This window comes from Stutzerimonas sp. Brlt_14 (assembly GCF_051948915.1).
Taxonomy (GTDB): domain Bacteria; phylum Pseudomonadota; class Gammaproteobacteria; order Pseudomonadales; family Pseudomonadaceae; genus Stutzerimonas; species Stutzerimonas stutzeri.
In genome coordinates this window covers 1-43043 of the sequence record NZ_JAYJLM010000010.1, presented here as the reverse complement: position 1 = coordinate 43043, position 43043 = coordinate 1, and the positions used below count along the sequence as shown (strand labels likewise).

The 43043-nt window shown below is 60.4% G+C and carries 30 protein-coding genes and 3 pseudogenes; 18 read left to right on the top strand and 15 right to left on the bottom strand.

The window, feature by feature from the left end; genetic code table 11:
- Window positions 1-45: 45 nt before the first annotated feature.
- From rpsA to mtnA, 8 genes are all read right to left on the bottom strand, one after another.
- Window positions 46-1728, bottom strand: a complete 1683-nt coding sequence (gene rpsA / locus VF716_RS20190) for a 30S ribosomal protein S1 (RefSeq protein ID WP_013982964.1) — start codon at window positions 1726-1728, stop codon at window positions 46-48.
- A gap of 190 nt (window positions 1729-1918) precedes the next feature.
- On the bottom strand, window positions 1919-2608 hold the full coding sequence (gene cmk, locus VF716_RS20185; RefSeq protein ID WP_011913458.1) for a (d)CMP kinase: 690 nt from the start codon (window positions 2606-2608) through the stop codon (window positions 1919-1921).
- The gene (locus VF716_RS20180) at window positions 2605-4833 is read right to left on the bottom strand and encodes a bifunctional prephenate dehydrogenase/3-phosphoshikimate 1-carboxyvinyltransferase (protein ID WP_095461330.1); all 2229 of its coding nucleotides are present in this window, start codon (window positions 4831-4833) and stop codon (window positions 2605-2607) included. The genes cmk and VF716_RS20180 overlap by 4 nt, the downstream gene beginning before the upstream one ends.
- Window positions 4834-4844: 11 nt before the next feature.
- Window positions 4845-5954, bottom strand: coding sequence for a histidinol-phosphate transaminase (hisC, locus tag VF716_RS20175; protein WP_045158578.1), 1110 nt, complete (start codon window positions 5952-5954; stop codon window positions 4845-4847).
- 81 nt (window positions 5955-6035) lie between these two features.
- Window positions 6036-7133, bottom strand: coding sequence for a prephenate dehydratase (pheA, locus tag VF716_RS20170; RefSeq protein ID WP_011913461.1), 1098 nt, complete (start codon window positions 7131-7133; stop codon window positions 6036-6038).
- Window positions 7133-8218 (bottom strand): 3-phosphoserine/phosphohydroxythreonine transaminase, encoded by a 1086-nt coding sequence (gene serC / locus VF716_RS20165; protein ID WP_053527215.1) that lies wholly within the window; start codon window positions 8216-8218, stop codon window positions 7133-7135. The genes pheA and serC overlap by 1 nt, the downstream gene beginning before the upstream one ends.
- A gap of 119 nt (window positions 8219-8337) precedes the next feature.
- Window positions 8338-11145: a DNA gyrase subunit A gene (gene gyrA, locus VF716_RS20160; RefSeq protein WP_019406882.1), complete on the bottom strand. Its 2808-nt coding sequence runs from the start codon at window positions 11143-11145 to the stop codon at window positions 8338-8340.
- Between the two features lie 211 nt (window positions 11146-11356).
- Window positions 11357-12433 (bottom strand): S-methyl-5-thioribose-1-phosphate isomerase, encoded by a 1077-nt coding sequence (gene mtnA, locus VF716_RS20155; RefSeq protein WP_041755524.1) that lies wholly within the window; start codon window positions 12431-12433, stop codon window positions 11357-11359.
- 327 nt (window positions 12434-12760) lie between these two features.
- Between mtnA and imuA the strand changes: the two genes are divergently transcribed.
- The 4 genes from imuA (at window position 12761) to VF716_RS20135 (ending at window position 19621) form a co-directional block, all read left to right on the top strand.
- On the top strand, window positions 12761-13378 hold the full coding sequence (gene imuA, locus VF716_RS20150) for a translesion DNA synthesis-associated protein ImuA (RefSeq protein WP_019406884.1): 618 nt from the start codon (window positions 12761-12763) through the stop codon (window positions 13376-13378).
- A gap of 8 nt (window positions 13379-13386) precedes the next feature.
- The gene (locus VF716_RS20145; protein WP_011913466.1) at window positions 13387-14799 is read left to right on the top strand and encodes a Y-family DNA polymerase; all 1413 of its coding nucleotides are present in this window, start codon (window positions 13387-13389) and stop codon (window positions 14797-14799) included.
- The gene (locus VF716_RS20140) at window positions 14796-17876 is read left to right on the top strand and encodes an error-prone DNA polymerase (protein WP_041755525.1); all 3081 of its coding nucleotides are present in this window, start codon (window positions 14796-14798) and stop codon (window positions 17874-17876) included. Before VF716_RS20145 ends, VF716_RS20140 begins: the two co-directional genes overlap by 4 nt.
- Window positions 17877-18193: 317 nt before the next feature.
- Entirely contained in the window at window positions 18194-19621 is a 1428-nt protein-coding gene (locus tag VF716_RS20135; protein ID WP_011913468.1) for a hypothetical protein, read from the top strand.
- Between the two features lie 140 nt (window positions 19622-19761).
- On the opposite strand, the gene VF716_RS20130 is transcribed toward VF716_RS20135, so the two are convergent.
- Window positions 19762-20046, bottom strand: a complete 285-nt coding sequence (locus VF716_RS20130) for a DUF5710 domain-containing protein (RefSeq protein ID WP_230624821.1) — start codon at window positions 20044-20046, stop codon at window positions 19762-19764.
- A 103-nt stretch (window positions 20047-20149) separates the two neighbouring features.
- Between VF716_RS20130 and VF716_RS20125 the strand changes: the two genes are divergently transcribed.
- The 4 genes from VF716_RS20125 (at window position 20150) to tcyN (ending at window position 23476) form a co-directional block, all read left to right on the top strand.
- Window positions 20150-21154, top strand: a complete 1005-nt coding sequence (locus VF716_RS20125; RefSeq protein WP_020308830.1) for a D-cysteine desulfhydrase — start codon at window positions 20150-20152, stop codon at window positions 21152-21154.
- 104 nt (window positions 21155-21258) lie between these two features.
- The gene (gene tcyJ / locus VF716_RS20120) at window positions 21259-22053 is read left to right on the top strand and encodes a cystine ABC transporter substrate-binding protein (RefSeq protein WP_011913470.1); all 795 of its coding nucleotides are present in this window, start codon (window positions 21259-21261) and stop codon (window positions 22051-22053) included.
- On the top strand, window positions 22050-22718 hold the full coding sequence (gene tcyL / locus VF716_RS20115; RefSeq protein WP_011913471.1) for a cystine ABC transporter permease: 669 nt from the start codon (window positions 22050-22052) through the stop codon (window positions 22716-22718). The genes tcyJ and tcyL overlap by 4 nt, the downstream gene beginning before the upstream one ends.
- Window positions 22718-23476: an L-cystine ABC transporter ATP-binding protein TcyN gene (tcyN, locus tag VF716_RS20110; RefSeq protein ID WP_011913472.1), complete on the top strand. Its 759-nt coding sequence runs from the start codon at window positions 22718-22720 to the stop codon at window positions 23474-23476. The genes tcyL and tcyN overlap by 1 nt, the downstream gene beginning before the upstream one ends.
- 227 nt (window positions 23477-23703) lie before the next feature.
- Here the strand turns inward: tcyN and VF716_RS20105 are convergent, their stop codons facing one another.
- From VF716_RS20105 to VF716_RS20085, 5 genes and pseudogenes are all read right to left on the bottom strand, one after another.
- Window positions 23704-24672: an LLM class oxidoreductase gene (locus tag VF716_RS20105; protein WP_011913474.1), complete on the bottom strand. Its 969-nt coding sequence runs from the start codon at window positions 24670-24672 to the stop codon at window positions 23704-23706.
- Between the two features lie 220 nt (window positions 24673-24892).
- Window positions 24893-26674 (bottom strand): monovalent cation:proton antiporter-2 (CPA2) family protein, encoded by a 1782-nt coding sequence (locus tag VF716_RS20100; protein WP_011913476.1) that lies wholly within the window; start codon window positions 26672-26674, stop codon window positions 24893-24895.
- A gap of 323 nt (window positions 26675-26997) precedes the next feature.
- Entirely contained in the window at window positions 26998-27465 is a 468-nt protein-coding gene (locus VF716_RS20095; RefSeq protein ID WP_011913477.1) for a phosphate-starvation-inducible PsiE family protein, read from the bottom strand.
- A gap of 236 nt (window positions 27466-27701) precedes the next feature.
- Window positions 27702-30425 (bottom strand): annotated as a pseudogene (gene clpK, locus VF716_RS20090) (heat shock survival AAA family ATPase ClpK); the annotation flags it as partial.
- 561 nt (window positions 30426-30986) lie between these two features.
- Window positions 30987-31382, bottom strand: a pseudogene (locus tag VF716_RS20085) (EAL domain-containing protein); the annotation flags it as partial.
- Window positions 31383-32149: 767 nt separating this feature from the next.
- Between VF716_RS20085 and VF716_RS20080 the strand changes: the two are divergent.
- The 4 genes and pseudogenes from VF716_RS20080 (at window position 32150) to VF716_RS20065 (ending at window position 36276) form a co-directional block, all read left to right on the top strand.
- Window positions 32150-33562, top strand: a complete 1413-nt coding sequence (locus VF716_RS20080) for an ATPase domain-containing protein (RefSeq protein ID WP_256068770.1) — start codon at window positions 32150-32152, stop codon at window positions 33560-33562.
- A 21-nt stretch (window positions 33563-33583) separates the two neighbouring features.
- Window positions 33584-33979 carry a response regulator gene (locus tag VF716_RS20075; RefSeq protein WP_236450575.1) on the top strand — a complete coding sequence of 132 codons (396 nt, stop codon included), beginning with the start codon at window positions 33584-33586 and terminating at the stop codon, window positions 33977-33979.
- A gap of 448 nt (window positions 33980-34427) precedes the next feature.
- Window positions 34428-34657 (top strand): annotated as a pseudogene (locus VF716_RS20070) (tyrosine-type recombinase/integrase); the annotation flags it as partial.
- Window positions 34658-34938: 281 nt separating this feature from the next.
- Entirely contained in the window at window positions 34939-36276 is a 1338-nt protein-coding gene (locus VF716_RS20065; RefSeq protein WP_074859155.1) for a tyrosine-type recombinase/integrase, read from the top strand.
- A 28-nt stretch (window positions 36277-36304) separates the two neighbouring features.
- On the opposite strand, the gene VF716_RS20060 is transcribed toward VF716_RS20065, so the two are convergent.
- Complete coding sequence (locus VF716_RS20060) at window positions 36305-37396, bottom strand: hypothetical protein (protein WP_144188584.1); 1092 nt, start codon at window positions 37394-37396, stop codon at window positions 36305-36307.
- Window positions 37397-37709: 313 nt separating this feature from the next.
- On the opposite strand from VF716_RS20060, the gene VF716_RS20055 reads away from it, so the two are divergent.
- From VF716_RS20055 to VF716_RS20030, 6 genes are all read left to right on the top strand, one after another.
- Window positions 37710-38111: a helix-turn-helix transcriptional regulator gene (locus VF716_RS20055; protein ID WP_440552903.1), complete on the top strand. Its 402-nt coding sequence runs from the start codon at window positions 37710-37712 to the stop codon at window positions 38109-38111.
- A gap of 46 nt (window positions 38112-38157) precedes the next feature.
- Window positions 38158-39573: a YfjI family protein gene (locus VF716_RS20050; protein WP_074859153.1), complete on the top strand. Its 1416-nt coding sequence runs from the start codon at window positions 38158-38160 to the stop codon at window positions 39571-39573.
- Window positions 39574-39741: 168 nt separating this feature from the next.
- On the top strand, window positions 39742-40014 hold the full coding sequence (locus tag VF716_RS20045; protein ID WP_249044923.1) for a hypothetical protein: 273 nt from the start codon (window positions 39742-39744) through the stop codon (window positions 40012-40014).
- 97 nt (window positions 40015-40111) lie between these two features.
- Complete coding sequence (locus tag VF716_RS20040) at window positions 40112-41080, top strand: DUF932 domain-containing protein (RefSeq protein WP_440552900.1); 969 nt, start codon at window positions 40112-40114, stop codon at window positions 41078-41080.
- A 79-nt stretch (window positions 41081-41159) separates the two neighbouring features.
- A complete protein-coding gene (locus tag VF716_RS20035) occupies window positions 41160-42164 on the top strand; it encodes a YqaJ viral recombinase family protein (protein ID WP_440552898.1) in 1005 nt (334 codons plus the stop codon).
- A gap of 92 nt (window positions 42165-42256) precedes the next feature.
- Window positions 42257-43043: recombination directionality factor (locus VF716_RS20030; protein WP_440552896.1), on the top strand; the 787-nt coding region annotated here is incomplete at its 3' end.

Below are 43043 nucleotides of genomic sequence, written 5' to 3'. Positions count from 1 at the left end.
CAAAAAAGGGCGACCGAAGTCGCCCTTTTTCATGAAGAACCGAACTTAGTTCTGGTTTTCCATCTGAGCACGGATCAGATCACCAATGGTGGTCGGGCCGGTGCTTTCAACTTCCTGCTTGGTGCGCAGCTCTTTCATCGCATCCTTCTCGTCTTCGACGTCTTTGGACTTGATGGACAGGCTGATCACGCGGGACTTGCGGTCGATGCTGATGATCTTGGCTTCGACTTCGTCGCCTTCCTTCAGCACGTTGCGCGCATCTTCAACGCGGTCACGGCTGATTTCGGACGCCTTCAGGGTCGCTTCGATATCGTTGCCCAGATCGATGATGGCGCCTTTGGCGTCAACTTCTTTCACGGTACCGCGAACGATGCTGCCCTTGTCATTGACGGCGGCGTAGTTGGAGAACGGATCGTCTTCCAGCTGCTTGATGCCCAGGGAGATACGCTCACGCTCCGGATCGACCGACAGGATAACGGTATCCAGCTCGTCGCCCTTCTTGAAGCGGCGAACGGCTTCTTCACCCGGCTCGTTCCAGGAGATGTCGGACAGGTGAACCAGACCGTCGATGCCGCCGTCCAGACCGATGAAGATACCGAAATCGGTGATCGACTTGATGGTGCCGGAGATGCGGTCGCCCTTGTTGAACTGGCCAGAGAAGTCTTCCCACGGGTTGGACTTGCACTGCTTGATGCCCAGGGAGATGCGACGACGCTCTTCGTCGATGTCCAGAACCATGACTTCCACTTCGTCGCCGACCTGTACGACCTTCGACGGGTGGATGTTCTTGTTGGTCCAGTCCATTTCGGAGACGTGCACCAGACCTTCGACACCTTCTTCCAGCTCGGCGAAGCAGCCGTAGTCGGTCAGGTTGGTGACGCGGGCCATGACGCGGGTGCCTTCCGGGTAACGCGCCTTGATGGCAACCCATGGGTCTTCGCCCAGCTGCTTCAGGCCCAGCGATACGCGGTTGCGCTCGCGGTCGAACTTCAGCACCTTGACATCGATCTCGTCGCCAACGTTGACGATCTCGGACGGATGCTTGATGCGCTTCCAGGCCATGTCGGTGATGTGCAGCAGACCATCGACGCCGCCCAGGTCAACGAACGCACCGTAGTCGGTGAGGTTCTTGACGATACCCTTGACCTGCTGGCCTTCCTGCAGGGATTCCAGCAGAGCTTCGCGCTCGGCGCTGTTCTCGGCTTCCAGCACGCTGCGGCGGGAAACGACAACGTTGTTGCGCTTCTGGTCGAGCTTGATGACCTTGAACTCGAGCTCTTTGCCTTCCAGGTGGGTAGTGTCGCGCACAGGGCGGACATCGACCAGCGAACCCGGCAGGAACGCACGAATGCCGTTGACGTCGACGGTGAAGCCACCTTTGACCTTGCCGTTGATGACGCCCTTGACCACTTCTTCTGCAGCGAAAGCCGCTTCCAGAACAATCCAGGATTCCGCGCGCTTGGCTTTTTCACGGGACAGCTTGGTTTCGCCAAAGCCATCTTCAACCGCGTCCAGAGCAACGTGGACCTCGTCACCCACCTTGATGGTCAGCTCGCCCTGCTCGTTGTAGAACTGCTCGACCGGGATGACGCCCTCGGACTTGAGGCCGGCATGTACGGTGACCCAGTCACCGTCGATGTCGACCACGATGCCGGTGATGATGGCGCCCGGCTGCATGTCGAGGGATTTAAGGCTTTCTTCAAAAAGTTCTGCGAAGCTTTCGCTCATGTTGATTCCTGCTGTTTTCGGGCGAGAATCCGCCCAATCTCCACATTCCAGACAATGTGGGTTCATTCATATAAAAAAAGGCCTGCGGGACTGGATCTGGTCTCCCACATGCCTCCTTGTTAACGGCTCGAGGCGCGCCTACCGGCTGCGCTGACCTCGAAGTCCGTTTGGCCGCCTTTCGGCGTTCCGATCATCCAGCCAAGTCGCGATCGGCGACTTCGCTCAGAATCCTTTGCAGCACTTCTTCGATGGAAAGTGTAGTGGAATCGAGCTGAATGGCATCTTCTGCCGGCTTCAACGGTGCCACCGCACGCTGGGTATCGCGCTCGTCGCGCTCCCGAATCTCCTCAAGAAGACTCGCGAGATTAACATCATCACCACGCGCCTTCAACTGCAAGTAGCGTCTGCGCGCACGTTCTTCCGCACTTGCAGTGAGGAAGATCTTCAGCGGCGCATCGGGGAACACGACGGTTCCCATGTCGCGCCCGTCGGCAACCAGGCCGGGGGCCTCGCGAAAGGCCTTCTGCCGTTGCAACAGCGCGGTCCGAACCACCGGCAACGCCGCGACCTGGGAAGCACCCGCACCGACGGTCTCGTTGCGAATGGCCTCGGTGACGTCCTCGCCTTCCAGAATGATGACCATGCCATGCCCATCGCGGGCAGCGCCGAATTGCACATCCAGATGCTCGGCAAGTACCTTCAGGGCTTCCTCGTTGGTCAGATCGACGCCGTGATTACGCGCAGCGAATGCCAGCAGACGGTACAGGGCGCCGGAGTCGAGAAAATTCCAGCCGAGCTTGCCCGCGAGCAGCGCAGCAACGGTTCCCTTGCCCGAGCCGCTAGGCCCGTCGATGGTGATGACTGGTACAGGCTTGATCATGAGGCGCCCTCCGCCTGAACCTGCATCCCGGCCCGCTGAGCCAGGTCCAGGAAATTGGGGAACGAGGTCGCCACGTTCGCGCAATCGTGGATGCGGATCGGACCGCTGGCGCGCAGCGCAGCGACGCTGAACGACATGGCGATACGATGATCACCGTGGGCCCAGACTTCACCGGAACCGATCATGCCACCCTCGATGACGATGCCGTCGGGTGTCGGTTCCGCCTTGATACCCAGCGTCTGCAGCCCGTCGGCCATGACCTGGATACGATCCGACTCCTTGACGCGCAGCTCCTCGGCACCGCGCAAGGTGGTGCGACCCTGGGCGCATGCCGCGGCAACGAAGAGCACAGGAAACTCGTCGATGGCCAGCGGCACCAGGTCTTCGGGAATGTCGATACCCTTGAGCTGCGCACCACGCACGCGGATATCGGCGACAGGCTCGCCGCCCACCTCGCGAAGGTTCTCCAGAGTGATATCGCCGCCCATCAGCTTGAGGATGTCGATCACACCGGTACGAGTCGGGTTGACCCCTACATGCTCGAGCACGATCTCCGAGCCCGGCGCAATGCTGGCCGCGACCATGAAGAAGGCCGCCGAGGAGATATCCGCCGGCACCTCGATATGGGTGCCACGCAGCTTGTGCCCCGGCTCGACGATCGCGGTGCGTCCTTCGACCGTTACCGGGTAGCCGAAACCGCGCAGCATCCGCTCGGTGTGATCACGAGTCGGTGCAGGCTCGGTGATGGAGGTCTGGTCGGCGGCATACAGCCCGGCCAGCAGCAGACAGGATTTGACCTGTGCGCTGGCCATCGGCATGTCGTAGTGCATACCGGACAGACGCTGGCCGCCACGAATGGTCAGCGGCGGACGACCTTCGGCAGCCGTCTCGATGACCGCGCCCATCTCGCGCAGCGGCTTGGCGACGCGATTCATCGGGCGCTTGGACAGCGAGGCATCGCCGGTAAGGGTGGTATCGAACGGCTGCGCCGCGAGCAAGCCGGACAACAGGCGCATGGAGGTGCCGGAGTTACCCAGATAGATCGGGCCAGGCGGCGGCTTCAGACCATGCAGGCCAACGCCATGGACGGTCACCCGCCCCTGCTGCGGGCCTTCGATGACCACACCCATGTCACGGAACGCCTGAATCGTGGCGAGGGCGTCTTCACCTTCGAGAAAACCCTCAACTTCGGTGGTCCCTTCCGCCAGGGAACCCAGCATGATCGAACGATGCGAAATGGATTTGTCGCCTGGGACACGCAGATGGCCGGTCAGGCTGCCGCCAGGGTTGGCGAGGAAAACGAGGTCATTGGAATGCATAACGTCCACATAGGCTCGGCGAGCCAGTATTTTGCTGAAATGTTCCCGGGCAGCCCGGGCGCGCGTGAACACGCCCAACAACCTGTGCCCGTCTCCTTCATCGACCGCGGCGCGCAGGGCGTCGAGGTCGGCACGAAAATCATCCAGGGTATGCAGCACGGCCTCGCGATTGGCGAGGAAGATGTCGTGCCACATCACCGGGTCGCTACCGGCAATACGGGTGAAATCACGAAACCCACCCGCCGCGTAACGGAAGATCTCGAGATTCTCATGGCGCTTGGCGAGCGAATCAACCAGACCGAAGGCCAACAGGTGCGGCAGGTGACTAGTGGCGGCCAGCACCTCGTCGTGGTGCGCCACGTCCATGTGCTCGACATCGGCACCGAGCGCCGCCCAAAGCCGGGTCACCAGCGCAAGCGCCTGCGGATCGGTGTTCTTCAGCGGAGTCAGTATGACCTTGTGGCGGCGGAACAGCGTGCTCTTGGCCGCCGTGACACCACTGAGCTCCGATCCGGCGATGGGATGGCCGGGAACGAAACGCGACGGCATCTCGCCGAACACGTTACGCGCGCAGCGCACCACATTGCCCTTGGCGCTGCCGACATCGGTGATCACGGCGGAGCCCAGGTCGAGCTTCGCCAGCTCGCCGAGCAGTCGTTCCAGGGCGAGGATGGGTGTGGCGAGCTGAATAACGTCGGCGTCACGGCAGGCTTCGGCCAGCGTGTCGGCACAGCGATCCACCACGCCCAGTTCGACCGCCAGTTCACGCGAGCGGGCGTCCAGATCGAAGCCGACCACCTCGCGGCTAAGGCCGGACTCACGCAGCCCCTTGGCAAACGAACCGCCAATCAACCCGAGCCCGATCACTACCAGGCGATCGATGACAGGTGCGGCTCGTTGTTCCACGGCGGCTGGGCTCACTGCTGCAGTACCTGCGCCAGCACGTCCAGAAAGCGTGCATTCTCACGCTCGGTACCAATGGAAACCCGCAGGAATGTCGGCATTCCGTAACCGGCTACCGGCCGCACGATCACACCCTCGCGCAAGAGTGCCTGATTGATCGGTGCAGCATCGCGGGCAAAATCCACCGCAATGAAATTGCCCCGCGAGGGAATCCACTCCAACCCCAACTGGCGGAAGCCGCGCTCCAGCTGAGCCATCCCGGCGTCGTTCACCCGGCGGCTGGCTGCCAGATAATCGACGTCATCCAGCGCCGCGCAGGCGGCGGCCAGCGCCAGGCTGTTCACATTGAAGGGCTGGCGAACGCGGTTCAACACGTCGGCGATCACCGGCGAGCTGATGGCGTAGCCGACGCGCAGGGCCGCCAGGCCATAGGCCTTGGAGAAGGTGCGCGAAACCAGCAGATTGGGATAGTCGGCGAGGTAGGCCAGCCCATCAGGCAGCTCCTGACCTTCGGCGTACTCGATATAGGCCTCGTCCAGCACCACCAGTACATGGGCTGGCACGCGCGCGAGGAAAGTACCCAACGCAGCGGCATCGAACCAGGTCCCGGTGGGGTTGTTGGGGTTGGCGACAAAGACGACCCGGGTGTTCTCGTCGATGGCATCGGCCATCGCGTCGAGATCGTGCCCCCAGTTCTTCGCCGCGACAGCACGCCCCTCGGCGCCGACGGCCTGGGTCGCGATCGGATAGACGGCGAAGGCGTGTTCGCTGAACACCGCGTTGAGCCCCGGTGCCAGATAGGCACGGGCGACCAGCTCGAGGATGTCGTTGGAACCATTGCCTAGCGTGACCTGGTGGACACCCACCGAATAACGCTGGGCAAGGCGCTGCTTGAGCACGAAGCCGTTACCGTCGGGGTAGCGGGTCAACTCGGAAAGCTCGGCCTGGATCGCTGCCAGCGCCTTCGGGCTGGGCCCCAGAGGGTTCTCATTGCTGGCCAGCTTGACGATTCCGGCGGGGTCCAGCTTCAACTCGCGCGCCAGCTCATCGACCGGCTTGCCTGGTACGTAAGGCGACAGCTTCTGCACGCCCGGCTGCGCCAGGGCAAGGAAATCACAACTCATTGGTTAGGCCTCAGGCTGCAGGCTCAGGCGGCAGGCACAAGCCTGTCGCCTGCCACCTGCTCCTGAAGCCCGGAGCCGCAATTAAAGTACTGCCTTGGGGTAGGAACCCAGCACCTTCAGCGCCACGGCTTCCTGGCCAATCTTCTCCAGCACGTCCTTGATCAGCGGATCCTGGTGGTGGCCGAGGAAGTCGATGAAGAACACATAGGTCCACTTGCCGCTGCGCGACGGCCGCGTCTCGATCCGGGTAAGGTCGATGCCATTGGTGTGGAACGGCACCAGCAGCTCGTGCAGCGCACCCGGCTTGTTGCGCATCGAGACAATGATCGACGTCTTATCGTCGCCGGTCGGCGGCACTTCCTGGTTACCGATGATGAGGAAGCGGGTGGAGTTGTCCGGGCGATCTTCGATCTTCTCCGCCAGCTTGGTCAGGCCGTACAGCTGGGCCGCCATGTCGCCGGCAATGGCGGCCGAGTTCCACTCGCTCTTGACCCGCTTGGCCGCATCCGCATTGCTGGAAACCGCCACCCGCTCGACGTTCGGATAATGCGCATCGAGCCACTTGCGACACTGCGCCAGCGATTGGGCATGGGAGTAGATGCGCGTAATGCGATCGGTCTTGGTGGTTTCGCCCACCAGCAGATGATGGTGGATGCGCAGCTCCACCTCGCCACAGATAACGATGTCGTGCTCGAGGAAGCTGTCCAGCGTGTGGTTGACCGCGCCTTCGGTGGAGTTCTCCACCGGCACCACGCCGAAGTTCACCGCACCGGCGACCACTTCGCGGAACACCTCATCGATCGCCGCCATCGGGGTGCTGATCACCGCATGGCCGAAATGCTTGAGCGCGGCGGCCTGAGAGAACGTCCCTTCCGGCCCCAGATAGGCCACGCGCAGCGGCTGCTCGAGCGCCAGGCAGGAGGACATGATCTCGCGGAACAGTCGGGCCATCTCTTCATTGTCGAGCGGCCCACGATTGAGTTCCATGATGTGTTTGAGCACCCAGGCTTCGCGTTCCGGGCGGTAGAACACCGCCGACTCGCCCTCGGCCAGCGCAGCGGTCTTGACCCGAGCCACTTCCTGGGCACAGCGGGCGCGCTCGCTGATCAGCTCGAGAATACGCTCGTCGAGACTGTCGATTCGAACCCGCAGCGCCTTCAGCTGATCGGCGTCGCTCATCAGCCGTGCTCCTTCTCGAACTCGGCCATGTAGGCCACCAGCGCCTCGACCGCATCCAGACCGACAGCGTTGTAGATCGAGGCGCGCATGCCGCCCACGGAGCGATGACCTTTCAGGTTCAGCAGGCCACGCGCGTCGGCACCAGCCAGGAAGGCCTTGTCCAGGCGCTCATCGGCCAGGCGGAACGGCACGTTCATCCACGAGCGCGCGTTGACGGCGATCGGGTTGGTGTAGAAATCGCTGGCATCGATGGCGCCGTAGAGCATGTCCTTCTTCGCGCGATTGCGCTTTTCCATCGCCTCGACGCCGCCCTGCTCCTTCAGCCACTCGAAAACCAGCCCCGAGAGATACCAGGAGAAGGTCGCCGGGGTGTTGTACATCGAGCCATTGTCGGCGGCGATCTTGTAATCGAGCATGGTCGGGCAGACGGAGCGTGCGTGGCCGAGCAGGTCCTCACGGACGATGACCACCACCAGCCCGGACGGGCCGATGTTCTTCTGCGCCCCGGCATAGATCAGGCCGAACTTCGACACGTCGATCGGCCGCGAAAGGATGTCCGACGACATGTCAACGACCAGTGGGGTATCGCCCAGCTCCGGCACCCAATCGAACTGCAGGCCGCCGATGGTCTCGTTGCTGGCGTAGTGCAAATAGGCCGCGCCATCGCTCAGCTGCCAGTCGTTCTGTCCGGGAATCGCGAAGTATTCGTAAGGCTTGGCAGTCGCCGCGACGTTCACGTGCCCGAAACGACGGGCCTCCTCGATCGCCTTGCGCGACCAGATGCCGGTATCGACATAGTCGGCCACGCCACCCTCGGGCAGCAGGTTCAGCGGAATCTCGGCGAACTGCTGGCTGGCCCCGCCCTGCAGGAACAGCACCTTGTAGTTCGACGGAATCGCCAGCAGATCGCGCAGATCCTGCTCCGCCTTTTCGGCGATGGCAGTGTAATCGTCGCTGCGATGGCTCATTTCCATGACCGACAGGCCCTTGCCATGCCAGTCGAGAAGCTCCGCCTGGGCGCGCTGAAGGACGGCTTCGGGAAGCGCAGCCGGACCGGCACAGAAGTTAAAGGCGCGTTTGCTCACTGCTGTTCTCTCGCTCTTGCTCGATATTGAATCCCGGGCTCGGCGGCCGGTTTCTTTACCGACCGCCTCGCTACCGTCTGCCCGGTGTGCTGCTTTCTATCGGATGGCGTTATCGCCAATCAGTCTTCGTCGTCGGTCGGCACCACGTCCGGCGACACATCGCCGCCACCGCCAAGCAATTCGTCTTCGCTCGGCTCGGTACTGATGACCGGCATTTCCTTCTCGAGGGCATCGTCATCGAGCAGCGCCTCGATGTCTTCCAGCACCTCTTCCTCGGACGGCTCCTGCACCCGCTCCAGACCGACCAGGTGTTCGCCTTTGCTCAGCTTGATCAGCGTGACGCCCTGGGTGTTGCGACCCAGCGAGGAGACTTCGTCGACGCGGGTCCGCACGAGCGTGCCTTGGTCGGAGATCAGCATGATCTCCTCGCCCTCGAGCACCTGTACGGCACCGACCAGCGGACCGTTGCGCTCGTTGGTCACCATGGCGATGACGCCCTGGCCACCACGACCGCGGCGCGGGAACTCTTCCATCGCCGTGCGCTTGCCATAACCGCGCACCGAGGCGGTGAGGATCTGCGCGTCGGGCTCCGGAATCAGCATCGAGATGATCCGCTGCCCTTCCGGCAGACGCATGCCACGCACACCGCGGGCATTGCGGCCCATGATGCGAACCTTGCTTTCCTTGAAGCGGATGACCTTACCGCCGTCGGAGAACATCATCACTTCCTGGGCACCATCGGTCACGGCAGCGGCGATCAGAGTGTCGCCCTCCTCCAGCTTCAGTGCGATGAGACCGGAAGTACGAGGCCGACTGAACTGCACCAGCGGTGTCTTCTTGACCGTCCCCTTGGCCGTCGCCATGAAGATGTAGGCACCGGTGGGTTCGTCCTTCTCATCGCTGTCGTCGTCGCCCTCGACATCGTCGACGTCGTCATGCTCGATCACCAGACCTTCGGCGTCATCCAGTTCCTCGTCACCCTCGGCAGCCTGCTTGCGCAGGGCCTCGAGATCGACCTGCAGCATGGCGGTGATGCGCTCGCCCTCGTCCAGCGGTAACAGGTTGACCAGTGGACGCCCACGCGAGGTGCGCGAGGCCTCGGGAATCTCGTAGGTCTTCAACCAGTAGACCTTGCCCTTGCTGGAGAACAGCAGCAGCGTGGTATGGCTGTTGGCAACCAGCAGATGCTCGACGTAGTCCTCTTCCTTCACCCCGGTCGCGGCCTTGCCACGGCCACCGCGGCGCTGCGCCTGATAGGCGGCCAGCGGCTGGGACTTGGCATAGCCACCATGGGAGATGGTGACGACGCGCTCTTCTTCGGTGATCAGGTCGGCCAGGGTCAGATCCAGACGAGACTCGAGGATCTCGGTGCGCCGCGCATCGCCGAAGTCGCGCTTCACGCCCTCCAGCTCCTCGCGGATGACTTCCATCAGCCGCACCGGATTGGTCAGGATACGGATCAGCTCACCGATCTGGGTGAGGATTTCCTGGTACTCGGCGAGCAGCTTCTCGTGCTCGAGACCGGTCAGGCGGTGCAGACGCAGGTCGAGGATCGCCTGGGCCTGCTCCGGCGAGAGGAAATACTTGCCGTCGCGCAGACCATACTGCGGGTCCAGATTCTCCGGACGGCAGGCGTCTGCCCCGGCGCGCTCGACCATCGCCTCGACCGCGCTCGACTCCCAGGCAGTGGAGATCAGCGCATCCTTGGCTTCGGCCGGCGTCGGCGAGGCCTTGATCAGGGCAATCACCGGATCGATGTTGGACAGCGCAACTGCCTGGCCTTCAAGGATGTGCCCGCGCTCGCGCGCCTTGCGCAGTTCGTACACGGTACGCCGGGTGACGACTTCGCGGCGGTGACGGACGAAGGCTTCCAGCAGTTCCTTGAGGTTCAGCGTGCGCGGCTGGCCATCGACCAGCGCCACCACGTTGATGCCGAACACGCTCTGCAGCTGGGTCTGGGCATAGAGGTTGTTGAGGATCACCTCCGGCACCTCGCCACGACGCAGCTCGATGACCACACGCATGCCGTCCTTGTCGGACTCGTCACGCAGCTCGGTGATGCCTTCGATCTTCTTCTCTTTCACCAGCTCGGCGATCTTCTCGATCAGCCGCGCCTTGTTCAGCTGATACGGCAGCTCGGTGATGACGATCTGCTGACGGCCGCCGACCTTGTCGATGTCCTCGATATCGGCGCGCGCACGGATATAAATGCGGCCACGACCGGTGCGATAGGCCTCGATGATGCCGGCGCGACCGTTGATGATGCCCGCGGTGGGGAAGTCGGGGCCGGGAATGAACTGCATCAGCTCATCGATGGTGATATCGGCGTTGTCGATCAGCGCCAGGCAACCATCGATGACTTCGCCCAGGTTGTGCGGCGGAATGTTGGTGGCCATGCCGACCGCGATACCGCTGGAGCCGTTGACCAGCAGGTTGGGTATCTTGGTCGGCATGACTGCCGGAATCTGCTCGGTGCCATCATAGTTGGGCACCCAGTCGACGGTTTCCTTGTCCAGGTCGGCCAGCAGCTCGTGCGCCAGCTTGGCCATGCGCACTTCGGTGTAACGCATTGCCGCGGCACTGTCGCCATCGACCGAACCGAAGTTGCCTTGACCGTCGACCAGCATGTAGCGCAGCGAGAACGGCTGCGCCATACGCACGATGGTGTCGTACACCGCGGAGTCGCCGTGCGGGTGGTACTTACCGATCACGTCACCGACCACACGGGCGGATTTCTTGTACGGCTTGTTCCAGTCGTTGCCCAGCTCGCTCATGGCGTAGAGCACGCGACGGTGCACCGGTTTCAGGCCATCGCGCGCGTCCGGCAGCGCACGGCCGATGATCACGCTCATGGCGTAATCAAGGTAGGACTGCTTGAGCTCGTCTTCGATATTGACCGGGAGGATTTCTTTGGCCAGTTCGCCCATGGAAGCCTGGTTCCTTATAGTCAGCAGGGTCCTGCGATAAGCGCGGGATGGTAACACAGACGGCGGCCATAAGCTGAGCCTTGCGCACAGCAAAACCGAGCCAGCGAGCCTTGCGGAATAACCTGGAGCCCCTCAGGCAGGAGCCTCGCAGAGCTTGCCGAGCGAAGGACATGCGCAGCCATCGAGATGGCGCGCAAGGTCGGCAGCGATTTCAGTGCAACCGCTTGCGGTTCATCAATTCGGTCATCTTCGCGGCGTTCGGGCGCTCGACCACCCCCTTCTCGGTGACGATGGCATCGATGAGATCGGCAGGCGTCACGTCGAACACGGGATTGAAAACTTCGATCTCGGCGGCAAAGCGCTGGCCATTGACCTCCAGCAGCTCGCTGCCGGCACGCTCCTCGAGGAGGATCTCGTCACCGCTTTCCAGAGCCATGTCGATGGTCGAACTGGGCGCCACCACCATGAAACGCACGCCGTGGTGCATCGCCAGCACCGCAAGCTGGTAGGTGCCGATCTTGTTCGCCACATCGCCGTTGGCGGTGATGCGATCCGCCCCGACGATCACCCAGGAAATACCGCGCGACTTCATCAGATGGGCGGCCGCCGAATCGACGTTCAACGTGGCCGGCACGCCATCGCCCAGCAGCTCCCAGGCGGTCAGGCGAGAACCCTGCAGCCAGGGGCGGGTTTCGTCCACGTAGACGCGCTCCACCAGCCCATCGAGATGCGCCGCGCGGATGACACCGAGCGCGGTGCCAAAACCGCCGGTCGCCAGGGCACCGGTGTTGCAGTGAGTAAGCAAGTTCTGCGGATTGCCCTGATGGCGACGAATGAGGTCGACACCGAACTGCGCCATGGCCAGATTGGCCTCCCGATCGCTCTCATGTATCGAGATGGCCTGGGCCTCCAGCGCCGCGCAAGGATCCTCGCCTGGCTTGAGGCGTTCGAGGCGTTCGCGCATCTGATTCAGCGCCCAGAACAGATTGACCGCCGTGGGACGCGATGCGGCAAGGAGCGCGACATCTTCCTCCAGCGCCTGCCGCCAATCACCACCGGCCGCCATGCGCGTACGGGCAGCCAGGACCAGCGCATAGGCCGCACTGATGCCGATGGCAGGCGCGCCGCGCACGACCATGTCGCGAATGGCGTCAGCGACCGCAGCGGCAGAATCGCAGCTGTGCCAGACCTCTTCGGTCGGCAGCTTGCGCTGATCGAGCAGGCTCAGACGATCGCCATGCCACTCGATCGATTTCACCTTTTCCGCGGCCAGCAGGCGCTCGCGCATGGCATTCCCCTCGTTCAGCTTCGTCGAAGCAGGACCCATGATGCGCCCCGCACAGCAAAGAAAAAGCCCGGCTCGCGACCGAACCGGGCTTTCTATCTCGATATGGCCGGGAACAGTGAGGCCTCGCATCCCGGGCGCGAATGCTAATGCACTGATTTTCCAAGTACAAGCGACGGCTATTGATGCCTGGTTCTGGCTGTTTTCCCCGGGCAGCGCCGCTCGATCTGTCAGCAGACCCACCGGATACGCTCGTCCATCCGAGCCAACTTGACCAGGCATGAGCCGCCTAATACTGTATCTATATACAGTTATCTGGATGCCGTACTCATGTCTTCCGTGGTCGCCCTTGACCGCCTGCTGGATGCTCGCCGCATCTGGCGTGGCCAGTCCGTTGCATCTCCTACGGCGGCCCAACCGACCGGACATGCCATGCTGGATGCGCTCTTGCCCGCTGGCGGCTGGCCGGATTCGGCACTCAGCGAAATTCTTTTCGCAGCCCCGGGGATCGGCGAGCTACGCCTGCTGTGGCCGACGCTCGCCAGGCTGACCAGCGCAGGCGAACGTGTCGTGCTGGTCGCCCCGCCCCATCGTCCCTGCCCCCAGGCCTGGCTTGCGGCTGGAGTGGATCTGCGCCATCTGGTCATCGTCCAGGCCAAGGACCGCGATGCCTTGTGGAGCGCCGAACAGTGCCTGCGCTCCGGCAGTTGCGCCGCCGTGCTGTGCTGGCCGCGACAGGCCGACGACCGCGCCCTGCGACGTCTGCAGATAGCCGCCGAAACCGGCCAGACCCTGGCCTTTGCCTATCGTCCGCTGCGCGAAGCGGAAAATCCGTCGCCTGCGGCATTGCGCCTGACCCTCGAGGCACAGCCGGTGCAACTACGGGTCATCAAGTGCCGCGGCGGCCTGGCTCCGGCCCGGCCGCTACCAGCCAGCGCCTGGCAATAGGTGCGACGATGCTCTGGGCCTGCATTCTACTGCCGCAACTGGCCATGGACGGCATCCTGCGCCACCGCGACGATGCCGCCGCACCACTGGTTCTGCTCGCCGGCCCGCCACAGCGCCGCGTGCTGCAGGCTGTCAACACCGCCGCCCGCAAGCTCGGCCTCAAACCAGGGCAATCGCTGGTCGCAGCCCAGGCATTGACCCACGACTTCGCCACTGCCGATTACGACCCGCTGATGATCGAACGCTGGCAGCAGTTTCTGGCGGCCTGGGGTTACGGCTACAGCGCCCAGGTCAGCTTGCACTACCCGCGCTGTCTGCTGCTGGAGGTGCATTCCAGCCTCGGCCTGTTCGGCCCCTGGCCACGATTCGAGAAGCGTCTGCGCGAGGAGCTCACAGACCTGGGCTTCCGCCACCGCATCACCCTGGCACCCAACCCGGCGGCCGCGCGCGTCCTCGCCAATGCCCATGACGGGCTGGCCGTGACCGATACGGCCACGCTGCATCAGGTGCTCGGGGTACTACCGATCGAGCGCCTCGGCCTGCCCCGCGAAGTCAGCACATCGCTGGTACGCATGGGCCTGCGCCATCTTCATCAACTGCTCGCCTTGCCGCGCGACAGCCTGGCCAGACGCTTTCCGGCCGAAGTGCTGGCCCAGCTCGACACCCTGCTCGGGCATCGGCCGCTACCTCTGGAGTTCTACCGCCCACCGGATGTCTTCGACACCCGCATCGAACTGAATTTCGAGGTGGAGTCCCACCAGGCCCTGCTGTTTCCATTGCGCAGACTGACCGCCGACCTGGCCGCCTTTCTCGCCGGGCGGGACAGCGGCGTCCAGCGTTTCAGTCTGTACCTGGAACATCGCACCCTGCCCGACAGCGAGGTGCCGGTCGGCCTGCTCAGTACCGAACGCGAGCCCGCCATGCTGTTCGAACTGACTCGTGGCCGCCTCGAGCACCTGCAACTGCCGGCCCCCGTCCTGGCCGTGCGTCTGCTGGCTCGTGATCTGCCAGCCTTCACGCCGGCCCATCAGGCCTTGTTCGACGAGCGCCCGCAGCAGAATGTGCCCTGGGAGCAACTGCGCGAACGCCTCCGCGCCCGACTGGGCGACGATGCCGTAGTCTCGCTGAGCGCACGAGCGGACCACCGCCCGGAATGCGCCTGGCGGGAAAGCAGCCTCGCCCACACCGACCCCTTGCCCCAAGCAGGTTTGCGCCCCGGCTGGCTGCTGAACACCCCGCAACCCTTGCGCGAAGAGGGTCTGCTCACCCTGGCTGGCCCCGAGCGCATCGAGTCCGGCTGGTGGGATGGTGCCGACGCGCGGCGCGACTACTATCGGGTGCAAACCACTACCGGCCAACAGGGTTGGGCGTTTCGCGCCCTTACCGGCGGGCCGCTGCTGCTGCACGGCTGGTTCGCATGAACGCCGAATACGCCGAGCTGCACTGCCTGTCCAACTTCAGCTTCCAGCGGGGTGCATCCAGCGCGCGCGAACTCTTCGAGCGCGCCAAGCGCCAGGGCTATGACGCTCTGGCGATCACCGACGAATGCAGCCTGGCCGGTATCGTGCGCGCCTGGCAGGCCTCGAAGGACACCGGTCTGCCGCTGATCATTGGCAGCGAGGTGCAGATCGAGGGCGGGCCCAAACTGGTCTTGCTGGTGGAGAACCTGACCGGCTACCAGGCCTTGTGCCAGCTGATCACCCGTGCCCGCCGAAGGGCCGAGAAAGGTCGTTACCAGGCGCTGCGCGAAGACCTGAGCGAGGGATCGCTAGAGGGACTGCTGGCGATCTGGCTGCCCGGTCACGCCGGCGCCGACACCGACGGTCGATGGCTGCTCGAGCGTTTTCGCGAGCGGCTGTGGCTCGGCATCGAACTGCATCGAGGGCCGGACGACGCGCTGCAGCTGCGGCAATCCCTGACCCAGGCTTCACGCCTGGGCATACCCGCCGTGGCCTGTGGCGACGTGCACATGCATGCCCGCGGTCGACGGGCATTGCAGGACTGCATGACCGCCATCCGCCACCATCTGCCGGTCGCCGAGGCCGGATGCCACCTCTTTCCCAATGGCGAACGCCACCTGCGGTCGCGCGAGGAGCTGGCCCAGCTCTATCCGGCCGCACTGCTCAGCGAAACCCTTCGCATCAGCCAGCGCTGTCATTTCCAGCTCGATCAGCTGAAATATCACTACCCCCACGAACTGGTCCCGCCTGGACATGACACCACCTCATGGTTGCGCAAGCTGGTCGAGGATGGCGCACGCTGGCGCTGGCCGGACGGCATCCCGGAAAAGGCCCGCGCGCAGATCGAACATGAACTGGAGCTGATCGCCGACCTGCATTACGAAAGCTATTTCCTGACCGTGCATGACATCGTTCGCTTCGCCCGCGAGCGGGGCATTCTCTGCCAGGGTCGGGGCTCGGCGGCCAACTCGAGCGTCTGCTTCGTACTGGGCATCACCGAACTCGACCCGGTGCGCAGCAAACTGTTGTTCGAGCGTTTCCTCTCCCGCGAGCGCAACGAGCCACCCGATATCGACGTGGATTTCGAGCACGACCGCCGCGAGGAGGTCATCCAGTACGTCTTTCAGCGCTACGGGCGTAATCGCGCCGCCCTCACCGCCGTCGCCAGCAGCTACCGCGCCACCGGCGCCCTGCGGGATGTCGCCAAGGCGCTGGGCCTGCCGCCGGACCAGATCAACGCCCTGGCCGGCTGCTGTGGACGCTGGAGTGAGCACATACCCGACGACTCGCGACTGCGCGAGGCCGGCTTCGACCCGGACAATCCGATTCTGCGCCGGGTCCTGGTGCTGACCGATGCGCTTATCGGCTTTCCCCGTCACCTGTCCCAGCACCCTGGCGGCTTCGTGATCTCCGAACAGCCGCTCGACACCCTGGTGCCGATCGAGAATGCCAGCATGGCCGACCGCACGGTGATCCAGTGGGACAAGGACGACCTCGATGCGGTCGGTCTGCTCAAGGTCGACGTGCTGGCACTGGGCATGCTCAGCGCGATACGTCGCTGTTTCGACCTGATCGAACACTATCGCGGCACGCGCTGGACCATCGCCACGCTGCCCGCAGAGGACAAGCCCACCTACGAGATGATCAGTCGGGCCGATACGATCGGCGTGTTCCAGATCGAATCACGCGCACAGATGGCCATGCTGCCACGCCTGCGCCCGAAGACCTTCTACGACCTGGTCATCCAGGTCGCCATCGTCCGCCCCGGACCGATCCAGGGCGACATGGTGCATCCCTACCTGCGCCGACGTAACAAGGAAGAAGAGGTGGATTACCCGTCCGAAGAACTGAAACCGGTGTTCGAGCGCACCCTTGGCGTGCCCCTTTTTCAGGAACAGGTGATGGAACTGGCGATCGTGGCGGCCGAATACACTCCAGACGAGGCCGACAAGCTGCGCCGTGCCATGGCCGCCTGGAAGCGTCACGGCAGCCTGGAACCCCACCGCGTGCGACTGACCGAGCGAATGCTCGCCAAAGGCTACCAGCCCGATTTCATCGCGCGGATCTTCGAGCAGATCAAAGGGTTCGGCAGCTACGGTTTTCCCGAATCACACGCGGCGAGTTTTGCCCTGCTCACCTATGCCAGCTGCTGGCTGAAACGCCACGAGCCGGCTGCATTTGCCTGCGCCCTGATCAACAGCTGGCCGATGGGCTTCTACAACCCTGACCAGATTCTCCAGGACGCCCGTCGCCACCGGCTGGAAATCCGCCCGGTGGACGTTCGCCACAGCGGCTGGGATTGCAGCCTCGAGCCAAGCCGCCAGGCACAGCCGGCCATCCGCCTGGGGCTACGCATGGTGCGCGGCTTTCGGGAAGCCGATGCCCAGCGCATCGAAGCCGCACGCCAACGCCAGCCATTCACAGATATCCATGACCTGTGCCTTCGCGCCGAGCTCGAACCGCGTGCGCGCGAGCAGCTCGCCGATGCCGGCGCCCTCCGCGGCCTGGCCGGCCATCGCCATCGAGCGCGCTGGGCCGTTGCCGGAATCGAACCACAGCTACCGCTGTTCGCCAGCCTGCCCGCACCGGAGGAAACCTCCATCAACCTGCCATTGCCTTCGGTGGGTGAAGACCTTTTCAACGACTACGCGACCCTTGGCACGACGCTGGGGCCGCATCCTTTGCTCCTGCTACGAGATGAGCTCAAGGCCCGGCGCTGCCGCAGTTCTCGGGAACTGGGCACGATCGAGCATGGCCGCCCGGTCAGCGTTGCCGGCCTGGTGATCGGCCGACAACGCCCACAGACCGCCAGCGGTGTCATCTTCGTCACCCTGGAGGACGAGTTCGGCATGGTCAATGTGGTGGTCTGGCGCGACCTGGCCGAGCGCCAGAGGCGACCCTTGCTCCAGTCTCAACTGCTTCGTGTGGATGGCCATCTGGAGTCGGCCAGCGGCGTACGACATCTCATCGCCGGCCGCCTGAGCGACCTCACGCCCCTGCTCACAGGGCTCGATGTGCGTAGCCGCGATTTTCAGTGATCGAGCGGCCCCGTCAGCAAGCCGGAGAGGAGGCGCATGGCGGGAACAAGGCATTACTTCTCCGATGCCTCGAATGAAGACCCGCCGTGGTGAACGTCAACAAAGCAGCGGCGGCTAGCGGCGCTCCCAACAGCGCTGCCGGCTTTTATATATGAGCGTGTGGAGCCTGCCTTGAATCCGGGCGACCGCCATCCGCCCATTTCTAAATAATCACTTACAAGCCGATAGCCGGTCAGCGCCGTGCCCGCCCGCCACTTGGCGTACCTCCCAGCGGAAGCTTGGTAAGCTGGCGGCGTTCCACGGTCATTGGGGGTTCCGTGTTTTCACTCAAGCGCAAAGGTGATTTCCGTCTGCAGCTGACCCGCACGCTGAAGCAGCCTGGACGGCACAAGATCGAGCTGTATCTGTTCACTCCGCACGAAAGCAACCTGTCGGCATGGACCCTGTCGGAAGAGCAGTTTTTCTTTACTACCCTGACGCACAGTTTCGGGCTGCTGGGCATGCCATCGAAGGACCGCATCAGCAAGGCCGATCAATCCTTCGTACTGCTCTCTCCGCACTACGAAATCATGTATGGCTCCTGGTTCTTCCAGTATCAGGCTTCAATGGAGCGGCTGCGCCAGCAGATGCTCACGTCCGGGGCTGTGGCAGAGCCCATAGCGCGTGCCCTGCGGCTTAGTCAGAACTTTGCGCAACGTTTGCGCAAATCCAACCCGAAGCAGAGCAATCAGCAGCGCTACTTCCGTCAGATGGACATCTATTTCTCATGGCATGCCGAGCAATTCCTGCTGGAAAGCATGACCCTAGAGGGCTACGCGGCCATCGATGAAGAGCTCAAGCAATCGGTGGCGGAATTCCTGCGCCAGGAACGTAGATACCGCAAGGAGCGCGAGTACCTGAGCGACTTCCACGGAACCCCGACACGGATATGGAACCGCATGGCGCTGTATCACCGGCTGCTGGAGTATCCGGTGATGTTGCGCTCGAAGGTCACGGAGCTGGGGGCCGGCACCCACAAGCTGGTCAAGGCGATGTCGACGATGCTGATCATGTCGTTCTTCACGTACTTCCTGTTCAACGCGCGCGGCGCCAGCGAGAAACTCTCGCTCACCCTTCTGCTGGTGATCGCGCTGGTCTATGCCGTTCGCGATCTGCTGCGCGACGACATGATCACGGCCATCACCCGCAGACTGCGCAAAGGCAAGCCGCGCTGGAAGATTCGCTTGCTGATGCCCTACACCCGCAAGGTGCTCGCGCAGCAACGGGTCTGGCTCGACTATCGCAAGCTGCCCGATCTGCCACCGTTAGTTCGAGAACACTCGGGCAAGTGGGCGACCAACGAGGAGCGGCAAATCATCTGCTATCGCGTGCTGATGACCCTGGACAAGGCAGCACTGGAGCACGACGAGATTCGGGAGCGACTCACGCTGGATTGCGAACAGCTTTGCGCAATGATCCAGGCGAGCCACAACAAGCTGTTCGCCCAGACAGAAGGCGATGACTCCGCTAGCGACGACAACAAAGGTTCAGTCCAGGCCCACCCCATCGAGAAGCAGCACGACTACAACTTGCTGCTGCTGCACACCAATCCGGGCGAGCACTTTCCATCGGCCCAGCGGTGGCGCCTGAGGCTTGGCACCAACGGCATCGTGCAATGCGAAAGCAAGAAGGCCCACTGGCCTGAACCACCAGAGCTACAACACTCCGCCTGGCATCGACTGAGCCGCCTGTGGCGACGGGGATGAACCCATTGCCGCCCCACTGAGCCCGCCAGTGAGCAACGCAAACGGCGATGGGACAGGCTCCGTAGTCTCCGCATCAAAGCAGCAATATGAGGTGCGCCCCTGAACCCGGGCGACCAGTCGCCGATTTCTTAACTAATCGGTCAACAAGCCCATAGCGCACCATCACCGTGCACCGCTTCGGACAGAGGCTGTCTCAAGGTTGGCGCCGTTTCGTTGCCCTCGGGCACGTACCAGACTTTTGCCTGTGGACCCCAGCGGGCCCCAAGCGCTTTAGCCTCGTCCTTCTCCGCAAACGGAACCTTCAAGTCAACGCGAGCCACACGGGTTTTCCTGAGACGGGTGAGTCTGCCCTGGCTTCGCCGGGCTCTGGTGTAGCGACCGAAGAATAACAAGGCTGCACCGAGGCCTGTGAAGCCGGCTGACATGCGTGGCGATGCGCGGCCTGTCAGCACTGCGCCCATATCGCCTTGCTGCACCTTCAGATTGCCTTCTACAGTAATGATTCGTCCCTGTTCAGAAGCTTGCCCGATGCTCACCGACGCCCTCGCCCGCTTCCCGCGCCTTGAATTGATCACCACCCCCACGCCCCTGGAACACTTGCCGCGGCTGTCGCGTCACCTGGGTCGTGATATCTGGATCAAGCGCGACGACCTCACCCCGCTGGCCCTCGGTGGCAACAAGGCGCGCAAGCTCGAATACCTCGGTGCCGACGCCCTGGCTCTGGGCGCCGATGTGCTGGTAACCGCCGGTGCCATCCAATCCAACCATGTGCGCCAGACCGCAGCCCTGGCGGCCAGACAGGGTCTTGGCTGCCTGGCGCTGCTGGAGAATCCGCTGGGCACGAACGAGGACAACTACCTGGGCAATGGCAACCGCCTGCTGCTCGACCTGTTCGGCAGCGAGGTCGAAGCGGTCGCCAACCTGGATAACGCCGATGAGTTGCTGCAGGCGTCGGCCGAGCGTCTGCGCAGCGCTGGGCGCAGACCCTACGTGGTGCCCATCGGTGGCTCCAATGCGCTTGGTGCGTTGGGCTATGTACGCGCCGGCCTGGAGCTGGCCGAGCAGATGCATGGCGCGGGCGAGGATTTTGCCGCCGTGGCCCTCGCGTCCGGCAGCGCCGGAACCCACAGCGGCCTGGCGCTGGCGCTGGCGCATGCCCGGCCGAGCAGCCGGGTGGTCGGGGTCACGGTATCGCGGCCACAGGCGACACAGCGGCCCAAGGTCGAGGGGCTGCTGCAGCGCACCGCCGAGCTGCTCGGCGTCCAGGTTCCAGCGGGATTGCAGGTCGAACTGTGGGACCAGTATTTCGCCCCGCGCTACGGTGAACCGAATGCCGCCACTCTGGCCGCGATCCGCCTGCTGGCCGAACAGGAAGGCGTGCTGCTCGATCCGGTTTATACCGGTAAGGCCTTCGCCGGCCTGCTCAACGGGCTGGCCCGGGGCGCCTTCCCCGGAACGGGCCCGCTGCTGTTTCTGCACACCGGTGGTGCCCCGGCATTGTTCGCCTATTATCCATGGGCACTGGGTGCATAACGCCATATTCCTTTAGCGTTGATTCTGATGCTTTCTAATTATTTTCTCGAATAAATGTCCGTCGTTAGAGTTGTGTGACCTTTCCGTTCCCCTGGAGGCCTGCCATGACGTTTGCGATCCTGCGTCGCCATTTCCTGCTCGGCAGTCTGAGCCTGCTGCTCGGAAGCCTGTTCATGCCGGCATTCGCGGCCGATCTATTGGATGAGATCAAGTCCAACGGCACCCTCGAGGTCGGCCTCGAAGGCACCTACCCACCCTTCAACTACCAAGACGAAAGCGGTGAGCTGACCGGTTTCGAGGTGGACTTCGCCAATGCGCTGGCAGAGGAGTTGGGGGTCAAGGCCGAGTTCCAGCCGACCAAGTGGGACGGCATCCTCGCCGCCCTGGAATCCAAGCGCCTGGACGTCGTGATCAACCAGGTGACCATTTCCGAGGAGCGCAAGCAGAAATACGACTTCTCCACGCCCTACACCGTCTCCGGCATCCAGGCCCTCACCCGCAAAGCCGATGCGGACAGCATCAAGCTTCCGACCGACCTCGCCGGCAAGAAGGTCGGGGTTGGCCTTGGCACCAACTACGAGCAGTGGCTGAAGGAGAACGTGCCTCAGGCCGATATCCGCACCTATGACGATGACCCGACCAAGTTCCAGGACCTCGCCGTCGGCCGCATCGACGTGATCCTAGTCGACCGACTGGCCGCCTTCGAGATGGTCGAGAAAACCGGCAATCGCCTGGCGGTGGCCGGTGAAGCCTTCTCCCGCCAGGAGTCCGGCGTTGCCCTGCGCAAGGGCAACCCGCAGCTGCTCGCCGCCATTAACGAAGCCATAGCCAAGCTGCGCGCCGACGGCACGCTCAAAGAGCTATCGGAGAAGTGGTTCGGGGCTGACGTCACGCAATGATCGAGGGCAGCCTGCAGCTGGTCCTGGACTCCCTGCCCTTCCTGCTCAAGGGCGCGTGGTGGACCGTGGTGCTGAGCCTGAGTGGGATGTTCTTCGGCCTGCTGCTGGGCTTCGGTCTGGCGCTGCTGCGGCTGTACGCGTTCTGGCCGCTGCAGTGGCTGGCGAGGGTCTATGTCTCGTTCTTCCGCGGCACGCCGCTGCTGGTGCAGCTGTTCATGATCTATTACGGCCTGCCGCAACTGGGCATCCAGCTCGACCCGCTGCCGGCGGCGCTGATCGGTTTCTCGCTGAACATGGCGGCCTACACTGCGGAGATTCTGCGCGCCGCCATCGCCTCCATCGACCGTGGCCAGTGGGAGGCGGCAGCCAGCATCGGCATGGGCCGCGCGCAGACCCTGTACCGGGCCATCCTGCCGCAGGCCGCACGCACCGCCCTGCCCCCGCTGGGCAACAGCTTCATCTCGCTGGTCAAGGACACCGCCTTGGCTGCCACCATCCAGGTGCCGGAGCTGTTCCGCCAGGCGCAGCTGATCACCGCGCGCACGTTCGAGATCTTCACCATGTACCTGGCCGCTGCGCTCATCTACTGGTTGCTGGCCAGCGTGCTGGCGTACTTCCAGGGACGCCTGGAACACAGGGTCAACCGCCACGAGCAGGACGCCTGATGATCACCGTGCGCAACCTGAGAAAATCCTTCAATGGCCAGGAGGTGCTCAAGGGCATCGACCTGGACATCGCCCCCGGCGAGGTGCTGGCGATCATCGGCCCCAGCGGTTCGGGCAAGACCACCCTGCTGCGCTGCCTCAACCTGCTGGAGCAACCCAGCGGCGGGCAGATCGGCGTGGGTGAGATCCACATCGACGCAGACCGGCCGCTCAAGGCACAGCAGGGGCTGATCCGCGAGCTGCGCCAGCACGTCGGCTTCGTGTTCCAGAACTTCAACCTGTTCCCCCATCGGACCGCCCTCGAGAACGTCATCGAAGGCCCGGTGCAGGTGAAGAAGGAACCTCGCGGCGAGGCCATCGAGCGCGGCCGGGCACTGCTGGCCAAGGTCGGGCTGGAGGGCAAGGAAGATGCGTATCCCAGGCGCCTCTCCGGCGGTCAGCAACAGCGCGTGGCGATTGCCCGCGCGCTCGCGATGCAGCCCGACGTGATCCTGTTCGACGAGCCGACCTCGGCGCTGGATCCGGAACTGGTCGGCGAGGTGCTTACCACCATCCGCGGTCTGGCCGAGGAAAGGCGCACCATGGTCATCGTCACTCATGAGATGAGCTTTGCCCGCGACGTGGCCGACAGGGCGATCTTCATCGACGGCGGGGTGATCGTCGAAAAGGGTGACGCCAGGCAGCTGCTCAGTGCACCGCAGCACGAACGCACGCGACAGTTTTTGAGCAAGTTTATTGGCGGCAACCACGTGAACTAGATCGCCCGATTGCCAGTGCCTTCGCCGCTTTGCGATCGGCTTGCCCGGTCTGGTTCATCTTCTGCCATCTCTCGTCTGGGATCATCTTTCCGGGTACTCCGCTGAGCCATCGGCGCGACTCGGCTGGAATGCCCTTTTCCCTTCAACGCCGCCTCGATCGTAGCAATGCCGATTTTGCGCATGAGAAAAAGCTGAAGCGAATTGTGTAGCTCGCCAGATCTTGTCGCTCATGTTGACAGGACGAAGTTCGGTAGAACGAACTGGCCGAGCTCTTCGATAACCTCGCTCGCGGGGCGCTGGCCGTATTTCAGATTGACGATCACATGGTTAACCCCGATCTCCTGCAAACTTTCCAGCAACGAGATCAGGTGATATCGCCCTAGTTGATAGCCCAGGTGGATCGGGCGAGGTGGTGTCTGCGGGCTATCCGTCAGGTCGATGTATAGCGACTGGGTGAAGGGTTTGAACAGCTCACCGCATTCGGTACGAACCGCAGCGCGCCAGCTCTCGACAATCAGTTGCTGAGTCTTCGGTGCGCGCGGATAACTGATCCAGCCATGACTGTAGCGGGCGATCCATTCCAGCGTCTGGCGGCTATGGCCGGTGACAAAGAAAGGAATTTCCGCCGTGGTCGGCTTGGGAATCAGATCCGCGCCCTCAAGCGCCCCTCCGGACCAAGTCAAAGGCACGAAACTGCTGCGCTGAACCTCGCGAAATACTGCGAGGTATTCGCGGAACAGGCTGTCGCGTTGCTCCGGGTCGACACCGAATGCGGGGAACTCCACCGGCCGGTCACCAGAAGCCACACCGAGTAACAGGCGGCCACCGCTGAGCTGATCGACACTGGTTGCAGCCTTGGCGGTATGCAGGGGATTGCGGATTGGCAGGATGATCGAGGCGGTACCCAGCGCAATCGTGCGTGTGTGTGCGGCCATGAAACCCAGGTAGACCCAAGGATCGAAGACCTGACCCGAATCGCCGAAACTGGGGTCACGTAGCGGCACGTCGCGAAACCAGAGAGCAGAAAAACCCAGCTTGTCGGCACGTTGGGCCAGTCTCGCCTGGTCGAGCATGCTCGGCGTATCACCGGAAAAGGCTTCGAGGGGGAAGAAAAGACCCAGGGTCAGGCGGCCTTGGCGGTATGTGCGCTGAAAGCCAGGTTGTTGCTGATAGGGAATGGAATTCGGAGTGAACATGCGCCCTCCTACCTATTTCAAAAGATGTTGAGGAGCTGAGCGAAATCCTTGCGAGCGGATATCAAATCAGCGTTATCAAGGCCACTTGGAACTTCGCGCAGGGCGTTTGTAGTGGTCCAGGGACGATGCGTTGCGAGGTCACCCGTTGCCCCTGCTGCAAGGCAGCGATACAGGGCGAGACGGTCGAGGGCGACAGCCCCATACGATCCCGAATGAATGCTCACTGGGGGGCCCGCGCTTCTTGGTTCGGCGGTTCGATACGCTCGATGTTTCCCAGCACCAGCGCTCGCCCGGCAAACAGACCACCCGCTGTTTCCAGAGCAAAACGCTCGGCATCGCGCATGCGCACTTCATCGGTCACCGCGTCGGCTTCGTGCTCAGACGCCCCCAGCGTCAGCACGGCCTGACGTCCGAGCAGCAGGGCCGACTCAAAGGTTTCCCGCACTATGTAATCGGCGTCATGCTTGACCAGCTCGAGCGCATGCTCGCGGTCAAAGGCACGTACCAGCAATTTCACCTGCGGGCAGTAGTGCCGCGTACTTTCGACGATGCGTGTCGCGGCTTTTTTGTCATTTACACAAACGATGATGGTGCGGGCGTTATGGGCGCCGGCAGCATGCAATATTTCATGGCGGGCACCATCACCGTAATAGGCCTTGAAACCATAGGGCTCCACGGCACGGATCACCTCCGGATCTATTTCGATAATGGAAAGTTTCGCTCCCTGAGCGAGCGGTGCCTGGCAGGCAATCTGACCCACGCGGCCAAAACCGATGATGAGTACATTGCCTTGCAGATTATGTGCGGGCTCCACGCCGTCCATCGAAACGGTTTGCGCGCGCGCAAACCGTTTGTACAGCAATAAGGTCACCGGCGTAATGGCCATGGAGAGCACCACGATAGCCGTCATATTGGCGTTGACTTCGGGGCTTATGACCCTGAGCTTGAGCGCCTCGGCAAACAGCACAAAAGCAAATTCGCCACCCTGCGCCATAAGCACGGCGCGATCCAGCGCATCGCCATGGGAGCTCTTCGCGAGGCGCGCGACTCCATAAATACACAGCGCCTTGACCAGCATCAGCGCCAGCAGACCAGAGGTGATGAGCATCCAGTTCGTGGCCACCACTTGCAGATCCAACGCCATGCCGACGCCAAGAAAAAACAGCCCCAGCAGCAGACCGCGAAACGGCTCTATGTCGGCCTCCAACTGGTGGCGAAAGGTGGATTCCGACAGCAGCACGCCGGCAACGAACGCGCCCATCGCCATTGAAAGCCCGCCGATTTCCATCAGCAGCGCTGCGCCCAGCACCACCAGTAGCGCGGCGGCGGTCATCACCTCGCGCGCTTTGGCTTGAGCCAATACCCGAAACAAGGGATTGAGCAGCCACAATCCGATGGCAGCCAGCGCGCCCAAGGACAGGGCGGCGATACCTATGCGCTGCCAAAGAGGTGAAGTGGGTTCATGCACCACTTCAGTGGGCGCCAGAAAAGCCACCACCGCCAGTAACGGCACGATCAACAAGTCTTCAAACAGCAAGATGGACACGATGCGCTGCCCCCTCGGCTCGGTTATGTCACCGCGCTCCGAGAGGACTTGCATAACCAAGGCCGTGGATGTGAGTACAAAACCGGCCGCGCACACAAACGACACCTGCCAGGGGAAACCAAAGGCCATGCCGACGAAGGTGAGCAGAAAAGCACAGACCACCACCTGCAGGCTGCCCAGCCCAAAGATCTGACCGCGCAATTCCCATAGATGCGAGGGTTTCAGCTCCAGTCCAATCACAAAAAGAAACATCACCACACCCAACTCGCCCACCTGAATGATGGTGTGGGGGTCATGGATCAGTTGCAGTCCGAAGGGACCGATCATCATCCCCGCCGCCAGGTAACCCAGCACCGAGCCGAACCCGATGCGTTTGAGCAGCGGCACTGCCACCACGGCGGCGGCAAGCAACGTAATGACACTCAATAATTGTCCTGCGTTGCCTTCAGCGGCCATAGCCTTGACCCTCAGCCCATATCAGGAGCGGTTACAGGTAAACGTTCGTACACCCTCGATTTCGGGTGCTTCACCCGACCGGATGGCACGTGCGCCATACAACTTCAGCGTCGGCGCCGCAGCTGCCGCCGGTTCGAATAACAAGGCAAGTAGGCTTGCTCCCGGGGCGATCCATAGCCCCCTTTCGCCGAGTAAAAGGCCGCTGGCGAGTGATACCGATCAAAGTGCAAGCCGGCTGCACTGTCTGTAGGCGGTCGCTCAAGCGATGCCGTAGCCAGACTCGACGTTTGCGGCCTGGACCAGCCGCTGGCAGCCGTGCCGTCCTAGACAATTCGGTCATCGCGCTCACGCAACAGCCAATAGGTCAGCCCCAGGGCCAGAGTGGCGCCGGCCAATGCGGCGACTTTGGCGGGGCCGACATCGGGATCGAGAATCACGAACTTGCGGGACAGGGCAATCAACCCGATCAAGATGACCGTCTTGACCTGAATGATGCTGTCACGGCGCAAGGCCACGCGCACGATGGAGTGCTTGAATTCCATCGCGATCAGGAGCGTCATGATCATGCCGAACACACTCTGGAAGATCTTGTGGTCGAGCGGATTGAATGCATCGATGATCAGCAGGCTGAAGACAATCTGAATCAGCTGCACCAGGGACACCAGGATAATCACCGCGATCACCGCTGAAAGGATGATGGCGACGGCCTGCTCGAAGCGTTCGTAAAACGTCATCACCGCCCAGTCACGGCGGAGTCGTTCAAGTGTCGTCCCGGTCTGATTGCTGTTCATGCGCCACTCCTTCAGAAACAGGCCACTCCTAAAAAATCGCGGTCGCTACGCCTCTTGCGCCAGTCCAGGCCTTCGTCCATGCCGAAGCACGTGGTCATTTGGCGGGCGATATCGGCAGACCAACAGGTCGTCACGACAGGATGCGGCGCGTACTCCCCCACGCGCACGCAGGGACGCCGCACCTGGATGGACGGGCTGCCCGTCTCCCATTTTCAGGATTAGGGCAGCCCCGTGCTTCATGCCTTGCCACTTTCGGACTTCTTCTTGCGCGTCCCCTTGCTCGACTCCCTGGGCGGGCCCGGCGGTTGCGCAGATCCAGAGGGTGCTTCGGCGCTGGTCGGAGCGGGTTGCTTGCGGTCGAAGGCGACCCGCTCCGCCTTGTCGTCCCAACGTGCATGGGCGTGATCGCCCTTGCCGATGCCACCGCCGAGCATCTCGCGCGCCAGTGCCGTTTCCAACTCGCTGCGAATCAGTCGCTTGAGCTCGCGAGCGCCGAATTCGGGCTTGTAGCCTTCTTCCGCGAAGTGATCGACCAGCGTCCCATCGAACGTCAGCGTCACGCCCTGGCTTGCGGCACTGCGGGCCACGCGATCGAGTTGCAGGCCGACGATGTGGCGGATCTCCTCCCTGCCCAGCGCATGGAAGACGATGAGCTCGTCGATGCGGTTGAGGAATTCGGGGCGGAAGTGCCCGCGCAGCACGTCCATCACCTCTGCCTTGGTCTTCTCGTACTCCTCGCCGGCCGCTCCGCGCGCCTTCAGCCGGCGCTGAATGATGTCGGAGCCCAGGTTGGAGGTGGCGATGATGATGGTGTTGGTGAAGTCCACCACGCGACCCTTACCGTCGGTGAGCCGCCCGTCGTCGAACACCTGCAGCAGGATGTTGTAGACATCGGGGTGAGCCTTCTCGATCTCGTCGAGCAGCAGCACGCTGTAGGGCTTGCGACGGACCTTCTCCGTGAGCTGGCCGCCTTCGTCATAGCCGACGTAGCCCGGTGGAGCGCCCACCAGCCGCGCCACGGTATGGCGCTCGCCGTACTCCGACATGTCGATGCGCAACAGGGCGCTCTCGTTGCCGTAGACGGATTCGGCCAGCGCCTTGGCGAGTTCGGTCTTGCCGACACCGGTGGGCCCCAGGAACAGGAACGTGGCCACGGGCTTGCTGCCTTCGCGCAGACCCGCGCGCGACAGCCGCACCGCATCCGCCACCGCGCGTACCGCCTCGTCCTGCCCCACCAGGCGCTCGTGCAGCCGCTGCTCCAGGTGCAGCAGCTTCTCGCGCTCCTCCACGGTCAGCTCATTGACCGGGATGCCGGTCAGACGCGAGACGATCTGCGCCACGTGTTCCGCCTTGACTTCGGCGCTGCCCGAGCCGCGCTCGCGCTCCCAGTCGTAGACCTGCGTCTTGAGTTCGGCCTCCTTGGCTTCGATGCGTTTGCCGACCTCCGCCGCGTTGTCGTATTGCTTGCGGGAGGCCAGGTAGTCCTGCTCTCGACGCAACTGGTGCAGTTCGGCCTCCAACTCCTGCACCGCAACGGGGCGGGCCGTCGCCGACAGCTTCACACGGGCGGCAGCCTGATCGAGCAGATCGATGGCCTTGTCCGGCAAAAAGCGCGCGGTGACGTAGCGATCGGACAGCTCGGCGGCCGCGATGATCGCGTCCTCGGTGATGCTGACCTTGTGGTGCGCTTCGAAGGTGTCGCGCAGGCCGCGCAGGATCATGATGGTCTGCGCCACCGTTGGCTCGGGCACCATGACCGGCTGGAAGCGCCGCTCCAGCGCGGCGTCCTTCTCGATGTACTTCTGGTACTCGTTGAGCGTCGTCGCGCCGATCAGGTTCAGCTCACCACGCGCCATCATCGGCTTGAAGACGTTGGCCACGTCCAACCCGCCTTCGCCGCCGCCCTGGCCGGCACCTACGATGGTGTGCACCTCGTCGATGAAGAGGATCATCTCGCCCTGGTGCTCGGCGATCTCCTTCAGCACCTTCTGCACCCGCTCCTCGAACTCGCCACGGTACTTCGCGCCGGCCACCATGGAATTGATGTTCAGCTCCACCAGGCGCTTGTCGCGCAGCGTCTCGGGCACCTCGCCAGCCACCATGCGCTGTGCCAGCCCTTCGACGATGGCGGTCTTGCCCACGCCAGGCTCACCGATCAGTACGGGGTTGTTCTTCTTGCGCCGCGCCAGCACCTCGATGGTGGTTTCGATTTCCTGCGCGCGGCCGATGACCGGATCCAGCTTGCCCGCATGGGCCATCTTGGTGAGATCGCGCGAATACTTGTCGAGCTCCGGCGTATTGGTCGGCGTCTCGGCGCGGCCATCCTCCGCACCTTTGCCGACCACCTTGTTTACCTGCTGGCGCAGGGCCTGCGGCGTGAGGCCATAGCGGCGCAGCAAGTTGGCGGCCAGCCCCTCGCCCTCTTCGGCCAGACCGATCAGGAAGTGCTCGCGCCCGACGTAGGAGTGTCCTAATTCATTGGAGGCGACGAAGGCGCGACTGAGCGCATCCTTCACCCGTGGCGACACGCCGATCTCGCCTTCGAACGGCTTGTCGCCGCGCTTGGCTTCGGCTTCGATCTGGCGTTTGAGGTCATCGACCTTGATCTTGAACTGGCTCAGGATGGTCTTGATCACATCGCTGTCGGCCAGCGCCAGCAGCAGGTGTTCCGTATCGACTTCGGAGCGACCGAAGTCCGCGGCATGCTTGGCGGCTTCCTGCAACAGCGCCTCGGAGTGCTCGCTGATGCGGCTGGCCAACCCGCTACCGCGACGGCGCGGCATGCCAGATGCTGTGGAGGCTGGTTCGCCAAACGGCGCATCGTCCACTTCATCGGCAGCGGCTGCAGCCGGTGCCGACTCTTCTCCGATGCGGAAGAAATCGCTGCCGAGAAAATCTTCGAACAGGCCGCTGCGCGAGCCGAAAAGGGCTTCCAGCGGGGAAATGGCGCGCTTTTGCTGGCAAGCGCGGCATGACAAGCGCCGGAAAACCAAATTCAGCCAAGCCCAAGGGTTTTTTTTACAGTACTTTACAAACTCTGCGCCGGAACTGTTAAAAGTCAAGAAATATCTGGGCTTCGTACGGCGAATGCCGAGTGCGATCAGGCACAGGGGTAGCAGTCGAAGAGGCATTCGATGACTGTGATTCTGATTCTCAGCTGCATAATTGCGAGAGCGTTAGGTGGCAGGGTACGTGGCAAACATCTAGAACCGAGATCGTAAACGCGATGCGTGAATCGGCAATAGCACGCCTATACCGCCCCCATCGACCTCTCCGCCGTTCTCAAGACGGTAACAATGCCCGCCTATTCTGATGCGGGCCAATTTGGCGCTGCAAAACCCCGCTACGGTTAGGAGTTAGATCCTTATCCACAGAAGCTGTGGATAAGACTGTGAGCAAATTTTGGATGGCTGGCGCAAACGCCCGTCTGGCGCGGATCGCAAACAGATCGGCGAGATTTTGTTCAGCTCGCCTTACCCCTTATAAATCAGTCACTTATCGATCTGCGCCAACGCGTCGCATCAGCCGGTTAGGCAGTCGCGCCGAAGTGGTAGCCATATGTGCATAATTGTTCTTGTCAACAGCTTTTTAAGACGGATTTTGGTCGTTCTGCCGTTTCGCGACCTACGGCAGCCTGGCGAATCGAGCGATAGGGGCGTGCGAACAGATAGCTTGGCCCCTAGTCGTATCCCACTACTCGCAACAGCTCCAGTATCTCGGCATCCTCGACACCCTACGACATGCAGTTTCAGCGAGCGAGCCATATCCACGATGGTGCACGTGAAGAGATACCGGTCAACGTCTCCCGCCATCCCCGTCACGAAGGACCGGTCCAGCTTGACGACATCGATGGGGGATCGGCGAGATAAGACCGGGGCCGCGTAGCCGGTACCGAAGTCGTCGCCCGCAAGCCGGACGCCTTGCGCCTGCGCCTTCCATTATCGGGCGGGATGCCTTGGCGTCGTCTATCAGGGCGCCGTCGGCCACTTCGAATTCCAACGAGCTTGCGTGGAAACCGGTACGCGCCTGCGCAGGCTGGGGTCAGCTCTACCAACGCTGAAGTACGCAATTGCAGCGGCAACAGTTTACCGACCGCGCCAGAGCCCTTCCCTGCTTGGGGTTGCGAGCCGATGTTCGCGCTAAGCATAAGGTCCGCGGCGGTATGCCCCTCTCAGGGAAAAGGCGGATCCCGATCGAGGCGCCCGAGTGAGAAGTATTGGAACCGTCGACCAGCGGGGCCCTCGATGCAGGGCGGTCAGGTCCATTCTAGTTCCAAGGCGGTGCTGCGGGCCAAGATCACGGACTCGTCGCCGCCGAAACGCGCGACCAAGTTCCCGCGGGCGGCACGGCGGTAATTCGCTGGGCGGCTTCGTATAGATCGAATCCCCAGCAAAACCCGAGAAAAGAGGGTTCCCATGTCGAGCCCATTGCCTAAATCACCGACTCATTAACGTCAGCGGCAGACGGTACAAACCCTGTGTTACATTGCCCGCTTTATTTCATAGTCAGGTTTAACGTTACGCCTGGTTACTCTGAGCGACCTGACGTGTCCGCTATCGCAACGGGAAACGAAAAATGTGCCGGTTCGAAGCATTTCTGCGTCGGCCAAATCGTACATCCGGCGCACTTGTAGCCAGGCCCCGATACAAATTCCCCAACGCCCTCATTCACCAGGCAGATTGACGTGAAAGCACTTGAGCGCTTGGAAAGCGGTATAGATGGTCTAGACGCCATTACCCACGGCGGTTTCGTCGCCGGGGCCGCTTATTTAATTCAAGGACGACCGGGTTCGGGCAAGACCATCTTCGCTAACCAGGTCGCCTTCCATCACACGGCCCAAGGCGGAAAAGTCATTTTCGCCTCGCTCCTTTCAGAGCCGCACGACCGCCTCTTCCAGTACCTGTCGACGCTCAGTTTCTTCAACTCAGCCGAGATAGGCGCAGGCATGCTGTACGTCAGCGCCTTCGACACACTCGAGAACGAGGGGCTCGACGAGGTCCTGAAGCTGCTTCGCCGCGAGATCATCCGGCACAAGGCCACCCTTCTGGTCCTCGACGGGCTGATGAACGTCCGTAGCCGCTCGGACACCCCACTGAACACGAAGAAGTTTGTCGCCGAGCTTCAGGTACACGCCAGTTTTGCCGGTTGCACCACGCTGCTTTTGACCAGTGCAGAGATCGATCATGGCAGCCCGGAGCTGACGATGGTTGATGGCGTGTTCTCCCTCAAGGAAGAACGGGTCGGCATGCGCTCCTATCGCCGGCTCGGCGTGCACAAGTACCGGGGCTCGGACTATGTTTCCGGGGAGCACGAGTACGAGATCACTAGCAATGGGATTGCCATTTATCCTCGAATCGAAGCACTGTTGAGCCAGCCAACTGCCCCACTCTCACTCGGCGAGCGAATGCTACCAACCGGCATTGATGGCCTGGATGAAGCCTTGGGTGGCGGGTTCATCGAGCGCAGCGCAACGCTGGTCATTGGTCCCTCCGGTGCAGGCAAGACGACTTTTGCGCTCAATTTCCTTGCCGGCGCGGCACCGGACGAACATGGGGCTTTCTTCGGTTTCGTCGAGTCGCCCGAACAACTGCTCAGGAAATCAGGTCAGCTTGAGCTCGGGCTTGAAAAGCCGGTTGAGCAAGGGCGTCTCGACTTTCACTGGCAACCAACGACACAGTTCATTCCTGATCGGATGGCGTTGGATATGCTTGCCCGGATCAGACACAAGCAGCTTTCTCGCATCGTAATTGACACATTGGCCGCGCTGACGCGCCCCAGCTTGCAGCAAGGCCGACAGTTGGAATTCGTCAGCGCACTGGTGAACGAGGCGCGCGCACTGGGTACCACGATGGTGGCAACGTGGGAGCTCAATTTCTTCGCTGCGAATGCCCCCGTGGCGCCTCCGGCAGAGCTTTGCAGCCTGTTCGATAACGTCATTCTGGCCGGCTTCACCGAGGGGCCAGGCACCAGCGAGCCAACTCTGAGGATCATAAAACGCCGTAACGGCCCCTATGAGCGCACCACGCTGTCCGCCCAGATCGGACCGGGTGGTTACTCATTGACGACGAACGGCACACATACACCGCAAGATCGCTAGCGGTCGATAAGGTTTTTATCCATGACAACGGTCTTGGTAGTCGATGATGAATACTTGATTGTCGAGGTCCTGACCCTTGCGCTTGAAGACGTAGGCTTCATGGTCACGCAAGCAAGCAATGGCAAGAAGGCACTGGACGCCTTGCATCGCGAACGACTATCGCTGGTTGTATGCGATTTCATGATGCCTTTGATGAATGGCTTGGAGCTGGCCGAGGAGATTCGCCGACACGCTGAGTGGTCACACATCCCGATCGTGCTCATGAGCGGCGGCCATGCTGGGCTGGCCAGCCAGGCCCCAGGACTTTTCGATCATATTCTGCAAAAGCCCTTCGATGTCACCAAGTTCATCGACATCGTGATCGACCTGATTGGGGATCCCAAGCCCGGGGCGCCGGCCGGCGACAGCCGACGCTGATCTCCGCCGCGATCGGATGGCGGCCGCTCAAGATCATTTGCCAAGTGGCCAGGCTCAAGCCAGCTCAATGCGATTTCGGCCATTGGACTTTGCGCAATAATCGCCTCGTCCGTCCGCCGGAACGTGCGTTCCGCGCCTTCGTCTTCGCGCCTGAGCACCATCCCACGCTGGCCGTGACGCCAATGGCATTCGAGCCGCATACGAATGGCCCATCGAGCAAGACGCTATGAGCTCGAACTCGATCTGCCAAGACCTGCGGTTCTTCGGCGCGATTGACCAGCAGAGTCACGGCGAACTATGAGACGCACGCGGCTGAACCTTTTCATCGAGCCCGAACACGCCGGTCGGCTCGACGAGCTCGCAACCAAGAAAGGCGTATCGAACGCCTCCCTCGTCGCCGCGGCACTGGCCCGCTGTCTGAGCAGCGCTTCAACCGAGCAGCACCAACGGGATTGCATCTATCCGCGTGTATGACCTCAACTACACATTCGGTCGCAGGCTTCGCGCCGCCGGCGTGACGGAGGAAGACAGGAAGGACCTGTTGGGCCACAAGAACGGCAGCATCACCAGCCACTCCTGGAGGCCGAACTGGGCAAGCTGATCGATGAGGCCAACAAGATATCGGCAACGGATTCGAGGGGACCGGCGCTGACGATACTGAGGAGGAAGGCAGGATGAAAAGTCCCGCAAAAGTCCCTGAAACGAAAAAGACCAGCTCATCTCTGAACTGGCCTAAGTCGTGGAGTTATTTGGTCGGGACGGAGTGATTCGAACACTCGACCCCTTGCACCCCATAAAGGTAAATTATCTACCAACGTAATCCAAAGAAATCCAAAAATTGCCTTATAACCCCTTTAAAATGGGGCCTCCAACAGGTTCCACTGTCCAATCGATTGCTATACCATCCAATCAAAGCCTACGAGAAACGGTGACCATACGGTGACCAAGCTAGGAATACGATGGCAACGATAACTGACAAGCAAATGGCTGCTAAGCCTGCAAAACCAACCTGGTTGATTGAAGATGCTCCTCGTGGATGCGGTCGCTTCATGGCAAGGCTCAGGCCAAACGGTGAGCGACACTTCTACTTCCGCTATACGAACTCAAGCAGCGAGCGCGTCTTTCTTCCGCTGGGCGTCTATGACCCTGCCGGAATAGACGGCCTGACCCTAAAAGAAGCCAGAGCTAAAGCAGGTGAACTTTCACGCCTCTATCAAGGAGGCGTTCGTGATCTGCGCGAACACTTCCAGGCAGAAGAAGAAGCGAGGACAGCCGCAAGAGAAGCGGAGCAAAAGCGCCTTGCTGCCGAGAAGGCTGCATTTGAGGCGGCTGAAGCCAAGCAAGCGGCAAGAAAAACAGTTCAAGACCTCTTTGACCATTGGGCCAAGGTTGATCTGATAAACCGAAAAGATGGCGGAGATGAGGTACGTCGGATGTTCAAAAAGGACGTCCTCCCCCTGCTTGGGACATTGCCACTTGAAGAAGTCCGCAAAGGCCACATCACCGAAGTAACTGACGCATTGTTGGCCCGAGGCGTGAACCGCATGGCTAAGTTGATTTTCAGCCTGATGCGCCAAATGTTTCGATTTGCCGTAGATCGAGATCTGCTTGAGCATGATCCCACCGCAAGCATCCGGAAAGCCAAGATCGGCGGGAAAGATGTCGAGCGGGACAGAGTACTCAGCGATGAAGAAATATCTTCGCTTGCGAAGCTTTTGCCAGACGCAGGCCTTCTCGTTTCAACTGAGGCCGCTATATGGATTGCCTTATCCACATGCTGCCGAATAGGCGAACTCATGAATGCTCGCTGGGAAAATGTCGATCTAAAAGCAGGGATATGGCTTATTCCTGCTGAAGATAGCAAGAATGGGAAGGCTCACACAGTAACGCTATCCAATTTTTCAAGATATCAATTCGAAAGAATAAAAGCAATTTCAGGTAAATGCCAATGGTGCTATCCAAACACCAAAAAGACAGGACCTGTCTGCTCCAAAACAGTCACCAAGCAACTTGGTGATAGGCAACGGAAACCAGATCAAGCCACAATGAGCAACCGAAGCGCCAACTCTCACGCTCTTCTACTAAAAGGAGGCAAGTGGACACCTCATGACCTGAGACGGACAGGAGCTACGATCATGACAGCTTTAGGCGTTTTGCCGGAGGTAGCCGAGAGATGCCTTAATCACACGGAGGAAAACAAAGTAAAAAGAACTTACCAAAGACATAGCTACTCAAAAGAGATGTCAGAAGCCTGGAACTTACTTGGCGCGCACCTGCAAAAAATAACGGAACAGTAAATAAACACCAAACATCTTAGATGCTACGTTATTTTATCAAAGTCCGCGCAGCCTTATTTTCGATAATAAAATCGAGAATGAATTGACGCAAACCATCTAGATCAAAGGCATCACCAAGCCCCGACTTTGAAATCCCAACCAAAACATCATCCGCTATAATTCGTGAAATTTCATAATTTTGACTCTGTCTGCTTTTGAATTTTCTAACTTCAAGCACACTCAAAATAACAGACTCAACAATTTTAATATCACTTTGTTTTAGACGACCACGCCTAGGTGCACCCCCACCTTTAATGGCGCGAGACCTTATTTCAGGCGAGACCCCAGAATAGATTTGCTCAAGATAATCTATAAACTTCTCAGCACGCAGACACTCAGCAGAATAATCATCATTCATTCCTTCACGCAAACAGCGATATGCACTAGCCATGCTAAAGCGAACAACATGAATAAGATCTTTCTCACGACGAGAGCTTCTACCAGGTCTTTCCGCTCTCGCACACAACTCATTCAGATATAAATCAAAATTATCAATTTCATCTATTTCGCTTTCTGCCACACCAAGCATTGACTGCATAAATTCCGAATACATACCAACGCCATCAAAGTACCTAGGATACCTATCCAGCACGGCACGCGCCCGATGGCAGAGCGCATCAAATCGCCCATAAGACTCTATATGAGATTCATTAATTTCATCTTCAGCCAATCTACGCCTTTGCTCATGAACCCAGTTATTTAAAATACTTAAGGAACTACATTCACCCATGTGAAGATCATCATCATCCAATTTAGCCACTTCATCCCAAGCCTCTCGTATAGAAACCCACTTGAAACCTGCAGCATCTATGTCGCCACCTACATATTTCATCAAAAAATTAACAAGGGTTCCACTCTTAACAAATATCAAGTGGAGCGGTATAAGAATAAATTCAGCATTAATACAGAAATCATCAACCAACCTAGAGCGCACCAACTTTGTCGGCGCGCAACCAGGACTCAGCTCCCATCTCAAGAATAACCCCTCAGAATAGTTAATTTCTTTAGGCAGTAAAACTTCAAAAGAGTCATTAGTAATCAATACACCGTAATGAGCAGCTTTCGGCACAGCAAGCCTCATAAGCCTATCTCCACAATTTCACAATAAGCCTAGCACTCCCCTTCCCCAGGCCGTACAAGACAAACGCCTGAGAGGCACACAGCTTCATCATCCGTGCCACCCAAGCCTATGCCATCACGCCTGCTCGCTTTCTGCATCCCCGAAAGAGGAAGCGCTAAAAGCCAGCGATAGCTGCGATAGCAGTCGCAGCTATCGCTGGCTTTTGATACCTCCCCCGACCGAAAACACAAACGGACTACCACAAACCCTTAGTCATTTCAAGGCCAGTGCTTGCAGGTAAAAAATTACCGCTAAGTACAAGCGGTGTAAGCCCATGGGCACAGGAATAGCATCGCATCACCAACTCGGAGGCAATCAAATGACCAACACCCGCGAATCAGAGGCGAAGAATTTCGAAGGGGATCCAACCGTTCTATTTCGAGTCGAGCACTTCGCCAATGCACACAAATCACTATCCAAACTACGGAAAAAGGAGACGAACGCACATACAGAAAAAACATCCTCCCCCCAAATCATTCGGCTTAGTCAGCTAACGCAGATGCTATCGATTTCTCGATCCTGCGTTTATGACTGGCTGAATCCAAAGTCACCCAGGCACGACCCATCCTTTCCGAAACAAGTTCGGCTCTCAGGGCGCAAAAGTGGCGGCGCAGTAGGTTGGCGATTGGAATCAGTTATCGCATGGCTAAACAATCGCGAGCAACCAGATATCTAAACATCACCATAGAAACTTTGAATACAAGCCAAAGAGAGAAAATAAAATGAATCAAAACATCACCAATGAAACAATCCTTACTGCACTCAATGAGTTCCCCTTGCTTAAAGATATGCTTATTGAGGTAGCCGAAGCAACACAAGCACCATTGGAGTTGGTGTTAGCCTCAGCGCTTTCAACTATTTCGCTCTTATGCCAACCACTGATTGATGTAGAGCGACCAGGAAAAATGATCGGGCCGGTCTCTCTAATGGTCATCAGCATTGCACAATCCGGAGAAAGAAAGTCAACAGTTGAAAGCATGTTTATGGGTGCCGTCCGGGTATTTGTAATAAATGCGATTAAAGCACATGAAAAAGAGTTACTTGTATGGCGAATCAAATCAGAAGCCTGGGAAGCAAGAAAGCGCAAAATCATTAAAGAGATGAGCGATCATCCTGAGACCGACCCAGCGTACAAACATTTTGAAAATGAATTAATTCTCCATCACGAACTGAAACCCGAACGGCCGCGCGCATTCAATCCAATCTATGAAGACGCCACTACCGCAGCTCTTCTCAAGGGAATGCGTCTTGACTGCCCTTGGGCAGCATTGATGTCAAGTGAAGGAATTTCTGCCTTAAAGGGAGTATTTAATGATTTCGGGAAAATTAATGCGCTATGGACAGGTAGCACCATTGATGTAGCAAGGGCAACCGTAGAAGGATGCTCACTAAATGATGCCCGTCTAACCATAGGAATTATGATTCAACCACAAATACTAAAGGAATATCTTGAGGGGAAGGGAGATCGCGCTCGATCTGTAGGCTTACTATCTCGCGCCTTAGTCTTTAACCCAGAGTCGACTCAAGGAAAGCGATTCATTAACAAACGACCAATAAACAAAGAAGTCATTGCGCGCTACCAGTCACGAGCAAACCAACTTCTTGAAAAAAGTATTCAACGACTTCGTAACATCACAGAAGAGAAGGAAATCATCAAGTTCTCTTCAAGCGCCGCCGAATACTGGACAGAATCATATAACAATATCGAATACGAACTACAAAAAGGTGGCAAGTATGAACGATCAAAAGATCACGCATCCAAGCTTAGCGAGAACATCGCCAGAGTTGCTGCTCTCTTGCACTACTTTGAACTTGGCAATGGCATTATTTCATTAGCAGAGCTCAAGTCAGCAGAGAAAATCGTACTTGAGTGCTCAAAAACATTCCGAAACGAGTTCACCTTCATGCCTAACATCATCAGCGATGCAGAAACCCTACACGCCTGGCTACAATCAAACTGCAAACATTCACCACTATTTAACTGGGTCGAAAAAAATACAGTCCTGTACAAAGGCCCAGGGAAATTCCGAACAATTTCGAAGTTAAACCCACTCCTCGACTGCCTTGAGGCCCAAGGAAAAATTACTGTTGACTACACTAAAAAACCTGTACGAATTATACTAAAACACAACAGCTAGTGAACCAACTTCAAAACCGGACTTGCGCCGGTTTATTTATTTTTCTTGATTCGAATTTATCACAACAACACATAACCGCATTGACATAACCACCAAAAAGGAACTCCCCACATGTCATTGCAGTGCCCCCGCTGTCACTCCCCCAAAGTCGCTTCTTTCCATCACGCCATGAAAGCTGGCGCGGCCATCGGAGCTGTCGGTGGCCTCGCACGTGGCGTCAGCGCTGCCTTGGCAGGCGGCAAGGCCGGCGCAGCGCTCGGCGTAATCGCCGGCCCTGTCGGCATCACACTCGGTTCAGTATCCGGCGCCATTCTCGGTGGCCTGGCCGGAGGCGTGGGTGGTTGTGCGCTAGGCGCTCAGCTCGGCGAGTCGCTCGACCGCCATGTCCTGGCTCACAACCTCTGCCTGCTCTGCGGTCATCGCTTCAATCTGCCGGCCTGATCCGGCAACTGCTCTCCTCTTACTTATCCATCACTGATTGCCGGTGCTGCGCTCTGCGCGGCGCTTTATGCCGGCCTGCACCCAAAGGAAATTCGTCATGGCTCATCAAATCGAACAAATGGCCTACATTGGCGCTACACCGTGGCACGGCTTGGGCAACAACCTGCCGCAGAACCAGCCCATCGAAGTCTGGCAACGCGAAGCCGGCATGGATTGGCAGATCCTGGAAAGCCCAGTGCATTTCAAGTCGGACGCCATCGGCCACCTGGGCGCGATCCATTCTTTCCCCGAACAGAAGGTGCTCTACCGTTCGGACACCAAGGCACCGCTTTCGGTGGTCTCGCAGCGTTACCACACTGTGCAGCCCAAGGATGTGCTGGAGTTCTACCGGGACCTGACCGAGGTCTCCGGCTACGAGCTGGAAACCGCCGGCGTGCTCAAAGGCGGTCGTAAGTTCTGGGCGCTGGCGCGTACCGGACACGGCGCCGCACTCAAGGGCAACGACCAGGTGAATGGCTACCTGCTGTTGGCCACTTCCTGCGACGGCACCCTGGCTACCACGGCAACGCCCACCACTATCCGTGTGGTCTGCAACAACACGCTGACCATTGCCCTGGACGGTACTAACCGTGCGATCAAGGTGCCGCACAGCACTCGCTTCGATGGCGATCTGGTGAAAAAGCAGCTCGGTATCGCCGTCTCACAATGGGACGACTTCATGTACCGCATGCGCCACCTGGCTGAGCGCAAGGTGCAGTGGCATGAGGCACTGGGCTTCTTCATGAACGTGATGTGCGAGACCAGCCCGACCGGCGCACTGCCGGAGCAACTGCCCAACGAACGCGCTCTGCGCAAAGTGCAGGAGCTGTACGAAGGCCGTGGTCGCGGCAGCCAGCTGGACTCGGCACGTGGCACCGCCTGGGGTCTGCTCAATGCCGTGACCGAGTACGTCGATCACGAGCGCCGGGCACGCAGCACGGAGTACCGCCTCGACTCTGCCTGGTTCGGCCAGGGCGCACAGATCAAGCAACGCGCTCTCGATACTGCCCTGCAATTGGTCGCCTGAACTTATACCTACTCCACCCCATAACGCCCGACCCGCTTTGTTGCAGATCGGGCGTTTCTATTTCTGCAAGGTGAACGCTATGAAAGCTACTTCATTGAATCGCAGCACCAGCAAAGCCCGTCCAGCATTGCGCCTGGTCAGCACCAAGGAGCTGCCGCGCGAGGACTGGCTACAGATACGTAAGCAAGGCATCGGCAGCTCGGATGCAGCTGCGGCCGTTGGCCTCAACCCTTACAAGTCGCAGCTGGAGCTCTGGCTGGAAAAGACCGGTCGTGATGGTGGCCTGCCGAAGGCTGATCCGCACGATGAGGAAAGCCCGATGTACTGGGGCAACGTCCTGGAGCCCATCGTGGCCTGGCATTACAGCAAGCGCACCAAGAACAAGGTACGTCGCATCAATGCCGTGCTGCAGCACCCGGATCCGGAGCTGCCCTGGATGCTGGCCAACATCGACCGCGAGGTGATCGGGGCGGACGATGTGCAGATCCTGGAATGCAAGACAGCCGGCATAAACGGGGCACGCCTCTGGAAAGAGGGCGTGCCGGAGTATGTGCAGCTGCAGGTGATGCACCAGCTCGCCGTCACCGGCAAGCAGGCGGCGGATGTAGCAGTACTGCTGGGTGGTCAGACGCTGGAGATCCACCGCATCGAGCGGGATGAGCAGATGATCGCTCGCCTGATCGAGCTGGAGCGCCAGTTCTGGCACTACGTGGAAACCGATACCCCACCGCCAGCAGATGGCACAGCCTCAGCTGAGTCGGCACTGCGCAGCCTCTACCCGGAAGACAACGGCCAGGTCGTCGACTTCAGCCAGCATGCTGGTCTGTCAGCGGCTTACATCGAGCTGAAGGCCGTTCGCCAGTCGATTGCTGACAAAGAAAAGCGCGAGGCTGAGCTCAAGCAGATGCTGCAGCAAGCCATGGGCGATGCCAGTCGGGCGGAGTTCACCAGCGGCTATGTCAGCTGGCGCAAGGCCAAGGACAGCATCGGCCTCGATGTCGCTCAACTGCTCAAAGACAAGCCCTACCTGCAGGCCAAGTACCCACTGCTGAAGCCGGGTGCACGGCGCTTCCTGGTCGGCTGAAACCCAACTACTCAATCCATTCCCTCCCCTTGGCCAGTCCATGCAGTTCGCGCTGCGTGGCTGGCCTTTTTTTCATTTCCAGGAGACACACCATGCTCAAAGGTCTGGCTATCACTCCGCCGGTACTCGGGCGGATTTCCATCGGTAAGGTCATCGAGAAGAACGGCAAGCGACTGCCGGAGAAGGATGACCAATTCACCATCACGTCCCAGGTGCAGGGTAAGGACGGGTGGCTGCTGCACCCGCTCAATGACGAGCTACGTCAGGGCAAGGACGACAAGCTGCGCAGCATTCCGGTACGCCTGCTGTTCAACGAACCAGAGCTGAATTTCCGGGCTGACTACACACTGTTCGACCGGCAATCGGGGCGCCCGATCTGCGTCGGCAATGGCGAAACCTGCAAGCGGGTCACCTCGGACGGCATGCAGTCGCTGCCCTGCCCATCACCGGATGCCTGCCCACTGGCGAAAGGCGGTGCCTGCAAGCCCTACGGCCGACTGAATGTGGTGATTGGCGATGAGGATCCGCTGGGCAGCTTCGTGTTCCGCACCACCGGCTTCAACAGCATCCGCACCCTGGCCGCTCGTCTGCATTACTTCCAGGCCATTTCAGGCAACCGCCTGGCCTGCCTGCCGCTGGAGCTGCGTCTTCGCGGCAAGTCGACACGCCAGAGCCATGGCACGCCGATCTTCTACGCCGATCTGACGGTACGCGGCGGCATGGACATGGCTGAAGCTCTGGTGACAGCTAGTGAACTCGATTCGCGGCGGCAGGCTGCGGGGTTCAATCAGGCTGCTTTAGATGAAGCAGCGCGACGTGGCTTTGGCAACGGCGCGTTCGAGGACAGCGAGGAGGATGTCAGCGCCATCGTGGAAGAGT

Bases quoted from the DNA above. Each gene is read 5' to 3' on its own strand.
- rpsA (WP_013982964.1), bottom strand. From the start codon at position 1,728: ATGAGCGAAAGCTTCGCAGAACTTTTTGAAGAAAGCCTTAAATCCCTC.
- cmk (WP_011913458.1), bottom strand. From the start codon at position 2,608: ATGATCAAGCCTGTACCAGTCATCACCATCGACGGGCCTAGCGGCTCG.
- hisC (WP_045158578.1), bottom strand. From the start codon at position 5,954: ATGAGTTGTGATTTCCTTGCCCTGGCGCAGCCGGGCGTGCAGAAGCTG.
- pheA (WP_011913461.1), bottom strand. From the start codon at position 7,133: ATGAGCGACGCCGATCAGCTGAAGGCGCTGCGGGTTCGAATCGACAGT.
- gyrA (WP_019406882.1), bottom strand. From the start codon at position 11,145: ATGGGCGAACTGGCCAAAGAAATCCTCCCGGTCAATATCGAAGACGAG.
- mtnA (WP_041755524.1), bottom strand. From the start codon at position 12,433: ATGCGCGAGCGCCTGCTGGCCGCGGAAAAGGTGAAATCGATCGAGTGG.
- imuA (WP_019406884.1), top strand. From the start codon at position 12,761: ATGTCTTCCGTGGTCGCCCTTGACCGCCTGCTGGATGCTCGCCGCATC.
- VF716_RS20145 (WP_011913466.1), top strand. From the start codon at position 13,387: ATGCTCTGGGCCTGCATTCTACTGCCGCAACTGGCCATGGACGGCATC.
- VF716_RS20140 (WP_041755525.1), top strand. From the start codon at position 14,796: ATGAACGCCGAATACGCCGAGCTGCACTGCCTGTCCAACTTCAGCTTC.
- VF716_RS20130 (WP_230624821.1), bottom strand. From the start codon at position 20,046: ATGTCAGCCGGCTTCACAGGCCTCGGTGCAGCCTTGTTATTCTTCGGT.
- VF716_RS20125 (WP_020308830.1), top strand. From the start codon at position 20,150: ATGCTCACCGACGCCCTCGCCCGCTTCCCGCGCCTTGAATTGATCACC.
- tcyJ (WP_011913470.1), top strand. From the start codon at position 21,259: ATGACGTTTGCGATCCTGCGTCGCCATTTCCTGCTCGGCAGTCTGAGC.
- tcyL (WP_011913471.1), top strand. From the start codon at position 22,050: ATGATCGAGGGCAGCCTGCAGCTGGTCCTGGACTCCCTGCCCTTCCTG.
- tcyN (WP_011913472.1), top strand. From the start codon at position 22,718: ATGATCACCGTGCGCAACCTGAGAAAATCCTTCAATGGCCAGGAGGTG.
- VF716_RS20105 (WP_011913474.1), bottom strand. From the start codon at position 24,672: ATGTTCACTCCGAATTCCATTCCCTATCAGCAACAACCTGGCTTTCAG.
- VF716_RS20100 (WP_011913476.1), bottom strand. From the start codon at position 26,674: ATGGCCGCTGAAGGCAACGCAGGACAATTATTGAGTGTCATTACGTTG.
- VF716_RS20095 (WP_011913477.1), bottom strand. From the start codon at position 27,465: ATGAACAGCAATCAGACCGGGACGACACTTGAACGACTCCGCCGTGAC.
- VF716_RS20075 (WP_236450575.1), top strand. From the start codon at position 33,584: ATGACAACGGTCTTGGTAGTCGATGATGAATACTTGATTGTCGAGGTC.
- VF716_RS20065 (WP_074859155.1), top strand. From the start codon at position 34,939: ATGGCAACGATAACTGACAAGCAAATGGCTGCTAAGCCTGCAAAACCA.
- VF716_RS20060 (WP_144188584.1), bottom strand. From the start codon at position 37,396: ATGAGGCTTGCTGTGCCGAAAGCTGCTCATTACGGTGTATTGATTACT.
- VF716_RS20055 (WP_440552903.1), top strand. From the start codon at position 37,710: ATGGGCACAGGAATAGCATCGCATCACCAACTCGGAGGCAATCAAATG.
- VF716_RS20050 (WP_074859153.1), top strand. From the start codon at position 38,158: ATGAATCAAAACATCACCAATGAAACAATCCTTACTGCACTCAATGAG.
- VF716_RS20045 (WP_249044923.1), top strand. From the start codon at position 39,742: ATGAAAGCTGGCGCGGCCATCGGAGCTGTCGGTGGCCTCGCACGTGGC.
- VF716_RS20040 (WP_440552900.1), top strand. From the start codon at position 40,112: ATGGCTCATCAAATCGAACAAATGGCCTACATTGGCGCTACACCGTGG.
- VF716_RS20035 (WP_440552898.1), top strand. From the start codon at position 41,160: ATGAAAGCTACTTCATTGAATCGCAGCACCAGCAAAGCCCGTCCAGCA.